The following is a 55784-nucleotide window of genomic DNA, read 5'->3' as shown; positions in this document are numbered from 1 at the left end:
GCCATCGGATCGGCGCACCTGCTGATGCTCTCCGGAGTCGGCCCCGAGGGGCACCTGCGCCGCACCGGCATCGACGTCGTGGTGGACCTCCCGGGCGTCGGGGAGAACCTGCACGACCACCCGATCGCCAACCTCATCTACCGGGCGGCCCGTCCGGTCCCGGAGGGCGCCAACAACCACGGCGAGGCGTACGGCCTGGTGCGCAGCGGGCCCGGCCTCGACGGCCCGGACCTCCAGGTGCTCTTCGTCGACGCGGCGGGCCACATACCCGTCCCCGACGCGCCCGCGGCGGGGCAGGGTTACACCATCTCCGTCTCCTCGATTCGGCCCCGCAGCCGCGGGAACGTCCGCCTCGCGAGCGCCGACCCGGACGTCCTGCCGCTCGTGGACCCCGACTACTACGGCGACGAGCGGGACCTGGCCGCCGTGGTCCGGGGGCTTCGCCTGGCGCGGGAGATCGGTCAGGCGGACGCGCTCGCGGAGTGGCGCGGGCACGAAGTCCGGCCGGGACCCCAGGTCACGGACGACGCCGGCCTGCGGGACTACGCGCTCAGGACCCTGTGTTCGTACATGCACCCCGTCGGCACCTGCCGGATGGGCGACGACGACGGCTCCGTCGTCGACCCCGCCCTGCGCGTGCACGGTGTCGACGGCCTGCGGGTCGCCGACGCCTCCGTCATCCCCTCGATCCCCTCCGCGAACACCAACGCCACCGTCTACGCCATCGCGGAACGCGCCGCCGAGTTGCTGCGGTCCTGAACGGTGGTCCGGAAAGGTCCTGACGGCGCCGCAGGCGGATGTGCCATGGCGGCACCGAACTCGGCCCCCACCGCGGCGCGGTGGGGGCCGGACCGCCGCTCAGGCGGAGTAGAGGCTCTCGATGTTGTCGTGGAGCTGGTTGGCCAGCGGCGGAGCGGTGTAGGTGTCGGTCATGACCTCGATGTAGCAGCCGGTGCCGGCCTTCGCCGCCGCGGCCATGGCCTGGTCGAGCTCGGCGAGGGTCGAGACGCGGGCGGTGAACCAGTCCTCGCAGCCCAGGGCCTTCGGCAGTTCGGAGTAGCGCCAGTTGGCGAGGTCGTTGTAGGCGATGTCCGGGTGCTTGCACAGCAGACGCTCGATCAGGTAGCCGTGGTTGTTCAGCACGAACACCACCGGGCGCAGCCCGTACCGCCCGAACTGGCTGATCTCCTGCGCCGTGAGCTGGTGCGAGCCCTCGCCGGTGATGAGGACGACGCGCCGGTCGTCCTGGGCGGCGACGGCCGCGCCGACGGCGGCGGGGGTGGCCCAGCCGATCGAGCCCCACAGGGTCTGGTTGTGGAAGGTGGCACCGCTGGGCAGCTGGGCGAACGCCAGGCCCATCGAGACCGTTCCGGTCTCGGCGACCAGGATGTCGTCCGGCTTGAGGAAGTTCTCCCAGCGGGGGTAGAGGTTCTCGGCGGTGATGGAGTCGCCGCCGCCGCCTCCTGCCGGGGCCATGCGGGTCACCCGGGCCTCGATGTGCGGCCACTGCTTGCGGGGCAGCTTCTCGGTGAGCGCGACGAGCAGGTCCCTCATCTCCACGCTCTGGTAGGTCATGCCGTCGACGCTCACGTGGTGGTGGCGGATGTCGATCGTGCGACCGGGGTCGAGGTTGGCGGTGAACGCGCCGCTGTTGAAGTCGTGCATCAGCGCACCGACCAGGACGACGACGTCGCTGCCCTCGACGAAGCGGCGGACGCCCTCGTTCATGAGCTTGCCGTCGTACATGCCGCAGTAGCCGGGCTGTTCCTCGTTGAGGACGCCCTTGTCGGCCATCATCGTGGCGAAGGGCATCCCGGTGGCGTCCAGGAACCGCTGCAGTTCCGGTCCGAGGCCGGAACGGGCGGCGAGCACCCCGGGCAGGGCACAGGCGCTCCCGGCCCGGCCGAGCATGTCGGCGACGGCCCGCACGGCGGCGTCCAGCTGCGCGGGGTCGCTGGCCGGTGCGGGGATCGGCTGGGCCGATCCGACCACGGGCATCTCCGCGAGGTCGGCGGGGAACGCCATGTAGACCGGGCGGCGGTGGTAGGCCGCCGCCGCGATGAGGCGCTCGGTCTCGGACGCGACGTTCTGCGGCGTCATGATCGCGCTCGCGCACACCACGGCATCGGACATCTTCAGGAAGAGGTCGAACTCACCGTTGCCCAAGGTGTGGTGGACGACCGAGTGGTGCGCCTGCACGGGCATCTTGGGCATGCCGACCAGGTGGAACACCGGCAGGTGGTCGGTGTACGCACCGGCGATGGCGTTGATCGCGCTGAGTTCGCCGACCCCGTAGGTGGTGCTCACCGCGCCCACACCGTGCACGCGGGCATAGCCGTCGGCGCTGTAGCCCGCGTTGAGCTCGTTGCAGCTGCCGATCCACTGGATGTCCGGGTGCTGGGAGATGGCGTCGTTGACGGGGAAGGCGTAGTCGCCCGGGACGCCGAAGACATGACGCACGCCGATGTCCCGCAGCCGGTTCAGGACATGCTGGATGACGGTGGTGGACATGGGGAGGTTCCTTTCCTGGTGACGGCACCACCGCCCCAGGGCGCCGGTCTCCGGTGGAGTCGGTGCCGGCCTCGCCGGGCGGCGCGGAGTGCGGCGGGCACCACGGGGAATGGCCACCGCCGGTGCCACAGGTGAAGCAAGCCGGGCTTTTCGCCCCCGCAACATGCTGTCCGCATCCCCCACAGCCCGCAACCGGAGCCATCCGGCCCACGAGCTGCGCGAACGCAGCGCAGGGGCCCGGCCGAACACGCGGTCCGACCTGCGGATCGGCCGATACCCTCGACCCCGTGGCCGGATGGGGACCGGCCCACCTCCTCGGAGGCTCCGAGGGCCTGATCGACTCCGCCACGACGGTGGGCACGCTGATGCCGGTCGTGGCGACCGTGGAGAAGACCCGCCAGCGGCGGCAACACCGCCGGACGAGGTAGCGCCCCACCCCTGCCCCGTGCAGCGCGCAGCCGCCCGAACCCGACGCCGCTCGAGGAGCCGCCGTGCACGAGTTCGCAGCAGTTCTCGCGGGTGCGCCCATGTCACCCCGCGGCGAGTCCGTCATCATGCTGCTCATGGGCCTGGGTATGACCGTGTTCGGCCTGCTCGGAATCAGGCACACCCGCTTCTGGGTGGCGTACGACGAGCAAGCACAGCAGGACGCCCATGACGCCTACGGATGGGTGCCCGCACCGACCTCGGCCACACGCAAGGCCTCGCGCATCAAGACGAAGATCGTCGGCTCGGTCTTCGCGATCGCCGGCCCGACACTCGCGATCACCGGGACCCTTCGCCTCGTCGAGCAGTAGGCGGATCCGGATCCGGCTCCGCCGGACGCACGCGCCGACCGTATGATCCGCGCATGATCGACCAGACGGCCTTCAGGAGATGGGGCAGGGCAATCGACTGGGCGGGACTGATCCCGTCAGGGCTCCTGCTCTTCACCGGCGTACGGGATTACCGCGACGGCGGGTCCATCGGATGGCCCGTCGCCGGGGCGTTGCTGGTCCTGGCGAGCTGCTGGACGGTCTACCGCGGGATGTCCCGCCGACGCGGCGAGGCCGGCAGGCCGACGCCCTGATCGGCGGTCGCGGGTTCCCGCCGGGTGCCGATCAAGTCGAGGAGGACCGTCGCGCCGTGGTCGGGGCTCCCCTCCTCGGCGAGGAGGCGACCAGACGGTGGCCGGGGGCGCCGTCCGGTTGCATCGGCTGGCAGCCGAGGGTGAGGTCACCGGCCTCGACGCCATCCCGGCCCTGTCGGCGCCCGCCACTGACCGGACCGCTCCGGCACCGGCCGACCCGGGGGCACCTGCTTGCTTCGGCAAGTAGCCCCCGTATACTTGTGCCGACAAGCAATTCCGGGTCCAGGGCAGCACGCCGGACCGGGGAGGCGCACCGCGACGACGGTCCGCCCACCGCGGCCACGCACGTGGCACAAGCACACAGGTGATCTCGATACCCATGCGCATCCTCATGTTCCACACCCCCCTGACCGGCCACTTCCTGCCCCTGTTGCCGCTCGCCCGGGCGTTGCGCACGCAGGGGCACACCGTTGCCTTCGTCTCCGCCGCCGCCATGGCGGGCCCGGTCGGGGCGCAGGGTTTTGAGCTGATGCCCGCCGGTCCGACCGTCGACGTGGCGATCGCCGAAGTGTCCCGCCGCAGCGGCGTCGACCTGGCGTCGAATCCTTCGCCGGCGCTGGTCGCCGAGTTCTTCGCCGGGGCACGCGTCGACCTCTCCGTGGACGAGGCCCTCGCGGGGGCGCGCACGTGGGAGCCGGACCTGGTCGTGTCGGAGCACTGCGACTTCGTGGGGCCGCTGGTCGCCGCCGTGCTCAAGGTGCCGTCCGCGGTGATGGGCATAGACCCGGCGCTGGAGCCCGAGGTTCTGGACGCCCTGGCCGCGACGGCGCGGTCCCGTTACCTCGACCGCGGTCTGCAGGCGCCGGCCCACGCGCCGTCCGGCCGCTGGCTGCTGGACCTCTGCCCGCCCGGCCTGCAGCGCGGCGGCGCGCTGCCGCCCCTCGAACGGGTGGCGCTGCGGCCGGAGCCCCACCAGGGCCCCGAGGGCACGCCGCGCGCGGCCAGGGTCCCCGGTACCGGCAGGCCCCGGGTGCTCGTCAGTCTCAGCACCGTCTCCGGCAGGGCCTCCTCGCTCGGTCCGCTGCTCCGGTCGCTGAGCGCCCTGGACGTCGACCTGGTCGCCACGACGGGAGGCGCCCCGGTCGACGACCTCGGGCTGGAGCCTGGCAGGGTCGAGCTGGTGTCCTTCGTGCCGGCCGCGGAGTTGCTGGACGGCGTGTCGGTCGTCGTGCACCACGGCGGTTCCGGCAACACGTTCGGGGCGGCGGCGCGCGGGATCCCGGCCGTCGTCGTCCCGGGTGCGGCGGGCCAGCAGCGTCAGGCGTTCCGGCTGCAGGCCGCGGGAGCGGGCGTGGCCATGCCGATCGGCGAGCAGGGGCCCGAAGCGGTCACCGCCGCGGTCAGCCGTGTGCTCGCCGAGCCCGCGTTCACCGCGGGGGCGGAGCGCCTGCGGGACGAGATCGCCGCGATGCCCTCGGCCTCGGAGGTCGCCGAGCGCCTCGCCGCCGCCGCGGTGGCATGAGGCGTAGCGCGTGAGGGCCCGTCGGCCGGCTGACGGGCCCTCACACCGTCCGGACCCGCCGCCACCGCGCGACCGTCCCCGGTCACTTGCGGAACAGCAGCACGATCACGCCGAGCACGACGCCGAGGACCACCGCGGAGACGCCGTGGCCCACCCGGTGCGCGCGCACGCCCGGAAGGTGACGGTCGAGCGCGAAGCGGCCGGGCCCGACGACGGCCAGCGTGGTGGCCAGCGCGGCGATGAGCAGCTCGTACTCCACCCCCGTCGGGGCGAAGAACCCGCCGCCCCACTTCACGCCGACGGCGTTGACCATGACACCCACCACCGCCGCCCCGGCGAGCGGGGTCAGCAGCCCGAGGGCGAGGCCCACGCCCCCGAGCACCTCGCTGAGCCCCGCCAGCACGGCCATCGCCTTCCCCGCCGGATAGCCGCCGGAGGTGAAGACGCGTCCTGCGCCGTCGAGACCCACCCCGGAGAACCAGCCGAACAGCTTCTGGGCTCCGTGGCTCGCCATCGTCAGCCCGAGCACCAGCCGCAGGAGCAGCAGCCCGGCGTCATGGACGTACCGCGGGACGCCGAACTCGGCGGTGGCGTGGGAGCCGGAGCGGGACAGTGTGCTGAGGGGGGAAGCGGACATGTCTGAGGCCCTTCGTGGGGATGCCGTGTGCGGCCTGCGAGCCGGACGTCGCGACGGGCGGCCCACCGCACGGCCGATCACGGCAGCAGCGTGACGCCCTGCGGTGCCGTCCGGGGCGCGGCACGCCGGACGTTAGGTCCATGGGGGTCGCATGCCGTGCCACCGATGGCCCCACCCCGCCCCTCCCCTGGCAGGATCTCCGGGTGACCTCCTTGTTCCTGATGGTCGGCCTGCCCGGGGCCGGGAAGACCACCGTGGCCCGGCGGCTCGCCGAGGAGCACGGCGCGCTGCGCCTGACGCCGGACGAGTGGATGATCCCGCTGTTCGGCGATTCCGAGGCGGACGGGAAGCGCGACGTGCTGGAAGGGCTGCTGCGGCTCGCGCTGGAGGCGCTGGCGGTCGGGACCGATGTGGTCCTGGACTTCGGGTGCTGGTCGCGTGACGAGAGGTCGGCGATCCGCCGCCTGGCGGAAGCCGCGGGCGGGTCCTGCCGCCTGGTGTACGTACCGGTGGACCACGAGACCCAACGGGCCCGCGTCGCCCGGCGCCAGGCCACGACACCCGGAACGGACCTTCCCGATGAGCGAGGCGGACCTCCTGCGTTGGCGGGCGCTGTTCGAGGAGCCCGACGCCGCCGAACTCGCAGGCGAGGACGTGGGCGACCCTCCCGCCGGGTGGCCGGGATGGCGCGAGTAGGCCGCCGGCCGGTGGCCCTCGTTCGGGTGACGGTCGTCGCGGGGGCCTCGCGGGCTCAGGCCCGGGGGCGGGACGCCTCCGACACGTCCGGAGCCACGCCGTCGAGGAAGGGCCGACTCGACAGGGGGGACGGGCGGCCGCCGTCAGGTCAGGGCGGGCATGAAGCCGCCGCGCGCCACGCCGGCGGACAGCAGCACCGGCCAGTCCAGCGCGTCCGGCAGCTGATCCACCGACAGGACGACTGCCCCACCGGCCTGTTCGACGTCCAGGCACCAGTCGGCCATCCCGCTCGACGCCGCATCACCGTCAGCCCCGCCCAACACCGGCGCGGCCAGGGCGGGTACGACGCATCCGTGGTCGCCGGGCCCGTCCACGACGCACAGGGTGAGCCGGGGGACGACGCTCCAGCCCTCGCACAGGGGCACCGCCCCGTCGGGCACGACCAGGGGCGGCAGAGCGTCGTGGACGGGTGCGTCGGCCAGCAGGAGCACAGGCGTGGCACCGCGGACGAAGAGCGTCTTCTCGGGATCCATCAGCACGCGACCACTCTCGCAGCCCGTCCGCCCGGGCTGCGGGCGGGGGCCGGCACATCGCCGGCGGGCGCCCTCACGAGCTCATGAAATCTTTGACTACGCAAGGATTTGCTGCATAGACTCCACCCTGACTTCGGCAACGCTAGTCAGGCATTGCCGTTGCGCACCGTACGCAAGAGGAGTTGACGTTGGCTTTCCCGTTCGACCCGGAACTGACCCAGAGGATGTCCCGGCTCGCCCAGGCGGAGGGACACGCGGAAGTCGCGCGGATGCGGGCGGAAGCGGCCCTGATGGAAGCCGATCCCTACACCCCGCCGGTCCCGGTCGACTTCCGCGAGGTCAACCTTCCGGGTCCGCAGGGCGCCCCGGACGTCCGGGTGCACGTCCACAGGCCCGCGGGCCGTGAAGGGAGGCTGCCCGGCCTGCTGTACGTGCACGGCGGCGGCTTCGTGATCGGCCTCGTGGACTTCTTCCACAACGAGACCACCCGCATCGCCGCCGAGGTGGGCGCGGTGGTGGTGTCGGTGGACTACCGCCTCGCACCGGAACACCCCTACCCGGCCGCCCTGGAGGACTGTTACGCAGCCCTGCGCTGGCTGGCCGGGCACGCCGACGAACTGGGGGTCGACCCCGACCGCATCGGGGTCGCCGGTGAGAGCGCCGGCGGGAACCTCGCGGCCGCGGTCGCCCTGTACGCACGCGACCACGGCGGCCCCGCCCTGAGCATGCAGTACCTCGGCGCCCCCATCCTGGACGACCGCCTCGCCACCGCCTCCATGCAGGCCTTCACCGACACCCCCGGGTTCAACCGCCGCAACGCCCAACGGAGCTGGGACCACTACCTCGGCGGCAAGGGGCTGCGCGGCGGCGACGGCGTCAGCCCGTACGCCGCCCCGGCCAGGGCGGAGGACCTGGCCGGACTGCCGCCCACGTACATCGCGGCCACCGAGTTCGACCCGCTGCGCGACGAGGACCTGGCCTACGCGCAGCGGCTGATCATCGCGGGCGTCCCCACCGAGATGCACCACTTCCCGGGCGCCTTCCACGGCGCGGCCCAACTGGCCCCGCAGACCGAGGTGAGCCGCCGCATGATCGCCGAGCAGCTCGACGCCCTCCGCCGCGGTCTGCGAACCGGCGAGGCCGACGGCACGACCTGACCACCTCCGGACCACCGCCATCCCACCACCGGACCACCGCCGGCCCCCTGCTCCAGCCGGGTGACACCCGGCGCATGGCGATGTCCGCGGTGGGCGAGCCGGGTGACATGGGGCGCGGGGCGGACGGGCGGACGGTTAGCCTGAGCTGGCCGGAAGCCCGGTCGACCTCGGGAGCAGCACGTGGCAAGGCTGGGAGCGCGGAGCTGGGCGGGAACGGAGAGCCGCCTGCTGCCGGCCGTCCTGCTGCTCGTCGCCGTGGTGATCGACCTCGCCACTCCACGCACCGTCAGCGCCGCGGCCCTCTACGCGGCCGCGGTCCTGGTGGCGGCCGCTCTGCTGTCGCTGCGCGGGACGGTTCTCATCGGATTGACCGCCCTCGTCCTCGACGCGGCCATGTTCTGGGTCTTCGGCTACCGCCGGAGTGCGATCGCGTTCAGCGAGCTGTTCATGGTCGCGACGGTGGCCGGGATCGCCGTCCTCCTGAACCGGCTCCTGTACCACCGCGCTGAGCAGCTCCAGTCCGTACGCGACATCGCCGCCGCCGTCCAGCGCGCCGTCCTGCCGAGACCACCGGAGCGGATCGGCCCGCTGCGCTTCGCCGCCCGCTACGAGGCCGCCCAGACGGACGCGCAGATCGGCGGGGACCTCTACGCCGTGGTCGACACCCCCTTCGGCGTCCGCTGCGTCATCGGCGACGTACGCGGCAAGGGAATGGAAGCGGTCAGGGCGGTCGCCGTCGGCATCGGGACCTTCCGCGAGGCGGCCCTGCAGGAGCCCAGCCTGACCGCCCTCGTGCAACGGCTCGAGCGGGCCGTCACTCTCGAGTCCCGGCAGTCGGGGACCCTGACCGAGCTCGAGGGGTTCATCACCGGCGTGCTGGCGGAGTTCCCCCGGCGCGGGAACGAGGTCCGGCTGGTCAACCGCGGCCACCCGGCGCCACTGCTCTTCCTGGGCAACACCGTGCGGTACGTCGAGCCCACCCGGCCGGGCCTGCCCCTGGGCCTCGCCTCCCTCGACGACGGCCCCTTCGCCGTCGACAGCGTCGACACGGTGACGTTCCCCGAAGGGGCCAGTCTGCTGCTCTACACCGACGGGCTCACCGAAGCCCGCGACGCGTCGGGCACCTTCTACGACCCCGTCGCCCGATGCCCGGGCCGCCGCCACTCCGACCCCGACGCCCTCGTGGACGCCCTGCTCGCCGACCACCACCGCCACACCGGCGGCCGCAGGACCGACGACACGGCGCTGCTGGCCATCACACACGCCCCGGCGGACGGGCCTTCCACGGCCGACCGGATCCAGGGCGGCCGAGCCGCCCGCAACACCGGCACACCCACGACATGAACCGACACGGGACGCGGACGGCAGTCCCGGAACCCGGGCTTGATAGGCAAGCATCCACTTGCCTATCGTTGCGGTCATGGAAGAGGATGTCTTCAAGGCGCTGGCCGATCCCACCCGCCGACGCATCCTTGACGAGCTGGTGGAACGGGGCGGCCAGACCCTGTTCGAGATCTGCGGGCGGCTGGCGATGAAGCACGGCCTGGGGCTGTCCCGCCAGGCGGTCAGCCAGCACCTGGCCGTGCTCGAATCGGCGGGCCTGGTGCTCACGCGGCGCCAGGGCCGTTACAAATACCACGACCTGAACACCGAACCCCTGGAGCACATCGTGACCCGGTGGCTCAGGCCCGACGCATCGGAGAGCACCCCATGAGGATCCACCTGTCCAGCGTCTTCGTCGACGACCAGGAGAAGGCCCTGCGCTTCTACACCGACGTGCTGGGCTTCGTGAAGAAGCACGACGTCCCGATCGGTACGGACCGGTGGCTGACCGTGGTCTCGCCGGAGGACCCCGACGGGACGCAACTGCTGCTCGAGCCCTCCGGCCATCCCGCGGTGAAGCCGTACAAGACGGCGCTGGCCGAGGACGGCATCCCGGCGACCTCCTTCGCCGTGGACGACGTGCACGCGGAGTTCACCAGGCTGCACGGGCTCGGGGTGCACTTCACGCAGGAACCGGTGCAGATGGGCCCCGTCACGACCGCCGTCCTGGACGACACCTGCGGCAACCTGATCCAGATCGTGCACAGCGCGGACGCCGGCAGCTGAGGCGCGAGCTCAGGCGGGGGCAGTGGCCACGCCCCGCGCGTCCTTGACTTCGAGAGCACTCCAATTCGTAGCGTTCCGGACATGAGCACTACGGCACAGCACAAGATCGGTTCCGGTTTCGGCGCGCGGAGCACCGCCGAGGACGTCCTCGGCGGCATCGACCTCACCGGAAAGCTCGCGATCGTCACCGGCGGCTACTCGGGCCTCGGCCTGGAGACGACGCGGGCGCTGACCAAGGCGGGCGCCCACGTCGTCGTCCCCGCCCGCCGTCCCGCCTCCGCGCAGGAGGCGCTGACCGGCGTCGAACGCGTCGAGGTGGACCAGCTCGACCTGGGAGACCTCGGCAGCGTCCGGGCCTTCGCCGAGCGGTTCCTCGCCTCCGGCCGCACGGTCGACATCGTCATCGACAACGCCGGGATCATGGCGTGCCCGGAGACCAGGGTGGGACCGGGCTGGGAGGCACAGTTCGCCACGAACCACCTCGGGCACTTCGCCCTCGTCAACCGCCTGTGGCCGGCGATCGAGCCGGGCGGCGCCCGCGTCGTCTCGGTCTCCTCCCGCGGCCACCACCTGTCCGGCATCCGCTGGGACGACGTCCAGTGGCAGCGGGGCTACGACAAGTGGCTGGCCTACGGCCAGGCCAAGACCGCGAACGTCCTGTTCGCCGTCCACCTCGACATGCTCGGCCGTGACGCAGGCGTACGGGCCTTCTCCCTCCACCCCGGCAGCATCCTCACGCCGCTGCAACGGCACCTGCCCAAGGAGGAGATGATCGAGCGCGGCTGGATCGACGAGCACGGCAACCTGGCGGCTCCCGACAGCTTCAAGACCCCGCAGCAAGGCGCGGCCACCCAGGTGTGGGCCGCGACCTCACCACAACTGGACGGTCTGGGCGGCGTCTACCTGGAGGACTGCGACATCGCCGAACCCTCCGGCGACGATTCGGCCGGGGTCAAGGACTGGGCGGTCGACCCGGAGCAGGCGGCCCGCCTGTGGGCCCTGTCGGCGGATCTGACGGGCGTGAACGCCTTCGCCGCCTAGGATCCGGCTGATCCGGAAGCCCAAGGACCGGCCGGGCGGCGAACGGCAGCGGTGGACCTTCGATCCCTTCGTGGTCGCGGGTCCACCACGCTTCGGAACGACCGCCGCCGAGGCGCCCGCGGACCAGACGGAGGCAGTCCGGTCGATCATGCGAAAGACTCCGGCATCTGGCCCGACGTGACAAGTCCCAGCGCCTCACGCGCCCTGATCGCCTGGTCATGGCCCGGCCGGCGCAGGGCAGCCTCACAGCGGCCGTAGTACGTTTCCACGTCCTGCGCGCCGCCGGCCTTCGCACAGTGCGGGCGGGCCGCGTCGATCCCCCTCTGGAGGGCCGCGACGTGGCGCTCCGCGCCGGCGGGCCATCCATGGCCGCGCAGGATACGTGCCTGCGCGTCAAGGGCGACCGTGACGCTCTGCGCCCACTCCTCCGATGCGCCGCGTCCTGTACGACCGCGGCCGGACGTGCCAGCATGACCCGGTCGATCGGGAACCACACACGGGGGTTGATGTGTTCCATCGCGTTCGGCGGCGTGCGCTGCTGGGCTGCGTCGCGTCCGTCCTCATGCTCAGCGGCTGCACGGAGGGCTCCGGAGTTCCCCGACAGCAGGAGGTCACGCCGGCTACGGCCTCCCCTTCCGCCGCCGCCTACTGGGACGATCCGGCGGAGCAACTGGCGGACGCCGAGCTGTGGGTGTCGACGGGGCGGCACAGCGGTGGACTGGAGTTGGCGCTGCCGGCGAAGCCCGAGGGCGGGACGGTCTACGTGGCCACGGAGTGCCAGGGCACGGGCACGCTCACGGTCGACGCCGGCCGCTACGGCACGTCCACGGAGCACTGTTCGGACCGGCCGGACGGCAGCCTCAACGGTGCCGCGATGCTCTCCTCCGAGGCCGCGTCCCGCCTCAAGGTGACCGCGGGGCCCGGGGTCACCTGGGCGGTCGCGGTCGGCTGGGACGAGCGCGCTCAGGGGCCGTCGGAGTAGCGGCGCCGCCGTCGACGGCCCGCAAGGTGCTGCCCCTCAGCAGCGCTGTTCGATTCATCTTCGAGTCGCTTTCCGGGCCGGCGTCCGGGGCGGTGAGGGAAGCCGTCCTCACCGCCCGGCCGTACGCACCGCGCGAGCCTCCTGCGCGGTGCGTACGCAGGACCCCGCCGCAGTTGCACTGCCCGGCGGGGCCCATGATGTGCGTCGGCGGTGAAGATGACGCCGGTGCTTACCAGCCACTGAAGCCGACCTCAAGTGCGGGACCAGGATGACGCGGCGTCACAAGGGAGCGCGGTCAGCCTCCTTGGCCCTCCCGCCGGCAGTCGTGCTCCGCCGCCAGCCGTCAGCGTGCGCTCGTGGTGTCGATGTCGACGATGTGGTTGTACCGCTCCATCAGCACGAAGAGCTTGGTCTTCTGCGCCGTCTCCCCGCTGCCGAAGGTCAGGGTGACGATGACCTCATGGCCGTTTCCCACGGTGCCGTTGTCGGTCACCCTCCACCGCGCCGGGACGTTTTGGGCGTGCAGGACACCGTCCGCCCCGTTCTTCTCCTCCCAGGCCGCCAGCCGCAGGGCGAAGTCGGGCGTCAGGTAGTGCTTGCGGAGGGCCGTGGCCAGCGTGCCGTCCGGGTCCGTGTAGTCGCCCTTCGCGTCGATGTACGCGCCGTAGAAGTCGGCGACCCGGGTCACCGCTTGACCGGGCGTGCCGCTGACCGACTGCGGTGCGGCGGTGATCGCCTTCGCGGGGGCATGGACGGACGCCTGTGCCGATTCGGACGGCGTGCCGCTGACGCCGTGCGGGGTCCCGGCGGAGGCCTGGATGGTGGCGCCGAGGCCGAGAGCAACGGCGAGGACGCCGGCGGTGAGGGCGGTGCGAGCCCTGCTGTTCATGTCGGTTCTCCCTTTCGAGTGATCGAGTGGTCGGGCTGTGCTGTGGTCGTCGGTGCCGGCCGCGTACGGCCGGTTCCTGCCGCGATGGGGGCCGCGCGGGACCACGCTGATCTGGCGGGCGTTCGTGTCGAGGTCGGTGCCGAAGTCGCGGTACCGGCTGGCCGCGTGGCCGGGCAGCGTCCGCAGACAGGTGTCCCGGTCCGTCTCCTCCGGTACGCCGGCGGTGGCCTTGCCGCCCGTTCAGGACGAGGTGCGGTGCGGCGGCAGGTCGGCGGCTGCTGCCGCGAGGAAGCCTGGCGCCTTGGGAGCGGCCGTGGCAGGGCCGGCGAGCGTCACGGCCGGACCCGTGACGGCGACTGCGAGGAGCGGGCCTGCTCGGGTGTTCTTGGGCATGGGTGTCCCCCGTGGATGCGGTGAATGCGGTGAATGCATGAGTGCAGTGCATCGGTGTCGGACGTCGCCCGACACCGGCTGGCCGGTCCGGCCCCGGCCGGTGCGACACGAAGAGCATCGGCGGCCACCGGAGGCCTGCGCAACGACTGCCGCCCTATTGGCGACGGTGGAACCATCCCGGCCCGTCTGACGTGCAGGGATATGAGTGCCTGGGATGCAGGATCGGCGTCCGGACGACGGGAGAGCGGTGTCGATGCGCGACGATGTCGAGGAGTTCGCGGCGCTGGTGCGCCGGCTGAAGGACCGCACGAACCGGAGCTACGCCTCTCTGGCCCGCCGCCTCAACATGAACACCTCGACGTTGCACCGGTACTGCGCGGGCGAGGCGGTGCCGCAGGACTTCGCGCCCCTGGAGCGGCTCGCGGCCTTCTGCGGGGCGGGACCGCAGGAGCGGCTCGAGCTGCACCGTCTGTGGCTGTCGGCGACGGCGGCTCGGCAGGAGGTGCGTACGGCCGGTTCGGCGGAGGCGGCGGCGCCGGCACCGGAGCCGCCGCCGGACGGGGACGGGGTGCTGGTCGAGGAGAGCAGCTCCGCGGAGCAGCCCGGGGACGGCCCCGACCCGGACGAGCCCGCTCCCTCCCCCGCTCCCCGCCCCTGGTACCGCCGCCGACGGGTCCTGGCGTCCATCGCCGTCGCCTGCGCGCTGGTCGCCGCTTTGCGCAGCACGTCCGCCCTGTCGGGCGAGCGCTCCTCCGAGGCGGACGGCTCCCGCACCGCGGGCTCACGGACGACCGCCCCCGGCGCACCCCACCGTTCGGCGACGTCGGCCACCGCATCCCCCTCCCCTTCCCGGAGCTCCGCCCCGCCCGCCACCGGCAGCGGTCCCACCGCGGTCGCGAAGCAGACCACCGGCCTGCCCCTCGCGTGGAGCGCCGACTCCCTGGTCTGGGACAAGGGCTGCGGCCACGACTACGTCATCGCCAAGCCGCCCGCACAGGTACCTGCGCCGCCGGTGGAGCAGGATGCCCGGGCGTGGGCGGCGACGCAGGGCGCGGTGCACGGGCGGCAGACGAGGGTGCAGATCTCGGTGCAAGGGCGGTCGTCCACGGCCGTGGTCCTTGAGGCGCTCCACGTCCGTATCGTCAGCCGCGGCAGCCCGGCCGCCGGGAGTGCGTACGCCATGGGCCAGGGCTGCGGGAGCGACCTCACGCCCCGCCGCTTCACCGTGGACCTCGACGTCGGCCGCCCCATCACCCGCCCGAAGGACGGCGCCGACAGTGAACACGTCATCCCGGCCGCGCACTTCCCGTACCGCGTCTCCGCCGAGGACCCGGAGGTGCTGCTGGTCGACGCGACGACACGGACCCACGACGCCCGCTGGTACCTCGAACTCGACTGGTCCTCCCAGGGCCGCACCGGCACGATCCGCATCGACGACCACGGCCGCCCGTTCCGCACCACCGGCATCACGGCGATGCCGCACTACTGGTACGGCACGAACGACGCAGGACGGCGGGCCTGGGTCCCCTACGACGGCTAGCGCTGTGGCCGCATGGGTTCGCCGGGTCGTCAGCCGCAGTAGTCGCCGGACTTCGTATCCGGGCCGGTGCCGGCGGTCGCGGCGAGGCGGACGCCGAGGAGACGCCCGGCGGAGTTCACCGTCACCTCAAGCGACGTCACGGACCGCATGTGGTCGTCGCGGTAGGGGTACGTCACGGTCCACATCCCGCCCGCGCCGTCGTCGGCGCGGTCCACCGCGGGCCGCTTCGTGTCGGCCGTGGGGTAGTGCAGGGCCACGTACCGGTCCGCGGCCCGCTCGGCGCCCGCCGCGTCGTGCACGGACCACGAAGAGCCCGGGATGGGCTTCCCGACCGCCGCGGCCTCGGTCCGCGGGCCTGTCGACACGTCGACGCGGAACCGGTCCGGGTCGGGCCAGCTCATGAAGGCGACCCCGCTCGGTTCCAGCTCCGCCCACACCTCCTCGTTCACGCCGTCGATCCCGCACGGCGTGTTGTCCTGGACCCGGACGATCCTGACGTCGTCGCCCAACGCCTTGCGCACCGCCTGCCCGATCACCGCCTGCTGTTCCGCGGACGCCTGCCTGCTCGGCTCGGCGTGGTCGACGACCCGCACGTCGACCACGGTCGACAACACGAGGGCCACGGCCAGGAATCCCGCACCGGTCGCGGCCTGGAGCCAGCGGTGGCGCGCGGGCCAGGGCGACAGCCCCGAACCGGCAAGGCGCAGCGACAGGACCCCGATAGCAGCGCCCACGACGGCGCCCACCACGTTGGTGGTGAAGTCACTGGTGTCGCAGTAGCGGCCGATGACGGGAAGGCAGGCCTGGACGGTCTCGATCCCGCACGCCAGGAGGACGGACAGCAGAACAGGGGGCACCGGACGCCGGGCCGCCCGCACACCGAAGAAGCCGATCGGCACGAACAGGGCGACGTTCATCCACCCCTGGGTCGTCCCGAACGACTCCCACACGTCCTTGCTCACCGTGCATTTCACCGCGCCTGTACCGACGGGTCTGAGCCAAAGCGTCAGGAACAAGGCGGCCGCCGTCGTGGCCGCCCACGCCCCGTAGGTCCAGGGCCGGTCGGAACGGCCACGCAGGGCGACCGCGACGACCCCCAGCACGGCCGCGGAGACGAGGGTGACGAGGAGGAGGTACAACATGTGCCCTCCGAAGACGAGAGCGAACAATGCCGTGCCTTTCGAGCGCGAGGAGATCAGCCGACGGCACGCGAATCGCGGCGCGTCGGCGATCACCATGGCGCCCGCACGTCATGGGCCCTGGTTCAACTCATGACCAAGCTGTAACAGCGCCACGTCGACGCCAGTCCCTGAAGAGCGGGTCTTCGCCCCTGGGTGCGCAATCTTTCCCGGACCGACCTCGGCGATTTGCCGCCGCATTCCGCACCGACGCACCACGCATGGAAACCTGCGGTCGTGAACGACGACGAACCCCCGGTCGAGACGCTGGACGACGACATGCGCCCCTGCGTCTTCTGCGGGCACCCGGTTCCCGAGGAATCGCTCGACGAGTACGACTGCCCCGTGTGCGGCGACCCGGAAGGGCGCGACGTACTGCTGTGAGGTCCCGGCAAGAAGGACGCGCCGGCGCGGGGCCGAGTGGGCTGAGCAATCACGACCGCACGCCACGAGGGCGTGAAATGAGGATGCGGCAGAGTGAGTCAGCCGACTACAACGACGACATGACCGTCTTCCTCTGTTCCAAGTGCGGTGCCGCCATCACGCCGGACCTGGTCCGGTTGTCGGCGGTCCCCGTGCCGACCGAGGACGAGCACGACCGGGACAAGGAAACCCGGCGGGCGCCATCGACGCTGCCGCGCGGCGGCTACGCGATCGATCCCGAGCCGTGGGGACCTCCGTATGTCCTGCAGGACGACCAGGAGAACCCCCGGCGGGCACAGGCCCGCGGACTCGTGATCGGTACCGCGGAAGGGTTCGTCGTCTCGGCAGGCTGCCGGGACACGGTCGTGGTGAACCCGGAGGATGCCCGGGGGCTTCAGCCGCTGCCTGGCGGGAGGAACAGCAGCGACTGCTGCGGCCCGGCGGGGAACCAGGGCCTGAACCGGGCCTGCCCCTGCGGTGCTCCGGTCGCGACGCTCGCGGCGGACTGCTCCGGCCCGTTCGAACTTCACCTCGATCCCGTCCGGGCCTACGCGTACTCCCCGGGAACGTGAGGCGATGATGGTCGGCATGGCACCGGAGTCGAAGCCCGCGCCGCCCCCCGCGTCGACGCACCAGACCGCGCTGACCGATGGCGTGGCCTCGGTCTTCACATGGGACGAGAACGCGCGCATCGAGGTGCGCGACCTCGGACGCGAGATCGTCATCGAGGCGAACGCCGACGGGCTCAGAACCCTCGCACGCCATTTGCTCACGCTCGCCGACAACGGCACCCCTGACAGTGCGCACCTGCACCTTGAGGCCGGGGTGGGGCTGGTGGAGGGATCCGTGGGTCTGGTCCTGGAGCGATGCGACGACGAGTAACGTCCGTGCGGGCTGATCCAAGGCGCTCGTTGTCACATGCCGGAAACATACGCCGCGACGATCCGCCAGTAGGGTCCCGGCATGCTCCTTTTCCATTTCACGCGGCCGGGGCTGTGGCCGCTGATTTTGGCGGACGCGGAGATCAGGGCGACCTGGCCGGAGGAGCTGGACGGCGTACCGGAACTGGCGCGGACCGTGCACCTGACCGCCGATCCGAGTCCGGGGTCGCTGCCGGGGGCCTTCCGGGACCGCACCGTGCGGTTCACGGTGGAGGTTCCCGCGCCGGAGGCGCAGCGGTGGCATGCCTGGGCGGGTACGAGGCTGCCCGCGGGGTCCGCGGAGGCGCTCGCGGCGTCCCGGTTCGACGGGCGTCCGGACGAGTGGTTCGTGCTGGAGCGGGCCATCCCGTCGGCGGAGTGGGTGTCGGTGATCGACCTCGGTGTGATGACCCCGCTCTGGCCGCGTTTGTAGGCCGTCCGTAGGCCGTCACCACGTCGTGGGGCCGGCGCCGCGCCACTCGACGAGGTCGCTGTCGTACAGGTCGCCCAGGCGCATGCGGAGCCCCGCGCGGCGGGCCAGCGCGAGGACGTCCCGGGGTCCGTAGGCGAGGCCGAGGATCCTGCCGTCGCACCGCACGCGGCGGCCGCCGGTGCCCGAGGGCGGGTACACGATCACTCGGCATCGCACCGGCTCAGCGTGGCCCCGCAGGGGCGGGAACGCATCCTGGCGGAATGTCCGGGCGGAGTACCCGGGCGAGCGCCGCGGCCCCCCAGGGCTTACGAATGGAGGGACATCAAAGCGCCGGAGAGAGTGGCTGGGCATGCGCGTTGTCGTGGACCTCACCCGTTGCCAAGGCTATGCGCAGTGCGTGTTCCTTGCGCCGGACGTGTTCGAACTGCACGGCGAGGAGGCGCTGCTGTACGACCCGGCGGTTCCGGGCGACCAGTACGAACGCGTGCGCCAGGCCGCCGCGGCGTGCCCGGTGCAGGCGATCCTGGTGGGCGAGGGGGTGAACGCCGGTGTCCGCTGACCTCCTGGAGGGCCGGATCGTCATCGTCGGAGCGTCGCTGGCGGGCCTGCGGGCCGCGGAGACGCTGCGCGAGAAGGGCTTCACCGGTTCGCTGACCGTCGTCGGGGACGAGCCCCACCCGCCGTACGACCGGCCGCCGCTGTCCAAGGGGGTGCTGCTCGGCAAGGTGTCGGCGGACGCCACCGGGCTGCCCATGCGCCGCGATCCTGACGCGGAGTGGCGGCTGGGGGTGCCCGCCACCGGGCTGGATCCGGTGGAGAAGCGGGTCCTGCTGGGCGACGGCTCGTCGCTGCCGTTCGACCGGCTGCTGATCACGACCGGGACGCGGGCGCGGCCCTGGCCCGTCCCGGAGGAGGCCGCCCTCGACGGGGTGTTCACGCTGCGCACCAGCGACGACGCCGCGCGGCTGGCCGAGCGCCTGGCCGCCGGGCCGCGCCGGGTGCTGGTGATCGGCGCGGGCTTCACCGGTTCGGAGATCGCGTCGGTCTGCCGCGAGCGCGGTCTGGAGGTCACGGTCACCGAACGCGGTCCGGCGCCCCTGGTGGGGGCGCTCGGCGGGACCTTGTCGAAGCTCGCGGCCGCCATGCAGCGGGCCCACGGTGTGGACCTGCGCTGCGGCGTGACCGTCACCTCGCTGCGCGGCAACGGCAGGTTCACCGGCGCGGACCTGTCGGACGGCACCCGTGTCGACGCGGACGTGTGCGTCGTCGCGATGGGCGCGGTCCGCAACGTCGAGTGGCTGGCGGAGTCCGGGCTGGCCGCGGACCCGCGCGGGATCGCCTGCGACGCCGGGTGCCGGGCGTTCACCATGTACGGGATCGTCACGGACGACGTCTTCGTGGCCGGTGACGTCTCGCGCTTCCCGCACCCGCTGTACGAGTACCAGCTGCTCTCCCTCGAGCACTGGCGCAACGCGGTGGACCAGGCCGAGGTGGCCGCGCACAACATGGTCAGTCCGGGTCCGCTGCGGCGTCCGCACCTGGCGGTCCCGACGTTCTGGTCGAGCCAGTTCGGCTACAACATCAAGTCGGTGGGCGTCCCCACCTTCTCCGACCAGGTGGTCGTCGCGCAGGGCTCGTTGGAGGAGCGCCGCCTGGTCATGGCGTACGGCTACCGCGGCCGGTTGACCGCCGCGGTCACGGTCAACATGGCCAAGTCGCTGGAGTACTACGAGCGCCTCATCGAGACGGCCGCCCCGTTCCCGCCCCCGCTGGGCGCGTCGGACCGCCGTATGGCGGCCGAGGTCGTCCTCCCCTCCGATGTGCCGGACCCGAGCCGGCTCTCGCACGGTCCCACGGTCGCGCTCACCGGGTACCTGCCGGACCGGCGGCTGGTCCTGGCGAGGCCCGCCGGGTGACCCACCCCCGCCCATCCACGAGGAGCCACCACGCATGACCGCCGAGACCCTGCTGGAACGGATCACCGATTACGCCAGCCGCCCCGACCCGTACCCGCTGTACGCGGAGCTCCGCGAGGCCGGGCCCGTGGTGCGGCAGACGGACGGCAGCTACCTGGTCGGCACGTACCACGAGATCGTCGGCCTGCTCCACGACCCGAGGCTCAGCGCGGACCCCCGCAACCGCACCACACCGGCTCCGCCGTCCTCGGAGGAGACGCAGCACCTGCCGTTCCTGCGGCTGGACGACCCCGAGCACCACCGGTTGCGCACGCTGGCCATGCGGCCGTTCGGCCCGCCCCACAACCCCGGCCGGGTCGACGCGATGCGCGGGGAGATCATCCGGATCACCGGGGAACTGGTCGAGGCGCTCCGGGGCCGCGACCACGTCGACATCGTCGACGACCTCGCCTACCCCCTGCCGGTCACGGTCATCTGCCGGATCCTCGGTGTGCCGCGCGAGGACGAGCCGCGGTTCCGGGAGTGGACCGACCTGCTCGTCGCCTCCGCGGACATCAGCCCCGGCGAGGACACCGCCGCGCGGGCCGAGGCGGGCCGCAAGGGCCGGATGGAGATGGGCGCGTACCTGCTCGGCCTCGCGGAGCAGCGCCGCGGCCGGCCCACCGGCGACCTGCTCTCGGACTTCGTCAACGAACCGGATCCGGAGCTGCGGCTCACCGACGAGGAGCTGGCGATGACCGCGATCCTGCTCCTCATCGCGGGGCACGAGACGACGGTCAACCTGATCACCAACGGTGTGCTCACGCTGCTGCGCCACCCCGACCAGCTGGAGCGGCTGCGCCGGGAGCCGGAACTGCTGCCGGAGACGGTGGAGGAACTGCTGCGGTACGAGCCGCCGGTGCACCTGCGCGAGCGCATCCCCCTCGCCGACGTGGACATCGCGGGCACCGTCGTGCCGAAGGGGACGTCCGTGATCCTCGCGCTCGCCTCGGGCAGCCGTGACCCCCTGCGGTTCCAGGACCCCGAACGGTTCGACCCCGCCCGCAAGGACAACGAGCACTTCGGCTTCGGCAGCGGCGTCCACCTCTGCTTCGGCGCACCGCTCGCGCGCATCGAGGCCCAGGCGGCGCTCGGCGCGCTGCTGCCCGGTCTGGGTACGGCGACCCTGCTGCAGGACCCGCCTCCCTACCGGCGCAACGCCATGCTGCGCGGCCCCCGTCACCTCACCGTCAGGTTCTGATGCCCCTCGCCCGCCTCAGGCTTCGCTGGTGCGGTGGCGGGCCCGGAAGGCGGCTGCCTTGACGCGGTTCCCGCAGGTCCTCATCGCGCACCACTCACGCCGGCGGCCCCGGGAGCGGTCGAGGTAGACCTGGGTGCACTCCGGGCGGGCGCACTCGCGCAGCAGCGCCCCGTCCTCGCCGCCGATGATCTCGACGGCCTCGCGGGCGACGGCGGCGAGGCCTTGTGCCGCCGAACCGGAGCGGCTCGTGCCGTCGGGGCCGAGCTGCGTCACCACGGGTGCCCGGGCCGCGTGCCGGTTCACCGCGGCGACCGCTCCGACGGGCAGCCGTTCGCCGTCGAGCCGCGCCACGACCAGGGCGTAGATCGACTCCCGCAGGTCCACGGCCGCCGCGAGGTCCGACGCGTCGGAGCCGGGCTCGCGGTCGAGCATGCGGGACTCGACGAACCAGGAGTCGAGGAGCTCGGGCGACGCGAGCTTCTCCGTGGGCATCGCATTGCGTCGTGCGCGCAGCGTGCCCAGGAAGTCGAGGGCGAGCGTCCCACAAGGGAAGGCATGGTTCACATCACCATTCTAACCGGTGATCCACGATTCGTCACTGGCTTGACAGGTGACCTCGCCCCGTGACACGGTCGTCACCGTTCAGAACGGTTACTCATGATGTGGGGGACGCCGCAATGGCTGTCGTACGTTTCCACCTGCTCTCCTCGCTCAGCCCGTCCGAGGCGCTGGCGGTGCTCACCGACTTCGGTCCCGCGCGGGCCCGGAACTGGCCCACCATCGACGCCGAGCACCTCACGGTGCACGCGATCGGCGACACCTGGGCCGAGGTGACCGAGGGCACCGCGTCCGCCTGGGAGCGGGCGCGCTACGACTGGGACGCCGGGACGGGGAGGGTCGCCATCGTCACGCACGACTCGAAGGTGTTCGGCCCCGGCGGCGGCTGGATCTTCCAGCTGACCCCCGAGGGGGACGGCACGAGGATCGACGTCGAGCTCACCCGCACCCCCGGCACGCTCAAGGGCAAGGTGCTCGCCACGCTGCTCCCCGTCGCCGCCGCGTCCCTGCGCAAGTCCTACCGGGAGCCCTTCAAGGCGGTGTGATCACGCCGGCTCCGGCCCGGCGGCGGCTCCGGTCCGGACCGGCCCCATTGCGGGCGGTTGGCCCGATTCCACCCCTCGAACTCACTGTCGAGATCCGGCTACCGTCCGTACACTGACAAGTTGCAGGCATGCGGGCAGTGTTGACCAGGGGGAGCCGCCATGTCCGAGCAACCGCACGGCGCCGCGTACGGATACGGATTCGTCATCCCGCCCATGCCCTCCACCCCGCCGCCCGCGCCGCCGGACGGGCTGCGCGCGGCGGCGGTGGGGCTGCTCAACCTCAGTGGCCTCGGCCTCGGTTACGCGCTGACCCGCCGCTGGGTGCTCATGGTCGTGTGCTGGTTCGCGACCGGCCTCCTGCTGCTGGTGGCACTGCCCGCGGACCCCGACGGCGTGCCCATGGGTCTGGTGGTCGTCTACCTCGTCCTCCTCCTGGCAGCGGCCGTCCACGGCGCCGTGGTCGGCCTGCGCACCCGGCTGGTGTGGCCCGCGGCCGCTCCCCTGGCGATCGCCCTCGGACTGGTGCTGCTGGCCGTACCGGTCAGCGGCGTCGTGCTGTACGACATGGCCCGCGACGAGGCCAACGAGCAGGCGCTCCTCGACCGGCTCGACCAGGCCGACCGGCTCGTGCGGGCCGGCGGGAGCAGACCCTTCGACACGGCCCAGTCCGACTACCGCAAGGCCCTGCGCGAGTACCGGGACATCAGATCCGGCCACCCCGGCTCCCGGGCCGCAGGTCGGGTACCCCACCGCCTGAAGACCTACTACACGACCGTCGGCGCCGCCTACGAGCAGCAGGACTACTGCGCGGCGATACCGGCACTGACGTACCTGCGCACGGTCCCGGACACCGTGGACAAGCAGACGCTCGGCGCGCTCGCCCAGTGGCCCGACGACCGCCTGGCCGCCTCCCTCTACGAGTGCGGGGCGCAGCGACTGGGCGAAGAGGACGCCGGCTGGACGGAGAACTTCGGCGACCTCCTGGGCACCTTCCCCGATTCCGAGCAGGCCGCGAAGGTCGCACCCGCCGTCGACTCGGCCGTGGACAAGGCCGCGAAGGACGTGAGCGGCTCCGACCCCTGCCCCGCCGTCGACCGGCTGCGCACCCTCGGCACCCAGGCCGGAGGCCTGAACGCGGGCGCCGGGGACGTCGGCGACGCCGTCGCCGCCTCCGCCGCCCGGGCCGGGAGGAGTGCCCACTCGGGGGTGTACGCCTGCGGGGTCGACCAGTACAGGGACGGCGACTTCGGCGAGGCGCGGGAGACGATGAACACGTTCGTCGCCGACAACAAGAGCGCGAAGAACCGGGCGCTGGCCAAGAAGTTCGCCATCGCGGCGGAGGTCGCGGACGAGATCCCCGCGGCGGGCAAGCGCCTGCCCACACTGGCCTCCGGCGGCAGCATCTCGGTCACGATCAAGAACGACAGCCCCAACCCGATCACGGTGCTCTACACCGGGCCGGTGACCGGCAGCCTCACGCTCAAGGCCTGCCGCAGCTGCACCTCGTACTCCCTCCTGACGCCCACCCTGTCGGGGTTCAAGCCCTGCCAGGACAGCGGCACGAACTACCCCCAGCGCACCATCCGGCTGCCCGTCGGCACCACGTACTTCCTGCACAAGTCGACGTCGTCCGACGGATCGAGCCCGGCGTCCGACAAGGCCACCCTCAAGCCCGGCTACATCTACACCGAGTGTGCCTACACGACGAAGTCCTTCGGCTTCTGACCGGCCACCGCCCGCCCTCGTCCACCCTCGTCCGCGTCGTCAGTCCGAACCGCCGCCTCCGCCGCCGCAACCGAAGCCGCCGGAGTGGTCGGTGTGGCCTGAGTGGCCGTGGCCGGCACCGCCGTCGGCGCCGTGGCCCGCGTCGCCGTCGGGGTAGTCGGCGCGCCAGCGCAGGAACTCGTGCCTGCCGAACGGGAACAGGCCCTCGTCCGCGACCGATCCCCGGCCGATCAGTCCCGCCTCAGCGGTGAAGGCCGGGACGAGCGCGGTCAGCGCCGGGTCGCCGTAGAGGGCGACCGCGAGCAGGATGTCCTCCTCCGCGAGCCCCGCGGGACCCTGCGGCATCGGCGTACCGCGCCGCAGCTCCGCCAGATACCGGCGGGCGGCCCGGGTCGGACTGACCCGCACCAGGCGCAGCAGCCCCGCCCCGGTCAGTTCGGCCCGCATCCGCGACAGCGCCTTGCGCACGACCGCGCGCCCGAGCAGTTCCCTGATCCCGGCCGGCCGGTACAGCCCGACGCGTATCGCCTTCTCCAGCGGGTGGCGGTGCGGCGGCGGGTCCGCCTGCTCCGGGGAGACCTCCCGGCGCAGGGTGCCCGGCCGCCCGGACTCCACGGCGCCGCGCAGGTGCAGCGCCACCACGGCGACCGTCACGGCGGCTCGCGGGCCCCCGCGCATCAGCGCGATCTCGTGCGGTTCCAGCCGGACCGCCGTTCCCTCGTCCATGGCACCACCCCCGTGTGTGTGCCGGGTACGTGCCCATCGGCGGGGGTGGTCGAAGCCTGCCGGGGCGGGGTTCAGAGGGCGATTTGAGGGTGCCGTAGCGGACGTACGGCCGGTGGTGTAGGCGCGGCCGGCGGCCCTCCACCGGTACGGGGCGGGACGGACGGGGCTGATGATGCGTGTGTAAGGAAATGTGCCGGGGGAATTGCCTTGGGGCGCTCCCCTACGGCAGGCTGTCGCTCCAGTCAGGCCCTGTCATCCGCACACCCGTACGTACACGCGTACGGGGCACCGGAGTTGGCCGGTGGTCGCCGTGGGCGGTCCGAGCCGGTGGGGAGGGGCACGATCGCGTCCGGGAGATCACCGAACGGGCCGCGCTGGAAGGAAACCGTGTGAGCCGGATCTCGGTCCGGGGGATCGCGGTGGCTTCGGCCACGGCGGTCACCTCCGTGGGCGCCGTCGTCGGTGTCGCCTCGAGCAGCCAGGCGAGTGAGCAGCCCTTCGCCGCCTCCGAAGTCGACACCGTCCTGTCGGACATACCCGCCGGCCAGCGGGTCCAGCAGGCGTCCCTGACGCAGCAGGTGCAGGCGCAGTCCGACGCCGCCGACGTCGGCACCAGGAAGTCCGCGGAGCAGGCCGCCCGCAAGCAGGCCGCCAAGGACGCCACCGCCCGCAAGGCGGCGGAGGAGAAGGCGGAGGCCGACCGCAAGGCCAAGGCCGCCGCCCGCGCGGCGCTGGTCGTGAACGCCTCGTACACCGTCGCCGAGGTCCAGGCCATGGCCCAGGCGATCATCGGCGACGCCTCGCAGTACCAGTGCTTCTCCAACATCGTCACCCACGAGAGCGGCTGGAACTACACCGCGACCAACTCCTCCTCCGGCGCCTACGGCCTCGTCCAGGCCCTGCCCGGCTCCAAGATGGCCTCCGCGGGCGCCGACTGGCGCACCAACCCCGGCACCCAGATCAGGTGGGGCCTCAAGTACATGGACAGCCGCTACGGCAGCCCCTGCGGCGCCTGGTCGTTCTGGCAGGCCAACAACTGGTACTAGGTTCCGCCGTGGCGACCACGGCTTGTTCTGCCAGGTCAGCGCACCGATGCTCCGGTCCGGTGGGCGCCGGCGCCCGCTGCGCGCCGGTCCTCACGGTGCGAGGACGCCGAGGCGGTCGGCCGCCTCGATCACCTCACCGAGCAGCCCGAGCCATTGGTCCACGTCGGCGGCCCGCAGGCCCACGTCGAGCCCGAGGCCCTGCCCGCCGGCGAGGTACACCTGGGTCACACCGCTCTCGCGGGCGGCCGCGAGGTCTTCGGCGATCTGCCGGGGTGATCCGCCGAGGAAGGGCCGGCCCTCCCCGATCGGCTCACGGGTGACCGGGGTCGGCCAGGGCACCTGGTTGACCACCATGAGGTCCCCGGGGTCGCGGCCCGCCTCCCGGGCGGCGTCATGGAGCGTGGACACGATGCCGCGCAGTTCCTCCGCCGAGGAGCCGATCGGGATCACGCCGTCCGCGATCCGTCCGGCGCGCTTCACGGCGGCCGGCGCGTTCGCGGCCAGCAGCACCGGGATGCGGGCCTGGACCGGCTTGGGGTTCACCTGAGACGGCGCGATCCGGTAGAACTCGCCCTCGTGCCGGACCGGGTCCGGGCCCCACGCGGACCGCATCGCCGTGATGAATTCCTCCGTGCGCGCGCCCTTGCGGCGGATCGGCACGTTCGCCGTCTCGAACTCGTTGTGCTGCCAGCCCTGCCCCAGGCCGGCGATGACCCGTCCGCCGCTGAACCGGTCCAGGGTCGCGAGCCGGCGGGCGAGCATCACGGGCACGTGCAGCGGCGCCACCAGGATCGCGGTGCCCAGCTTGATCCGCTCGGTCACCGAGGCGATGTAGCTCAGCGTCTCCAGCGGCTCGTACGTCGAGCCGTAGAACTCGGGCAACATCTGGGGTTCGCCCCCCGTCCACAGCACGACCTTCTCCATCGGGCGGAGCAGGCGTTCGAACGTCCACAAGGCGGAGTAACCGAGCCGTTCGGCCTCCTTGGCGACCTTGACGATCGTCTCCGGCGAGGTCTGCGGCCCGGCGGTGGGCAGTGCGAGACCGAGTTCCATGGGTCCTCCAACAGGGGGAATGCGTCAACGGGTTGTCAGGGACCGGCAGTCCCGGCGAGTCAGCGATGCCAGGACACGGCCGGGGATCCGCCCGGGCCCCTGGCAGCGGAGCTGCATGAGGAGTCGCCGAACCGTCGTGTCGCGCCGCGCTGGCCGGGCGGGTCCCCTTTCTTATATACTAGATGACGTGTCCAATATAGTAGATCCCCTGGTCGTGCAGATCGCAGCCCGCATCCGCAGCGAACGGGAACAGCGCCGATGGACGCTGGTGCAGCTCGCGGACGCTTCCGGCGTGTCCCGCGCGATGATCAACCGGATCGAGCGCGCCGAGAGCAGCCCCACCGCTGTCGTCCTCGGCAAACTGGCCGCCGCGTTCCAGGTCTCCGTCTCCGCCCTGCTCACCCCGGCCGAGGCCACCGGGGTGCACCGGGTGGCCGACGCCACGGAATGGCGCGATCCCGTCACCGGATACCGCAGGCGCCAGATCACCGGGCCGAGCTTCCCCGCCGACATCGCAGAGGTCCACCTGCCGCCCGGGGCCCGCGTGCCGTATCCGGCAGCGTCCCTGGCCTTCCAACGGGAGGCCGTCTGGGTGCTCGACGGCAGGCTGACCTTCCACGAAGGCGATGTGGTGCACGAACTCAACCCGGGCGACTCGATCGAAGTCGACGAACCCGTCCCGTGCGTGTTCGCCAACACCAGCGATGCCGAGTGCCGCTACGCGATCATCCTCACCCGGGTCGAAAGGCCGTGAGCCTTTCCCCGCGGCCGGACGGTCAGGTCGCGGGCGGGATGCGGGCCGTCGTCCTCGCCCTGCCGGTCATCGCCGTCGCCACGCGGGCCTCCCGGGCCGGCAGGCTGGGGCCGGCGGTCACCGCGCCACCGACGACCGGCCCGTTGTCGTCGTACGGGTTGTCGCCGGTCGCGGGGAACTGACAGCCCACAGGCCACAGTTCGACGCTGACGGCGTGGTCGCTCGACAGCACCGCCGCACGATGTCACAGCGCAGCCGCGTTACCGCCGCATGCGTGCCGCGAGCTCCGTGACCGCCAGGAGCCGGTCCTCGGTGAGGCGACGCACGTCCCAGATGAGCTCGGCCACGCCGGCGGTGCTCGACGTCGCGGCCGGGGACACGTCGGGCAGTGCGACGCCGGTCAACGCCGCCAGGTCGTCGGAGGGCACGTCGAGGACGGCGCAGAAGTCGGCGAGGAGACCGGCGGTCAGCGGGACGGTGCCGCGGCCCACCCCGCCGTAGGTGGCCGCGGACCAGCAGCGGCCCGTGACCAGGAAGAACGTCTTGGCCGTGGCCAGCCACCCGAGGTTGCGGTTGCGTGCCAGGCCCATGAGGACGGCACCGGGGCCGTCCGGGTACCGCTCGTGCGGCGGCGGCGCGGGGAAGGGCGCCGCGCGCTCCTGCGGCGGCAGTGACGCCACGTACCGGCGCAGGACGGTTCGCTGCCGGAACGGGAGGGCGACGGCGTGCCGGACGAGATCCGGAACGTGACGTCCGGCCTTCGGGTCGACGGGAGCGAGGTCGCCGGGTACCTCGACGCCTGCGATGACGAAGAGGTCCGGCGTGTGCAGCCCGAGCGTGGGCGCGAGCCGCCGGAGCGTGGACGGGGTGGGCGGTCCGGACTCGCCGGCGGCGCCCGCCGGCCGCCGGTGCGCCGTCAGCCGTTCCAGCAGCACCGCGAAGGGCTCACCTGCCACCGCGCTCCCCGCCTGCTCGGGGGCCGCGGGCGGGCCGCCCGCGGCGGCAAGGTCGGGATGGAGGTCGGGGTCCACGCGCCCAGTGTGGCGTCACCGCGCCGCGCGGGGAACACCGGGACGGCCCGCACGACCCCGGACGACGACCCCGGCCGGTGAGGGCCGGGCCGGGGTCGTGAGGTGGGGGTGGGGGTGGCGGTCAGCGCAGCGACGCGGGCAGGTCCTCGCGGTGGACGATGCCCATGCGCTGGGTGGCGCGGGTCAGGGCCACGTACAGGTCGCTGGTGCCGAACCGTGCCGGTTCCACGACCAGGACGTGGTCGAACTCGAGCCCCTTGGCCTCGCGGGGGCCGAGCAGCACCACGGGCAGGGTGAGGTCGGGCTCGGCACCGGCCGTGACCCCGTCGAGCGGGGCGGCGATCTCCTCGTGCAGCGCGTGCGGCGCGATCACCGCGAGGCGCCCCTCGTCGGGGGTCAGTTCCGCGACGGCCCGCGCCACCGCGCCCGCCAGGTCCGCGCCGGCGTGCCGCGTCCACGGCTTCTCGCCGGTGGAACGGACCGACCGGGGCGGCTCGAAGGCGGGGTCCTCGCTGCGTACGACCTGCGCGGCCAGGTCCATGATCTCCGCGGGCGTACGGTAGTTGACGCCCAGCCGCACGTGCTCGAAGCGGTCGCCGACGTACGGCTCGAGGATCTTCTCCCAGGAGCCGACGCCCGCCTCCTCCGAGGTCTGCGCCGGATCGCCGACCAGGGTCAGCGAGCGGGTCGGGGACCGTCGCATCAGCAGGCGCCACGCCATCGGCGACAGCTCCTGCGCCTCGTCGACGATGATGTGCCCGAACGCCCACGTACGGTCGGCGGCGGCCCGCTCGGCGGCGCTGCGGTGGTCGGCCTCCTCCTGCCGGTCGGCCATCCGCTCGGCGTCGATGATGTCGTGGGCGGCCAGGACCTCGGACTCCGCGTCCTCGAACTCGTACGACTCCGAACCGCGCGACACCTCCAGGACGCCCTGCGCGTAGGCGATCTGCTCCTGGCGTTCGGCCTCGGCCGCGGCCCGCGCGGCGCTGTCGTCGACGCCGAGCAGTTCGGCCGCCTCGTCCAGGAGCGGCACGTCGGCCGGGGTCCACTCGCCGTCGTCCGGGGCGCGGCGGATCGCCCGGGCGTCCTCGTCCGGCAGGTACGCCGGCTCGGCGAGGTAGCCGGTGAGGAACTCCTGCGGGGTGAGCATCGGCCACAGCTCGGCCACGGCGGCCCGCACCCCCGCGCTGGCGGCGACGCCCTTGCCGAGCTGAGCGAGGTCGTCCGGGCCGAGGAAGTTGGGGCCGCCGTACGGGTCCGCGCCGATGCGGTCGGCGAGCTGCGCGGTGAGGGCGTCGATGACGTGGAACGCGAAGTACGGCCGGGCGAGGTTGTGCGGCAGGCGCGTCTCGCGGGCGGCGTCCCGGGCCTGGTAGGCGATCTCCCAGTCCAGGACGAGTTCGCCGTCGTCGTGCGGGATGACGATCGGCGCACCGGGCTCGGGCAGTACCTGGCGGTCGCGCAGGGCGAGGGCGAGCGCCTCGGCCATGTCCGCGGCGCCCTTGACGGCCGCCGCGCGCGGGGTGTCGGTGCCGCGGGCGTGGACGCCGGGGAAGAGTTCGGCCTGCGTGGCGAGCATGACGCCGGTCTCGCCGAGGGCGGGCAGCACCTCGCCGATGTAGCGGAGGAAGGCCGGGTTGGGACCCACGATCAGGACCGCGCGCTTGGCCAGCAGCTCACGGTGCTCGTACAGCAGGAAGGCCGCCCGGTGCAGCGCGACCGCGGTCTTGCCGGTGCCGGGGCCGCCCTCGACGACGAGGACGCCGCGGTGCGGGGCGCGGATGAGGCGGTCCTGGTCGGCCTGGATGGTCCGCACGATGTCGGCCATGCGGCCGGTGCGGGCCGAGTTGAGGGCGGCGAGCAGCACGGCGTCGCCGGTGCGGTCCTCGAAGCCGCTGCGGTCGTCGTCCTCGAGGTCGAGGATCTCGTCGTGCAGCTCGGTGACCCGGCGGCCCTCGGTGGTGATGTGCCTGCGCCGGCGCAGACCCATGGGCGTGTGCCCGGTGGCGACGTAGAACGGCCGGGCGACCGGTGCGCGCCAGTCGATCAGGAGCGGGGTGTGGTCGGTGTCGTCCTCACGGATCCCGATGCGGCCGATGTGGTGCGCGGCACCGTCCTGGAGGTCGATCCGGCCGAAGCACAGCGAGCCGTCGACCGCGTTGAGGGCCGCCAGCAGACCGGAACGCTCGGCGACGAGGACGTCGCGTTCGAGACGGGCCTGCATGCCGTTGCCCACCGGGGTCAGCGCGTCCTCGACGCGCCGGGTGGCGACCCCGCGCAGCGTGTCGACCCGCTCGTAGAGCCGGTCGATGAATTCCTGCTCCTTCTGCAGTTCGACTCTTTCGCGAGTTGACACATTCGCTCCCTGTCGGATATGGTGATTCCAGTGGCCCCCAGTGAGGGGCCGTTTCTGTGCACGCACAGAAACACTCAATATACGTGAGGAAATCCCCGTACCGCAATTGCGTACGGGGATTTCCTACGTTCGGGGCGGGGCCTGGGCCTCGGCGCTGCGGCGGTGCCGGAGCGATACCGGGACGATGCCGGGACGCCCCTCCGGCAGGCTCCGGCGCGGGCGGAAAAAGAAAAGGAAAGGAGCTCGTCCACTCCAATCCGTTCCCAACGTATAGCGCACAGGGAGGCTTGCGGCAAGCCCCTGGGGGTGCCGCAGAATCGCCCGCCGTAACCGGAATTCGGGGCGTGGGGAGGCATGAAGTGCGTGCGCTGTTGTCGACGTACGGGCCACGGGGGGACGTCGAACCGCTGGTGGCGACCGGGACGCCGCCGGCCGGGGCCGGCGCGGTGACCGGCACCCGGGAGCGGTGGGATCCGGACGGGCGGGCTCACCCCGCCCCGGGACCGGGGCGGGGTGCCCCTATGATCAACGCCCGCTGGACGAACGAGCGAAGCGGGGGACGGACGATGACCTACCGGCGTGCGGCGATACCGGTCCTGACCGGGGGATTGCTGCTCACGGCGCTGTTGTGGTGGGCGGGGTCGAGCGCGCACGCGCTGAACCTGCCGGGCACCGTCGACGTGATCGGCGGCCGGGCGGCCGCGGAACTGGGCACGTGGCTGACCCCCTGGTCGTACGACCCGCCGGGCTGGGGACAGCCCTTCGGCGCGCCGACGGGCGGCACCGACTACCTCACGCTGTACAGGACCGGGCTGCAGATCCGGTTCGCCGCGGTCTTCACGTTCTTCGTGCCCGGGGCGCTGCTCCTACTGCGCAGACTGCCCCCGGTGCACGGCCGGTGGCCCGCCACGCTGCTCGCGGTGTGGGCGTGGGGCCTGGTGGCCGGAACGCTGGCGGTCACCGTCTCCGCGCCGTGGCTGATCGCCTCGCACGGGCACGGCAGCTACCGCTTCCTGCCCCAGCTGGCCTCGGTGATCACCACCGGGCGGGAGGCCGTCGCGGTGGCCGCGCTGCTCGCGGCGGTGGTGACGGTGCTCACGGCGCGCATCACGGCCAAGGGCGCGGACCCGCTCCCCCGGGCGGCCGTCCCGGCGCGTGCGGGCCGGCTGGCCGCGACCGTCGGGACGGCGGTGGTCGCGGTGTCCCTGGTGGTGCTCTCGTACCAGTCGGTCGCCGCCGCCCTCCAGACCTACTCCCCCGGCATCGGCCTGCTCTCCGAGCCGGGCGACCTGCTGCGCCAGTGGCTGCTCCTGGGCGCCTGGACGACCCCGTCCGGCGGCGCGCTGACCGACTGGCTCCTGGCCCGCGCCGCCGACGTGCTGCTGCTCGCCGTGGTGTGGTGGATGCTGCGGCGGCTGCCCGTGCTGCTGACACGGGCCACGTTCCCCGCCATGGCGGTCGGCGCGGTCTGCGCGACCGTCCTCGGGCTGATCGCCTCGCAGTTGCTGCGGGTCGCCGTGGACGGGGCGGGTCTGCACGGGGGGCTGCTGTACCTCTCCGCCAGTCTGGGCATCGGGGTCCCGGCCGCGCTGACCTTCGGCCTGGCGGCGGGTGTGGCGGCCGCCACCACCCTCCGGGTCGCCGAGCGCCGCGCGGCGGGGGGTGCCTGACACCATGGCCGACCACCACGTCGCCGCCCTGGCGTATCTGTCCTGGAATCCCTCCGCGCCCTCGGACGTCCTGCTGCGGCTGCTCACACACGACGACCAGGCGATCAGGCGGAACGTCGCCCAACGCCGAGGTCTTCCGCCGGAGGTGGTCGACGCGATCGTGACCGACCCCGACCCGGAACTGCGGATCGAATTCGCCACGAGCGCGAACGCGGACCCCGCCCAGCGGGCCCGCCTAATCGACGATCCGGCGCGCAGGGTCGTCATCGCCCTGGCGATCGGCCCGACGCCGTACAGGAAACCCGTGGAGCCCCTGCCCGACCGGGCGTACGAACGACTCCTCGCCCACCCGGACGGGCGGATCCGCTGCGAGACCGTCACCTCGCACGCCGTGCCCGGCCACCTCCTGGCGGGACTGGCGGACCATCCGGACGGCCCCCTGCGCCAGGCGGCCTGCCGCGCTTGGGACTCCCTCAGCGACGACACCAAGGAAGCGCTGCTCCACGACGACGACCTCGATGTGCGACGCACCGCCGCAATGCGCGTCTGCCATCAGGACGCAGAACGCACGGCCTGGCTCGTGGAGAGCCTCGCGGACTCCTGGCTCCAGAAGACGGTGCTCCGCCACGGGAAGCTGAGCCGCGAACTCGCCGAACGCCTGGTCACCGACGACCACCCGGGGTCCGTCGCCGCCAACCCCTCCCTCCCCCCGGACCTCGTCGCGCGGTTGGCCACCCACCGGGATCCACGCGTACGGCTGGTCGTCTCCGCCAGGCCGGAACTTACGGAGCGCGAACGCGCGGCCGTCGACTACACCGTGGGCCCCGAGGACCGCCTGGACGTGCTGGACTGGGTGTGGGAGGCCCGGGACGACCCGGAGGTCCTGCGGCGATGTGCGACCTCCGCGCACACGTGGCTGCGCCGCAGCGCCGCCGTGTGCCCTGGCCTGGAGCCCGAGTACGTCGAACTGCTCTCCCGGGACGAGGACTTCGCCGTGCGGCTCCTGCTGTGCGAGTTCCACCCGGAGCCGCCGCCGGAAACCCTGCTGGACCTCTACCTCAACGGCACCCACCGCGCGGTCATGATGTTCGCCTCCCACCCGCGGTTCCCCGCCGCGGGCCTCGCGGAGCGGTTCGCGGACTCGACGGACCCCGAGGAACGTCGTCTCGCCTTGACCGACCCGGACCTGCCCGTGGAGACCCTGGAGGAGTTCGCCCGCGACCCCGACCGGCGCTGGGCGGCGGGCCGTGACCCGCGGCTGCCCGTACCGCTGATCCGCGAACTGCTCGACGACCCCGACACGACCCATCTCGCCGCCGGCAACCCCGGTCTGCCCGCCGAGGACATGCACCGGCTCCTGGACGGCGCCGGGGTCCCCGACCAGCCGGACAACGCCCTTGGCGACCGGGCACTACGCCCGGTCGCCAAGGGGGACTTACTTCACTGCGGCCGCCTGGGAAGCGGAGCTAGAGCGCGCCGCGCTTCACCCGGCGGAGCAGGAGGAATCCCGCGATCGCCAGGACCGCTCCGAGGCCGGCCGGCCACAGGTTGGTCCCGGTGTCGGCCAGACCGCCGTTGATCGCCTGCTGGTTGGCCTGTCCCGCGGGGCTCGGCGCGAACCCGCCGGGGGCCGGGGACTGCCCGGGCGCCGTCGACTGCTGTCCGCCCTGCTCCTCGCCCTGCTGCCCGCCCTGCTGCTCTCCGTGGTGCTCGTGGCCGCCGGCGGGCGGGTTGGCGGTGTCGTCCTCGCCCGCCGTAGGCGTGGTGTCGGCCTTGGGCGTCACCGTGACGGGAGCGTCGGGGGTGTCGTCGCCTCCGTTCTGGTCGTCGTCCGGGGTGTCGGCCGGGGGCTCCTCGGCGCCGGGGTCGTCGTTCCCGCCGTCACCGGGTTCTTCGACGCCGGGGTTGTCGTTCCCGCCGTTGCCGGGCTCCTCCGTACCGGGGTTGTCGTTCCCGCCGTTGCCGGGCTCCTCCGTACCGGGGTTGTCGTTCCCGCCGTTACCGGGCTCCTCCGCACCGTCGCCGCCGGCGCCGCAGGTGCGGCCCTGGTTGATGCAGTCGGCCACCTCCTGCATCAGGCCCTCGTCGAAGATGTTGATGAAGTCGCCGTGGTCGGTGATCGGCTTGTGCAGGTTCTCGGGGAAGGAGTCCACCGCGAACAACGGCACCGTCTTGCCGCCGTCCTGCACGCTCGGCGCCTGGACGTCGTACACGATCCGCTGGACGAGCTGCGGGATGGCCTTGAAGCCCTGCGGGCAGTTGCCGCCCGCGTCGGCGAAGGCCACGTGGGTGCGGTGGTTGGCGCTGTCGACGTTCTGGCCGTCCCAGCAGCTCTGGAACCGGAAGGTGCGGACCACGTCGCTGCCGTCGGGGCAGAGCGGGTACTTGTCCTTCAGCTGCCGGTCCTCCAGACCCGTGCAGCTCCAGGAGGCGTTGGCGTTGGCCGGCCCGTTGACGAAGGCCTTGGCGTCGCCCGTGATGATGCGCAGCAGGCGCGGCATGGGCGTGACCTTGCTGACGGGGTTGCCGACGAACGTGAGCGTGACCTCCTTGGGGGTCACGATCTTCCCGGCGTTGCCCTCGGTGCCGCCGCCGGGCGCCCCGGCGTCCCGCTCCACGGTGCCGTCCTGCACGCGCAGCACGGGCCAGTAGTACGACGACTTGTCGCCCTGGTCCTTGCAGCTGGTCTCCGCCTTGGCGAGGTCGTCGATGGTGGCGAGTCCGTTGTTGGACTGGTTGCCGATGTAGTCGTGGAAGTGGTGGGCGCCGTTGGTCACTCCGGGGGCGACGATGATGTTGTCGGAGTTGAACAGGCCGCCTGCGTTGACACCGCATGCGGACGAGAACGTGCCGGAAGAGGCGTCCGACGGCTGCGGGCCGCGCGGCGCGTTCGGGTTCACGCCCATGATGTCGGCGAAGTCCGCCACGACGGGGCCGTTGCCGCCCTGTCCGCCGCCCTGCCCGGCCGGGGCGCCCTGGTCGCCCTGGCCGTTCTGGCCGCCGTCACCCGTGGACGGTTGCGGGCTGCCCTGCTGGCCCTCCTGGCCTTCCTGGCCCTGCTGGCCTTCCTGGGCATCGGTGGAGCGGACCGTGCACCCCGCGAGGCCCTCGACACCCTGCGGGGGGTCCCCCACGCGGTCGATGGCCTGCAGGATGCGCGCGATCGTCGCGGCACGCTTGTCCTTCAGCGGGCCCAGGACCGCGTTGTCCACGAAACCGGGGTCCTGCTGCTGGGCTGCCGACGTCTCCTTCAGCCTCTGGTAGGCCTCGGCTATCTGCTGGTCCAGCAGGGCGAGTTCCTTGTCCACCTCCTCCTTCGCCTGCTCGGGCACGGAGGTGAGCTCCGTGCCGACGTCCGGACAGTCGACCGTGATCGCCTGGCCCGCGGAGGTCGTCTGGGCCGTCTGACCCGACGAGTCCCCCTCGGTCGCCGAGGCGAACACGTTCGCCGTCACCAGGACACCGCCTCCCAGCATCAGGGCGACGGCTACAAAGGTGCCACTACGTGTGCCGGTAGCACGTCTGCGCGAATTGCGTACCAAGGAAACCCTCCTGCGCGCCTGATGATTGGCGGCCTGAACACGACAAGCCGTCCACACATACGGACACCACCCCCGGAGTGTTCAACCGCCCCGGGAATTCACAGGAGTTACTGGTCAAGGCTGCGGCCGACCGGGCCGAGCCCGGTGGCGCCACGCCACCGGGCCCGGCCGGCGGGAGCGCCTCACCAGGTGTGGGCCACGTCGATCACCAGGCGGTCGGAGAGCTGGAACACCCGGAACGGCAGCCGGGCCCGCACACCGAGGCCCACCTGCGTGTCGCCCTCGAAGCTCGACGCGAACCTCGCGTCACGGAAGGTGCGGTAGCCGGTCAGGTCGACGCCCGGCAGCGTCCGCCCCGCCCGGCCCGGGTACGTCGCGGCGCCGGTCTGCGGGTCGTACGAGGGGGCGGCCACCCGGATCTCGATGATCGCCCCGCCGGAGACCGGTATGACCCGCCCCGAGCCGTCCTGGTGGACGGCGTCGACGTACTGGACGGTGTAGCCGATCGCGTCGGTGCCGGCGGTGGGCACGTCGAACACCACACGGTCGTAGCACTCGTGGCTGCCGGTCCTGATGTCGGTCAGTGACCCGAGGTCGGCGTCGGTCCCGGACTTCGGGAGGCTGCCCCAGCCCGTCGGGCACGCCGCCGCGGGCGCCGCGGCCACCGCGGGCGCCGCCACGGCCACCCCCGCACCCGCCATCACCAGGGCGGCCAGCACCGCCCCGTATCGTTTCGCACGCATGGTTCCCCCTTGCATTGCGGCTCTTGCTTCCTTTCCATGTACGACATGCCGGGCAAGGGTTTGGTTGTGCCGCGACGCCCCGGAACGCACCGTCTGCCCGACGGTCCATGGGCCCGCCGACCCCCGTCAGCCGCCGGTGCTGGGGAACGCCGTCTCCAGGGCCTGCGTGACCGTGGTGAGGGTGGCGTCCGACGGTGCGCGCAGGCACACGTCGATGCGCACCTCGAAGGGCTTGCCGTACGCCGCCGAGCGGCCGTAACCCCAGGCGAGGATCTCCGTGTCGCCCCGCACTGTCTGGCAGCTCTTGCCGGCGGGTGCCGGCTCGCTCATCCGGAGGGGCTTCGCCAGGTCGGCCTTGCCCGTCGCGGCGGTCCGGAACGTCATCAGCACCCCGTCCTCACCGAGTTCCTCCAGCGGCTCGCAGGCGGGCAGCGCGTCCTCCGCCAGGTCGGGGCAGGAGGCGCGTGGCGGGAGGCTCAGGGACTGCGAGGAGACGAAGCCCGTCGCCGTTCCGCGGTCGTCGGCGGACAGGCCGTGCCAGGTCCGCGGTACCCGCAGCGTCAGTCCGGTGCCGCTCAGGAGGCGGACCGTCGTGCGGTCCCCCGTGGCTCCCGGTGACGGCGTCGCGGCGGGGAGGGCGTGCCGCTGACCCGGCGCGTCGGCCGGCGTCGGTGCCTCACCCGGTGGCCGCAGCCCCGGTACGAGGGTCACGCAGGCCACCACGGCGGCCACCGCCGTGGTCGCGCCGGCGGCTGCCGCGCGGCGCCGCCGGCGCCGCCGCACACGCCACCTGATCCGCGTCATGCGGTCGGCGGGGCCTGCGGTCTGCGGCAGCGCGTCGTGCAGGAGGCGGCGCAGCGCCTGTTCCGTCTCGTGCCACTGCTCGTCAGGCGCGGCGCGCATGGTCCTCACTCCCCTCCACGGGGCGGCCGCCCGGCCCCGGCTCCCGCACCGTGCAGGCCCCCTGCCATCGCGCTCCCGTCCCGGTTGAACTCCTCACTCCTGTTCCAACCGGGTGGGGCGCCGTTCGGTTGCCCGGCGAACACACGCCGCCGACCAGGCCTCCCGCCCCGAACCATGACGTGCGTCACATCACCGGAAACGGCTCAGCCCTGAGCGGCGGTCCACCGGGTTGAGGACGTCAACGGGGCGCATCGCCCCGCCGTGACACCTTTCGAACGAAGTGATGGAACGACATGGCTCCCACACCCACCACGCGTGCACTGCGGCCGGCGGCGGCCGCCGGTGTCCTCGCGCTCGCCCTCGCGCTCGCCGGATGCTCCCAGGGCGACGGCGGTGGCGCCGCATCCGCCGGCTCCTCCTCCGGCGGCCCCACGTCGCCCTCGCGGGCCGCCGCCAACGGTGAACTGGCCATTCCCGAGGGGGCCGGCGAGGGCACCAGACAGCAATACGTGTCGCAGAACACCATTGCCGCCTGCATGCGGAAGAAGGGCTTCACCTACACCCCGCACGTGTCGGGCGCCGACGCCGCCCCCATTCCGGTCGACGGTCAGGACTACGAACTGGCGAAGAAGTACCGCGACAAGTACGGCTTCGGCTTCTTCGCGGCCGCCGTCTACCCGGACGACCCCGACGTCCCCGGCAGCAAGGCCCACGAGGCCCAGGAGATGACCAACCCGGACGAGGCCTACCTCAACGCGCTGTCCCCTGCCCAGCGCAAGGCCTACGACAAGGCGATGGGCACCGCGAAGCAACTCGCCGGCGGCAAGAAGGTGATGCTTCCGGGGTGTGTGAAGGAGGGAATCGAGAAGGCCTACGGGCCGGAGAAGTCCCAGGCCCAACTCGACCGTGAGCGCGCGGCGAACGAGGAGCAGGACCGCGCCGCGAAGCAGGCGCTCAACGGGGATCCCCGGTTGATCTCCCTGGCGCAGCGGTTCGCGTCCTGTCTGCGTGAGGAGGGCATCGCGGTGACGACGACCCAGCCGACCGCCATCGGGGACATGGTGAAGTTCGCGACGGCCCTGCAGACCCCGCAGGACGGCGTCCAGAAGATGGACCAGGACACGGCGCGGGCCAAGCTCACCCAGGAGATCACCATCGCCCGCAAGGACCTGGAGTGCGGCAAGGAGTTCCGCGCCGCGTACTTCCCCAAGCTCGCCAAGCACCCCTTCTCCGGGATCACCGGATGAGCCGGCGTCCGCCGAGCGGCCCGAAGGGGCGCGGCAAGCAGGTCGGGATGATCGTGGGCGTCGTCGCGCTCGTCGGGGCGGGCGGCTGGTTCGCCGGTACGCAGATGCAGTCGCCGGCCGACGCCGCCGCCTCCCGCCGGCCGCCTGAGGCGGGTCCGGTCACCGTCGCCGTGGAACGCCGGAAGCTGACCGCGAACGTGATCGCGCAGGGCGGCGTGGAGTTCGGGGCACCGCACGGGGTGTCGCTGTCCGGGTCCGTCGGGTCCGCGGGCGGTGCCGGGGACGGTGAGGCGGCCCAGCGGGTCACCAGGCTTCCGCAGGCCGGTGCCACACTGCGCGAGGGCAGCGTCCTGATGCAGGTGAACGGCCGTCCGGTGTTCGTGCTGCGCGGCTCGGTCCCGATGTACCGGGCCCTGGGCCCGAGCAGTTCGGGCGACGACGTCAGGCAGTTGCAGAGCGCGCTGCGCAGGATCGGGCACGATCCGGGGGCCGTCAGCGGGGACTACCGGCAGGGCACCGCGTCGGCGGTGACCCGCTGGTACCAGGGCAAGGGGTTCACGCCGCAGCAGCCAGGCGTCGCCGACCAGCAGCAGCTGGGCGACCTGGAGGCCGCCGTCACCGACGCGCAGCTCGCGGTCCTCGCGGCGCAGGACGGCGGAGCCGACGGCGGGGGCGAGGGCGGCAAGGGCGGTTCCGGCACGGCGGGCCCGCCGGCCTCCGGCGAGGCGTCCGCCCTCGAACTGCGCTCCGCACGGCAGCGGCTGGACCGGGCCAACGCGGCGCTCAGCGCGTTCACCGCCACCTACGGCACCAAGGTCCCGGCGGGCGAGGTCGTCTTCCTGCCCGATCTGCCGGTGCGGGTCGACAAGGTCAAGGTGCGCCTCGGTGACACCCCGGACGGCGAGATCGCCACCGTGACGAGCTCCGACGTGGTGGTGCGGGCCGTCGTACCCGGAGCCGACGGCTCCGCGCTGCGCGAGGGCATGCCCGCGCGGATCGAGACGGCGGACGGCACCCGTGTACGCGGCGTCGTCGCGCAGGTGGGCGGCGCCGGGAACCAGGCGGACGCCGGAAAGGACGGCGACGGCACCAGCGCGGACGTGAAGGACGAGGGCGGGGCCGAACCCGACGCCGACGCCGGCGCGGAGCCGGGCGCCGACCCGTCCGCTCCGGTCCAGCTGGTGATCTCCGTACCCGAACCCGGCCCGTTGAAGGACCAGTCGGGCGGCACGGCCAAGGTGACCATCGAGGTGGGCGCCTCCAAGGGCGCCGTCCTTGTGGTGCCCGTGGCCGCGGTCCACACCAGCGCCGACGGCAGGGCCCGGGTACGGGTGGACCGCGACGGCGAGGTGGTGAACGTGCCCGTCACCGTGGGCCTCTCGGCCGCCGGGCAGGTCGAGGTGAGGGTGGACGGCGGCTCGCTGGACGAGGGCGACCAGGTGGTGGTCGGACGGTGAGGCGCAGACCCGTACCGCCCCGCCCGGCCCCCGAACAGGCGCCGGACCCGGACACCGTGATCCGGCTCACCGGCCTGGGCCGGGTGTTCGACACCGACCCACCGGTGCACGCCCTGCGCGACGTGCACCTGCAGGTCAGGAGGGGGGAGCATCTGTCGATCGTCGGCCCCTCCGGCTCGGGGAAGTCCACACTGCTCAACACCCTGGGACTGCTGGACCGGCCCACGTCGGGCGGCTACTGGCTCGACGGGGTCCTCACCAACACCCTGGGCGATCCCGAGCGGACCGCGCTGCGCGGCAGCCGCATCGGCTTCGTGTTCCAGTCCTTCCACCTGCTGCCGTACCGGACCGTGGACGAGAACGTCATGCTCGCCGAGACCTACCGGACCCCTCTCCCGGGCCGCGCGCGCCGCACCCGCGCCGAGCGCGCCCGGGCCGCCCTGACGCGCGTCGGACTCGGGCACCGCTTCGGCTTCCTGCCGGGCCGCCTGTCCGGCGGCGAACGGCAGCGGGTGGCCATCGCCCGGGCCCTGATGGGCGAGCCCGCCCTGCTGCTGTGCGACGAGCCGACGGGCAACCTCGACAGTGAGAACACCGAGTCGGTGCTCGCGCTCTTCGACGAACTGCAGGCCCAGGGCATGACGTTGCTGGTGATCACCCACGACGACGCCGTCAGCGCGCGGGCCGGCCGGCGGGTGCGGATCCGGGACGGCATGCTCCGGCAGGACAGCGCATGAGGCCCGGTATCCGTGGCGTGCGGCGCCGCGCCCGCGCCCGCGAACGCCCCTTCATGGACCCGCGGGACCTGTGGTCGGAGTCCCTGGCCGGGGTGCTCGCCCGCCCGGTCCGTTCCGCCCTGACGACCTTGGGTACGGTGCTGGGCATCGGCACGCTGGTCATCACGATCGGCGTGGCGTCGACGGCGGCGAACCAGATCGTCGGCCGGTTCGACGCCCTCACCGCCACCTCGGTGACGGTCGTGGTGCCGTCCCCGCCACCGGGATCCGCCGATCCGCCGCTGGTGGACTGGCCGGGTGTCGAGGCGGTGGAACGCCTCGCGGGTGTGGAGTCGGCCGCCGCCCTGTCCGATTCCGAGGGCAGCGCGAACGTCCAGGTCCGGGCCAACGACGTGGTCGCCCCCGGTGCGCTGACCGAGCAGACCCTGGCGGTCGTCGCCGCCACCCCGGCGCTGCCGGAGGCGGTCCGCGGCACGATGGCCACCGGCCGGTTCTTCGACACCGGTGACATCGCACGCCACGACCGCGTCGCCGTCCTCGGCGACCAGGCGGCCCGGCTGCTGGGCATCGACGACGTACGCGACGCCCCCGCGGTCTTCTTCAAGGGGCAGTCGTACACGGTGATCGGCGTCCTCGGCGGGTTCCGCCGTGAGCAGCGCCTGTCCGCCTCGGTGATCCTGCCCCCGACCACGGCGGCGGACCGGATGGGCATGGAAGACGTGACCCGGGTCCTGGTCAACACCTCCCTCGGCGCGGCCCGGCAGGTCGCCCGGCAGGCGCCGATCGCCCTGTCCCCCGGACACGAGGAGGCGCTCACCGTGACCGCCCCACCGGACCTGTCCAAGGCAAGGAAGGGCGTCCAGGGCGACGTCAACGGCCTGTTCCTGGTCCTCGGGCTGGTCTCGCTGGTCGTGGGCGCCATCGGCATCGCCAACGTCACCCTCGTCACCGTCATGGAACGCGTCGGCGAGATCGGGCTGCGCCGGGCGCTCGGCGCGTCCCGGCGCCAGGTGGCCGGGCAGTTCCTGGCGGAGTCCACCACCATCGGACTCCTCGGCGGCGTCGTGGGCGCGGCCCTCGGCGTGGTGGTCGTCGTCAGCGTGGCCGCCGTGAAGGACTGGACGCCCGTCCTCGACCTCCGCCTCGCCCTGGGCGCCCCGGTCGCCGGCGCCCTGGTCGGTCTCCTCGCCGGCCTCTACCCCGCCCTGCGCGCCGCCCGCATGGAACCCGTCGACGCCCTCCGCGCCCCGTCCTGACCCAGCGCCGCCGCGTAGCCCGGTCCCATGGTGCAGAGCGGGGCGGCGGACGTCGACGGCTACCTCTCCGAGGTCCCGGAGGTACGCAGGGAGGCGCTGGTCAGGCTGCGTGAGCTGTGCCGGGCCGAACTGACGGGGTTCGACGAGGTGATGGCGTACGGCATGCCCGTCTACGAGCGCGGGGGCACGGCCGAGATCGCCTTCGCCTGCCAGAAGCGGTACATCTCCTTCCACCTCATGCGCGGCGACGTCCGCGCGGCCTTCGAGGACCGCCTCGCCGGGCAGGACATGGGCAAGGGCTGCCTGCGGTTCCGCAAGCCCGAGCGCATGGACTTCGACCTCCTGCGCGACCTTCTGCGGGCGACCGCGGCCGAGCCCGGGGTGAGCGGGACCGGTGGGTGACGACGACCGCCGGTGGGCCCGGGGCCGGCACGGGCCGTTGCGCTCCGCTCCGCAACGGAGAACTCGGCGGCGCAGGCCGGGCGGGTGGTGCGGCCGAACACCCGAATGACGGCGCCGCCGCGGAGGGCTCGGCACGCGGGAGGGCCGTACCGCCCCGCCGTCCGGGGTGCCGGACGGCGGGGCGGTGCGGCGCGCTCGATCCCCGTTCATGCCCCGCTCATTCCTCCGTCGGTCCGAGGTCGGGGGTGTCCCGCAGGTCGACCGTCGCGCGGGCGGTGGCGTGCAGTTCGAGGACGACGAGTTCGTTCGTGCCGGGCCGAAGGACCGGGCCGGGGACGTAGAGGCGCCGCTGGGGGCCGCGGGACCAGTGGCGGCCCAGGGCGAAGCCGTTGATCCAGGCGTTGCCCTTGGTCCAGCCGGTGAGGTCCAGGTAGCTGTCGGCGGGCCGCTCCACCTCGAACACCCCGCGGTGGAACGCGGGCCCCACCGGCTGCGGGCCGCCGGTGGTGAAGGTCAGGCCCGACAGGTCGTCCAGGGGCAGGGGCCTGCTGCTCCAGCCGGTCAGTTCGCTGCCGTTGGCGGTGACCGCGCCGGTGAGGCCCTTGCGGTCGTGGATGCCCTCCCCGTAGTTGACGCGGCCCTGGTTCTCGACGAGGACGGTCAGGGTCGCTCCGCCGGCCGGCACGGTGATGGCCAGGGCGCCTTCGTGCGACTCGCGTTCGAGGACGCCGACGGCGGCGCCGTCGAGGAAGACCTGCGCCCGGTCCGCGATCGCGGCGAAGTGCAGCAGGGTGGGGCCCGGCTCGCGCAGGGCGGTCTCGTATAGGACAAAGCCGAAGTCCTGGCCCAGATCCTCCATGGTCAGCGGGCGCGGCCCGGTCACCGCCTCGCCGAGCCGGTCGGCGGAGCCGAGCAGCGGGGCGCTCGCGGGGAGCCGGACGCCGAGGAGGTTGAGCTTCTTGGACGGCTCGGGCAGGGGCTCGTCGGGGATGGTGGTGTGCCGGGCGAGGACGTCGCGGAAGGCGAGGTACTTGGGGGTGATGTCGCCGGCCTCGTCCAGGGGCGCGTCGTAGTCGTAGGAGGTGATGGTGGGGCGGTAGGTGTGCTTGTCGTTGGCGCCGTTGGTGAAGCCGAAGTTGGTGCCGCCGTGGAACATGTACAGGTTGACGCTCGCACCGGCCGACAGCATCTCGTCGAGGTCGGCGGCGGCCGACGCGGCGTCACGGACGACGTGCACACCGCCCCAGCGGTCGAACCAGCCGTTCCAGAACTCGGTGCACATCAGCGGCCCGTCGCCCTGGTGCTCGCGCAGCGCGGCCAGTCCCTGCGCCGGACGGCTGCCGAAGTTGACGGTGCCGAGGACGCCCGGGATGCTGCCGCGGGCGAGGTCGGAGGGCTGGTCACAGGTGAACAGCGGCACGTCCACACCGCCCTGGTGCAACTTGCCCTGAAGGTGCGTCAGGTAGGCGGGGTCCTCGCCATAGGCGCCGTACTCGTTCTCGACCTGCACCGCCAGGACGGGCCCCCCGTTGGTGGCGAGGTAGGGGACGACCATCGGCAGCAGGCGGTCCAGGTAGTCGTCCACGGCGGTCAGGTAGCGCGGGTCGGCGGTGCGCAGCCGGATGCCGGGCGTGGCCAGCAGCCAGGACGGCAGTCCGCCGCCCTCCCACTCGGCGCAGATGTACGGACCGGGGCGCAGCAGCACGTGCAGGCCCTCGTCCTGGGCGAGTTCCAGGAAGGCCGGCAGGTCCAGGCCGTCCTCGGTGCGGAAGGTGTGCGGCCGCGACTGGTGGAGGTTCCACGGCACGTAGGTGTCGATGGTGTTGAGTCCGAGCAGCCGTGCCTTGCGCAGCCGGTCACGCCACTGGCCGGGGTGGACGCGGAAGTAGTGCAGGCCACCGGAGATGATGCGGAACGGCTCGCCGCCGAGGCGGAATTCGTTCCCTTCGATCCGCAGTACGGGCATGGGCCGTGCTCCTCCAGTGGAGTCGAGTTCTGGTGCGTGTGATGCGTGCGGTGCGGTCACGGGGTGTTCGCCGGTGTCCGGCGGGGACGCCCCGTGACGGGATGTTTGCGTTGCCATCGCGACGGTGCGGTGACCGAAGGGGAAACCGGCGGGGGTGGGCTCAGCGGCCGCGCGGCGGCGGCGCGGTGCTGCTGCGCACGACCAGGCTGGTGGGCACCAGCGTGGGGCCCCGCTCCGCCTCGTCCTTGCGGATCTGCCGCAGCACCCCGTCGACGCAGCGCCGGCCGACCTCGGCGAAGTCCTGGTGGATCGTCGTCAGCGGCGGCATGTACGAGGCGGCCTCGGGGATGTCGTCGAAGCCCACCACGCTGACGTCCTCCGGCACCCGACGCCCCTGCTCGCGCAGCGCGCGCAACAGCCCGAGCGCCATCTGGTCGTTGGCGACGAACACCGCCGAACAGCCCGGGTCCTGCGCGATCCGCAGCCCGGCACGGTAACCCGACTCCGCGGACCAGTCCCCGCGCAGCAGCGGCGGCACCTCGCGCCCCGCCGACTCCAGGGCCGCCCGCCAGGCACCCACCCGGCGCTCCGCGGCGAACGACTCCTTCGGGCCGGCGATGTGCCACACCGTGCCGTGACCGAGACCCAGCAGGTGTTCCACGGCCGCCCCGGCGCCGCTGGCCTGGTCGGTGTCGACCACGCAGTACCGGTCCCCGGCGTCGGAGTCCACCACCACCACCGGCGCGGTCGGCGGCAGGGCCACCGTCATCGCGTCCAGCAGATGGACCTCCATGATCATCACGACCCCGTCCACCGCCAGCTCCCCGAGCCGGGTGAACGCGCCCTGGACCCCGTCCTGCGTGGGCACGGTGACGGGCAGCAGCGTCGTGGCGTAGCCCTCCCGGGCCGCGGACGAGGCCACGGCCTCCAGCGTGCGCATGTTGCCGGTGCTGGAGAGGTTGAACAAGATGACGCCGATGGTGCGGAACTCGCCCCGCTTGAGGGCCCGGGCCGCGCTGTTGGGCCGGTAGCCGAGCTCCTTCATCGCGGCCAGCACCTGCTGCCGGGTCTCCTCCAGCACCCCGGGGAACCCGTTGGAGACCCGGGAGACGGTCTGCGCCGAGACGCCCGCCAGCTTGGCCACGTCGGCCATCGACGCACCGCGCCGCCGCCGCTGCGCACCCGCCGCCGAGCTCTGTCCGGTCCCGTCCACGTGCGTCGTACACCTCATACGTTTCACTGCCGTTGGTGGTCAGAAGTCTAGGGGGGCCGAGCTGCGCGGACCGGCGGTCCGCAGGCCCCCCGGGCCGGCGCCGGCGCTCCCTCAAAGAGGGCCGCCGGGGCCGGCCGCGGATCGTGGGGGGCGTCAGCCGCCGACGCTGAAGCCCTGGTCCTTGCCGTACTTGACCGAGGCGTCCTGCCAGGTGCCCAGTGCGTCGGACAGCGGCGTGGAGGACACGTAGGCCTTGCCGACGGTGTCGTTGAAGATCGAGTTGGCGTACACCTGGTACGGCAGGTAAGACCAGCCCTTGACGACGTTCGCCGCCGACTCCGCGAAGATCTCGTTGGCCTTCTGGCCGCCGAAGTAGGGGAACGAAGTGTCCAGGAACGCCTGGGAGTTCAGGTCCGCCGTCGTGGCCGGGAAGGCACCGCCCTTGATGCGGGCCTGGACGCCGGCGTCCTTGTTCGCGTACTTGATGAAGGCGTAGGCCAGCGGCTTGTCCTTGGCCGCCTCCATCACCGCCAGCGAGCTGCCGCCGTTCTCCGCGCTGGCGCTCTGGCCCGCCTGCCACTGCGGCAGCGCCGCGGCACGCCAGTCACCGGACGCCGAGGGGACGCCGGAGACGAAGTTGGCGGGCATCCAGGCACCCGTGGACAGCGTGGCGATCGTGCCGTCGGCCAGGCCCTTGTACCACTGGTCGCTCCACGACGCGATCGGCGCGAGGAGCTTCTCGGAGATCAGCTTCTGCCAGACCTCGGTGAACTTCTTCGTGCCCGCGTCACCGAAGTCGACGTTCACCTTCGTGCCGTCCACCGTGTACGGGTGACCGCCGGCCTGCCAGATCAAGCTGGTGACGAAGCCGGCGTCACCGGTGTCGTTGGTGATGTACGCCTTCGGGTCCGCCTTGTGCAGCGCGCGGGCCGCGGTCAGGTACGCGTCCCAGGTCGTGGGCACCGCGATCTTGTACTTGTCGAGGACCTTCTTGTTGTAGAACATCGCCATCGGCCCGGAGTCCATGGGCAGCGCGTACACCCCGCCGCCCACGGCCACGGAGTTCCACGGGCCGGGCGAGTACGCCTTGGACAGGTCCTTGGCGCCGTACGGGCTGAGGTCGGTGACGGACTTGCCGAGCGCGAACTGGCTCAGTGCGTAGTACTCGATCTGCGCCACGTCCGGCGCCCCGGAACCGGCCTGCACCGCGTTCTGCAGCGCGGTGTACTGGTCGTTGCCCGTGCCCGCGTTGACCAGCTTCACCTTGACCTTGGGGTACTTGGCCTGGAAGTCGGTGACCACCTGCTTCAGCGTCGGCTCCCACGCCCACACCGTCAGGCTGCCGCCCTTGTCCAGCGCCGCCTCGACACTGCCCGCGTCCGCGGCCTTGGCACCCGAGCCGGAGTCGTCGGAGGAACCGCAGGCGGTCAGGGACAGCGCCGCCGCGCAGAGCACCGCGATCGCCTGCGCCGAACGGCGCAGTGGCTTGTTCGTCATCGCATCTCACTTCGTTGTGGTGATGGTCTGCGGCACCGCCCGTCGCCACGGCACGGGTGTGCCGGGCGCAGGACCGCAGGGGGAGGTGGGTAAGGCGCCGCCGCGGCGCCGGTGATCACTCCTTGACGCTGCCGGCGGCGAGCCCGGACTGCCAGAAGCGCTGCAGGAGGAGGAAGGCCGCGACCAGCGGCACGATGGTCAGCAGCGAGCCGGTGACCACCAGGTTGAACACCGGCTGCCCGCCCGCGGTGGCGGCTTGGGCGTTCCAGGCGTTGAGCCCCAGGGTGAGGGGGTACCAGTCCGGGTCCTTGATCATGATCAGTGGCAGGAAGTAGTTGTTCCACGTCGCGACCACGGTGAAGAGCAGCACGGTGACGATGCCGGGTCCCAGCAGCGGCAGGCTGATCCTGAAGAAGGTGCGGATCTCCCCCGAACCGTCGACCCGGGCGGCCTCCAGCAGCTCGTCGGGGATCGCCTCGGAGGCGAAGACCCACATCAGGTAGAGGCCGAACGGCGAGATGAGCGAGGGCACGATCACCGCCCACGGGGTGTTGGTCAGCCCCATCTTGCTGAACATCAGGAACGTGGGCACGGCCAGCGCGGCACCCGGCACGGCGACCGCGCCGATCACCACCGCGAAGACCGCGCGCTTGCCGGGGAAGTCGAACTTCGCCAGGCCGTAGCCGCCCAGGACGGCCAGGAACGTCGCGCCCCCGGCGCCGAGCGCCACGTACAGCAGGGTGTTGAGCAGCCACCGCACGAAGATGTGGTCGTCGTAGGTGAGGGTCTGCCGGATGTTGTCCCACAGGGCGAAGTCACCGCTGAACCACAGCCCGAAGGAGTCCAGCAGGCTCTTCTGGGTCTTGGTCGCGCTGATCAGCAGCCAGGCCAGCGGGACCAGGGTGTAGACCGCCACCAGCGCGGTCAGGACGGTGAGCAGGATGCTGCGCCGGGGCCGGTCGGAGGAGTGCCGCCGGCCCGCCGGGCGCTCGGACGGCGCGGCGCCGCTGCGCTCGCGCTGCGGGGCCGTAACGGCCGCCTGGGTGCTCGCCTGGGCCATCGTCAGGCCTCCTTGCGCATGCCGCGCAGCTGCACGACGTAGGCGATGATCATCGTGACGACCCCCATGACGATCGCGACGGTCGCCGCGTAGTTGTGCTGCTGCCCGGAGAAGGACAGCGAGTAGGTGTAGAGGTTCGGCGTGAAGTACGTCGTGATGGCGTTGGGCGCCAGCGGCTTGAGGATGCTCGGCTCGTTGAACAGCTGGAAGCTGCCGATGATCGAGAAGATCGTCGCGATGACCAGGGCCCCGCGGATCGCCGGGATCTTGATGGAGGTGACGATCCGCAGCTGGCTGGCGCCGTCGATCTCGGCCGCCTCGTACAGGGACCGCGGCACGACGTGCAGCGCCGAGTAGAAGATCAGCATGTTGTAGCCGACGAACTCCCAGGTCACGATGTTGCCGATGCTCGCCAGCACCAGGCCCGGCGACAGGGGGTTCGGCAGGGAGGCACCGAAGGTGTCGTTGATGTCGGCGACCAGGCCGAAGCGGTCCCCGTACATGAAGCCCCACATCAGCGTCGCCACGACCGCCGGCACCGCGTAGGGCAGGAAGATCGTGATCCGGAAGAACTTCCGGCCGTGCAGCCGCCCACTGTCCAGCGCGAGGGCGACCAGCAGCGCGATGCCCAGCATCACCGGCACCTGGACGACGAGGAACAGCGCGACGCGCCCGAGGCCGGACCAGAACTGGCCGTCCTGGAAGGCCTGGACGTAGTTGTCCAGGCCGACGAAGGAGGTCCCGCCGATGAGGCGGTCGCGGAACAGGCTCAGGTAGATCGAGTAGCCGATCGGCGCCAGGAAGACCAGCGCGAAGACGATCATGAACGGTGCCACGAAGCCCCATCCCAGCCAGCGCCGGCCCCGGCGTCCTCGGGGAGGAGCGGCCCGGCCGGTGCCCGGTGGCGGCGGTATGGCAGCCATGATCCCATCCTTCACATCGTCGTGCGGGGTCCCGCCACATCGGGCGGGTCCGGGATGGTTGCGCAAACATCAGCGACCGCGGTCGGCGCACGTTTACGCAAACATTTGATGGACGCGATGTTGGCACCGGCCATCAGGACACGTCAAGGGCCCTCACGCGGTTCCTCCCCGACACCGCCCCGCCAGGCCGTCCCCGCACGTCAACAGCCCTTTCACCGACCCCACTTGCCCACCGCCGGCCCGCACAGCGGACCGGCGGCACACACGCTCACTCCGTACGCAGCCCGTCCGCCCGCATCATCCGCCACAACGGCGGAAGGCTCAGCACCGTCACCACCAGGACCGCCACCGCACCGATCCCGGCATACGGCAGGAACACCCACCAGTCCCGCACCGGCTTCACCACGACACCCAGCATCACCCGCCCCAGGACCAGCCCTCCCACGATCGCCACGACCGTACCCGCCAGCACCGGCACCGCCGTCTGCCACAGCACCGACCACGCCAACGTCCTGCGCCGCGTACCGAAGGCCACCAGCACCGACAGCAGACGCCGGCGCTCCCTCAACTGCTCGATCTGCGCCACCAGCATCCCCGCCGCGATCAACACCACCGTCAAGGTCCCCCCGACCCGCAGACCCGTCTGCACACTCGAGTACTGCCGGTCACGCTGCACGTTCACCAGCCCGCCCACCCGCAGCATCGGATCCACCCGCGCCGCGGCATTGCGCAGGTACTCCGCCGCATCGGGAACCCGGCGGTCGATCGCGACGGACGCGAACGTCGACGCCTGCGGCAACCGGTGCCCCGCCAGCGCCCCCGGAGTGGCCAGAATGCCGTCATGGACCTCGCCCACCGGATCCCGGACCGCCACCACCGCCCGAGCCGTCACCGGCAACGTCCACAACTCGCCCTCCGAAACGCCCTCCGAAACGCCGTCGAGATCGATCCGCCCACCCGGCCGGGCAGCCTCATCGGTGAGGAGGTTCGCCTCCCGCGCCCGCCGCGACCCACCCGGCCGGTGAGCCACGAAGGCGTCACCCTCACGGCACGAGGACAACGAGGCCAGCGACCGCAACGTCGCACAACTGCCCACCGTCAACGTGGTCACGGACCCGGGCCCACCACCCGCATCCGGACGACTCACATACGCCTCGACCGTGGCGACCACCCGCCGCACGCCCTTGACCCGCCGGAACTCCGCGGCCATCCGCTCCGCCAGGACCGGATCGCCCACGCTCTCCGCAGCCGCGGCAACCCTGAAATCCGCACGGACGACATCGGCAGGGGCGGAAGACCCACCCCCCGCCTTCGGAGCGGACGGCGAGGCGAAGTCCTCCTGCATGCCGCCGAACACCATCTGCAGCGCGATCGCACCGGCCACCGCCACGGTGATGCCGCTCACCGCCCGCGACGCCGTCCCACTGCTCAACTGCAACCGGCGCACCGCGAGCTGCCACGCGACCGGCCCCCCGCGCAGCCGCCTCACCACGGCCTCCACCAGCCACGGCAGCAGCCCGGTCAACCCCACCAGGACCAGCACCGCACCCAGCGCGACCGGATACACACCACCCGACCCCAACTCCCCGTCCGCCGACCCCGTCACCGACAGCACACCGACACCGGCCACAGGACTCACCAGCCGCCACCACAACCGGCGCGGCCGCAACGCGGCATGCCGCACGACCCCCAACGGCTCGATCGCCACCGAACGCAGCGCCGACAGGGTGACCGCAACCGCCCCCACCAGGATCGCCCCCACGATCAGACCCGCCAGCAGCAGGTCAGGGGCGACATCGGCGGGAAAAGCACTCACGCCCCACAACCGCACCGACCCCGCCAGCCGGCGCGCCCCCAGGAACACCCCCGTACCCACCAGCAGACCCAGCACGGCGCCGAACAGCGCCTCACCCGCCGCGATCCGCCGGGTCATCCCGACATCCGCACCGACCAGCCGCAACGCGGCCAGCCTGCGGTCCCTGCGGTCCCCGCCGAACCGGACGGCCGTACCGATGAAGACGCCCACCGGCACCAGCAGGACGACACAGATCAAAGCGACCAGGACCACCAACTGCGGATCGAACCGCCCCGAGCCCGGGTCACGGCCGTACCCTGCGGACCTGATCGCACCCCCGCTCCTGGTGAGCGTGGCACTCCCCGCGTAGAAGCGCAGCTCCCCCGGTTCGAGCAGACCCCGGTCCGCAATGGTCCCGGTGATCCGGTAACCGAGCCGCTCCTTGAGCAGGGCCCCGGACGACGAGCCCAGCAGCTCGCGCAGAGCGGGCGAGACCGCCATCTCCCCCGGCCCGGGAATCCGCGCCACACCCGGCGGCGGCGGAGCACCGGGACCGTCCGGGCGCAGCAACTGCCCGCCGACGGCCTCGCCCCGGTACTCGGTGCTCGCGTCGTACCAGAGGAACGTCGCCTCCCCGCGCCGCACCGACACCTCGCTCTCGAAGTTCGGCGTCTCGCGCGCGTGCCCGCGCTCCGCGCGGGCGTCGAGGACGTTCGGCACCGCGGCGGCGAGGAACAGCAGAGCCACCCCGAGCCCGACGCCCACCGCGGTCAGCGCCGTGCGGATCCACCCCTCGCGGCCCCCGGAGCCCGCCAGCCGCACACCGAGCCACAGATCTCCCAGCGCCGAACGGAACCGCCCCGGCGCGGCCCCGGCACCGTCACGGGCACCGCCACGGTTCATGCGGGGCCCCCTGGGCACGGCATGCCGTCGAGCGTGACGGCTCGGCGGTTGCGGTACGCGGTCTGCGGCGGGGGCGGCGCGAGCGGGAGTCTGAGCGGGTCGAAGAACATGCAGTGAATATACACGCTGTCTATACACTCGATGTCTACTCACAAGGTGTCATTACAGTGTGCTCGCTGCTTCCCTTCGCCGTCTTCACCGGTACGGCATACCGCCTGGTCAGAGGCGTGCGTTGGGGTCCGCCGGCCGGTCCCGCGCACAGTGGCAGGAGTGTCGACACTGGTGGAGTCGAGGTGTGTCACCGGGCTCGCAGGTGTACCCCAGGCCGGACCCCGGGAGCCGTGGGGCCTGGGGACGAGGGATTCTCGACCCTCGCATTACTTACGCGGGACAGGCTCCCCGGCGACTCCGTTTCCCTTGCGGAAACCGGCAGGCGGCACGCCGTTCCCCCACGCCGCCGGCGTGACCGGGCCGAAGGCGCGCGGGCGCGGCTCAATGATGTGGACTGACCAAGATCTCCTGCCGTAATGTCCTCCTGCCCGCCGCTCGACGGGCACGTCTCCATGTTGTGTCCCTGGGGGGGATCCCATGTCGCTCAACCCTGTCGGGCCGCCGCCCGGCGCCCCGTACCCCGTACCCGCCGGGCCTCCGGCGACCACCGCCGTGCTCCGTTCGCCGCTGGGTCTGGCGACCGCGGTGACGGTGCTGCTGTCGCTGGTGATCGCGGTCGATGTGCTCGCCATCGCCGCGGAGGCCGCTCGCTACGCCCTCATGGGCACGGCGGTCGCCGACGAGCTCGCCACCGTCGACCCGTCCGCGCTGAACCGCTCGGACCTGTGGACGGGCAGCGCCGCCGTCCTGCAGCTCTTCGCCCTGGTGGCGACGGCCGTCGTCTTCATCGTCTGGTTCCACCGGGTCCGCTCCAACGGCGAGGTGTTCGCCCCCAACGGGTTCGAGAAGGGCCGCGGGTGGGCGATCGGCGGCTGGTTCATCCCCATCGGCAACCTCTGGATCCCCTCCAAGGTCGCCCGCGAGACCTGGGTCGCGAGCTCCCAGACGACGCAGGACGGCCGCCTGCGGCCCGCCGACTCGGGCCCGGTCTCCTACTGGTGGGCGGCGTGGATAGCCTCCTCCGTGCTGGGCCGGCTCTCGGGGGGCCTGTTCGACGAGAGCTCGGGGTACGCGGACGACCTCCGCGACGCCGCCGGCTTCGCCATCGCCGTGGACGGCGTGGACATCCTCGCCGCGGTCCTCGCCATCCTGTTCGTCCGCAAGCTGACGGCCATGCAGCACCGCAAGGCCACGGAAGGCCCGTTCGCCCTGTCCTGACCGTGGAACCGGTCATGCCCGCTGATGTCGGCGGCGGCACCTGCGCTTCCCGGTCGTGCACATCGACGATCTTGCGCGGCCGGGGAGCTCCAGCGGGCCCGCGACCTACCGGAGCCGTTCGTCACGACGGCGGCCGACCTCGCGCCCGGCCGAAAAGCGTCGGTCGGTTGCCGTCCCTCTCGGCGGCCGGAGGCCAGGGGTTCACGCCGGCACGCGGGGCACCTTGCCGGGCTGAGGTGTAGACCGGTGGTTGACCGGTGTCGGCCGGCTGCTGCTCCTGCTCGACATGGCGTTCCCCGGCCTGCCAGAGCAGCACGCCGTGCCGCCGTTCCCAGCGAACGGCCCGTTCTGCTCGCATCAGCGGCTCTATCGTGAAGCAGCAGGCGACGAGGGCGAATGCCGGCTCGAACAACGCGAGAGCCGTATGGACGACGCTGACGGCGGCGAACAGCGCACCGTAGCGTCTCCCGAGGCTTCGCCTGGCCCGGGCAAGCGCCGACGCGGAGAGCGCGGTGGCGGGATCCGCGATCGGTACGGCCGCCTCGAAGAGGGGGACGTCACCGAGCCTCTTGAGCCTCGACGTGGCAAGGAACCCCGTCAATACGTTGCACGCGAAGACCGCGGCGAACAACTCCCAGACGAACAGCCTCGAGCCGCCCTTCACCGCGACGACCACTCCGAGGGCGGTCAGCCCGCTGAACAACGGCACCCCGCAAAGAGCAATTGCTTGTGGGCAAATCTGATCACCGCCGTACTCCCCCGCCCTCATCGAGCCTGCGCAGCCGTCCACTGCGCCCAGGCTTGGTGCAGCCTCCCCGAGCCGTGAGCCGAACGGCGGCACCAGAACATGATGGATCGCCGGTACGGATCGCATCCAGCCCCCGGCACCACAGGGTGGGCGCAGTGCGACGAAACGCCTGCGCCCTCGTCGGGCGGGGGCGTCGGGCGCGTGCGGGTGGCGTGTCAGCGCGCGGTCAGCGCCGTGTCAGCGGAGGCGGGCAGTGTTCGGGCATGGACACCGTCACCGCGGACCGATCCGCCCCTCCCGCCGCCGCCCGTCGCCCCCGCACCGCGGACCCCGCGCCTTCCGCGCCGGCCGCGTTCGTGCGCTTCGCCGTGTGCGGCGGCGGTGTGGGGCTGGCTTCCTCCGCAGTGCTGATGGCGCTGTCGGGACCGGTGCCGTTCGCCCTGGCGAACGCGGTGGTGACCGTGGCCTCGACGGTGCTGGCCACCGAGTTGCACGCGCGCTTCACCTTCGGCGGGGGCCGCGCCGGGTGGCGGGCGCACCTGGAGTCGGCGCTGACGGTCGTGGTCTGCTACCTGTTCACCACGGCCGCGATGCTGCTCCTGCAGGCGGTGTGCACCGCCCCCGGCGTACTGCTGCGGCAGTCGGTCTACTTGGCGGCCTCCGCGCTGGCCGGGGTGGGCCGCTTCTTGCTGCTCCGCGCGGTGGTCTTCGCCGGACGGGGCGGCTCCGCCGCGTCGGTGCGGCGCAGCGAGGCGGCGTACATCTCGTCGGGGTCGAGCCGGCGCAGCTCCTCGGCGATGAGCTCGGCGGTCGACCGGACCTTCAGCGCGAGGTGCCGGCTGGGCTGCCCGGGGATGGTGAGGTTGGCCAGCGGGCCCTCGGGGCGGTCGATGTGGATGTCGCCGTCCGCGGTGCTCAGCCGGACCGCGCTGACGACCGGGCCGTCGGTGACGACGCGCTCGACCGGTACCCGCAGCCGGTTGCCGAGCCAGCGGGCGAGGAGTTCGGCGCTGGGGTTGTCGGCCTCGCTCTCGACGGCGGCCGAGACGACGGTGGCCCGCGCCTGGTCGAGCGCGGCGGCGAGCATGGACCGCCAGGGCGTGAGCCGGGTCCAGGCGAGGTCGGTGTCGCCGGGGGTGTAGCCGGCGGCACGGGTCTTCAGCTCCTCCAGCGGATGCTCGACGGCGTACGCGTCGGTGATCCGGCGCTGCGCCAGCGCGCCGAGGGGGTCGGCGGCGGGGTTGGCGGGTGCGTCGACCGGCCACCACACCACCACGGGGGCGTCGGGCAGCAGCAGCGGCAGGACCACGCTGTGGGCGTGGTCGGCGAGTTCGCCGTGGAGGCGGAGCAGGACGGTCTCGCCGGTGCCGGACTCGCCGCCGACGCGCACCTCGGCGTCGAGGCGGGCGC

Annotated in this window: 55 protein-coding genes and 1 pseudogene (1 of these 56 running past the window's edge); 32 read left to right on the top strand and 24 right to left on the bottom strand. The window is 72.5% G+C overall.

The annotated features are described in order from the left end of the window. Positions 1–759: the end of a GMC family oxidoreductase gene (locus ACFV3E_RS11685; protein WP_500534504.1), read on the top strand. 759 nt of this gene lie to the left of the window's left edge; 759 of the gene's 1518 nt are visible here — the last part of the coding sequence; the start codon falls outside the window, past its left edge; its stop codon occupies positions 757–759. Between the two features lie 99 nt (positions 760–858). Here the strand turns inward: ACFV3E_RS11685 and ACFV3E_RS11680 are convergent, their stop codons facing one another. Continuing rightward, entirely contained in the window at positions 859–2511 is a 1653-nt protein-coding gene (locus tag ACFV3E_RS11680) for an alpha-keto acid decarboxylase family protein (RefSeq protein ID WP_500534503.1), read from the bottom strand. A gap of 287 nt (positions 2512–2798) precedes the next feature. On the opposite strand from ACFV3E_RS11680, the gene ACFV3E_RS11675 reads away from it, so the two are divergent. The 4 genes from ACFV3E_RS11675 (at position 2799) to ACFV3E_RS11660 (ending at position 5102) form a co-directional block, all read left to right on the top strand. After that, positions 2799–2939: a hypothetical protein gene (locus ACFV3E_RS11675; protein ID WP_500534502.1), complete on the top strand. Its 141-nt coding sequence runs from the start codon at positions 2799–2801 to the stop codon at positions 2937–2939. 63 nt (positions 2940–3002) lie between these two features. Then, complete coding sequence (locus ACFV3E_RS11670) at positions 3003–3308, top strand: hypothetical protein (protein WP_500534501.1); 306 nt, start codon at positions 3003–3005, stop codon at positions 3306–3308. A 53-nt stretch (positions 3309–3361) separates the two neighbouring features. Continuing rightward, positions 3362–3580, top strand: coding sequence for a hypothetical protein (locus tag ACFV3E_RS11665; protein ID WP_500534500.1), 219 nt, complete (start codon positions 3362–3364; stop codon positions 3578–3580). A 364-nt stretch (positions 3581–3944) separates the two neighbouring features. Then, the gene (locus ACFV3E_RS11660) at positions 3945–5102 is read left to right on the top strand and encodes a glycosyltransferase (RefSeq protein ID WP_500534499.1); all 1158 of its coding nucleotides are present in this window, start codon (positions 3945–3947) and stop codon (positions 5100–5102) included. 82 nt (positions 5103–5184) lie between these two features. On the opposite strand, the gene ACFV3E_RS11655 is transcribed toward ACFV3E_RS11660, so the two are convergent. Continuing rightward, positions 5185–5739 carry a DoxX family protein gene (locus ACFV3E_RS11655; protein ID WP_500534498.1) on the bottom strand — a complete coding sequence of 185 codons (555 nt, stop codon included), beginning with the start codon at positions 5737–5739 and terminating at the stop codon, positions 5185–5187. Between the two features lie 203 nt (positions 5740–5942). Here ACFV3E_RS11655 and ACFV3E_RS11650 point away from each other — a divergent pair. After that, a pseudogene (locus ACFV3E_RS11650) lies at positions 5943–6435 on the top strand (P-loop nucleotide/nucleoside kinase family protein). Positions 6436–6578: 143 nt separating this feature from the next. Here ACFV3E_RS11650 and ACFV3E_RS11645 read toward each other — a convergent pair. After that, positions 6579–6968 (bottom strand): hypothetical protein, encoded by a 390-nt coding sequence (locus ACFV3E_RS11645; RefSeq protein ID WP_500534664.1) that lies wholly within the window; start codon positions 6966–6968, stop codon positions 6579–6581. 188 nt (positions 6969–7156) lie between these two features. On the opposite strand from ACFV3E_RS11645, the gene ACFV3E_RS11640 reads away from it, so the two are divergent. The 6 genes from ACFV3E_RS11640 to ACFV3E_RS11615 all read left to right on the top strand — a co-directional run bounded on the left by ACFV3E_RS11640 (position 7157) and on the right by ACFV3E_RS11615 (position 12257). Further along, the gene (locus ACFV3E_RS11640) at positions 7157–8125 is read left to right on the top strand and encodes an alpha/beta hydrolase (protein ID WP_500534497.1); all 969 of its coding nucleotides are present in this window, start codon (positions 7157–7159) and stop codon (positions 8123–8125) included. Between the two features lie 180 nt (positions 8126–8305). Further along, a complete protein-coding gene (locus ACFV3E_RS11635; RefSeq protein WP_500534496.1) occupies positions 8306–9469 on the top strand; it encodes a PP2C family protein-serine/threonine phosphatase in 1164 nt (387 codons plus the stop codon). Between the two features lie 76 nt (positions 9470–9545). Then, positions 9546–9839: an ArsR/SmtB family transcription factor gene (locus ACFV3E_RS11630; RefSeq protein ID WP_500534495.1), complete on the top strand. Its 294-nt coding sequence runs from the start codon at positions 9546–9548 to the stop codon at positions 9837–9839. Next, on the top strand, positions 9836–10234 hold the full coding sequence (locus tag ACFV3E_RS11625; RefSeq protein WP_500534494.1) for a VOC family protein: 399 nt from the start codon (positions 9836–9838) through the stop codon (positions 10232–10234). The genes ACFV3E_RS11630 and ACFV3E_RS11625 overlap by 4 nt, the downstream gene beginning before the upstream one ends. An 81-nt stretch (positions 10235–10315) precedes the next feature. After that, positions 10316–11275, top strand: a complete 960-nt coding sequence (locus ACFV3E_RS11620; RefSeq protein WP_500534493.1) for an SDR family NAD(P)-dependent oxidoreductase — start codon at positions 10316–10318, stop codon at positions 11273–11275. Between the two features lie 508 nt (positions 11276–11783). Next, positions 11784–12257 (top strand): hypothetical protein, encoded by a 474-nt coding sequence (locus ACFV3E_RS11615; RefSeq protein ID WP_500534492.1) that lies wholly within the window; start codon positions 11784–11786, stop codon positions 12255–12257. Positions 12258–12600: 343 nt separating this feature from the next. Here ACFV3E_RS11615 and ACFV3E_RS11610 read toward each other — a convergent pair whose 3' ends face one another. Both ACFV3E_RS11610 and ACFV3E_RS11605 read right to left on the bottom strand, forming a co-directional pair. Next, positions 12601–13146 carry a hypothetical protein gene (locus ACFV3E_RS11610; RefSeq protein ID WP_500534491.1) on the bottom strand — a complete coding sequence of 182 codons (546 nt, stop codon included), beginning with the start codon at positions 13144–13146 and terminating at the stop codon, positions 12601–12603. Between the two features lie 240 nt (positions 13147–13386). Beyond that, a complete protein-coding gene (locus ACFV3E_RS11605) occupies positions 13387–13539 on the bottom strand; it encodes a hypothetical protein (protein WP_500534490.1) in 153 nt (50 codons plus the stop codon). 253 nt (positions 13540–13792) lie between these two features. Between ACFV3E_RS11605 and ACFV3E_RS11600 the strand changes: the two genes are divergently transcribed. Continuing rightward, complete coding sequence (locus ACFV3E_RS11600) at positions 13793–15079, top strand: helix-turn-helix domain-containing protein (RefSeq protein ID WP_500534489.1); 1287 nt, start codon at positions 13793–13795, stop codon at positions 15077–15079. 29 nt (positions 15080–15108) lie between these two features. Here ACFV3E_RS11600 and ACFV3E_RS11595 read toward each other — a convergent pair whose 3' ends face one another. Continuing rightward, complete coding sequence (locus tag ACFV3E_RS11595; protein WP_500534488.1) at positions 15109–16221, bottom strand: VanZ family protein; 1113 nt, start codon at positions 16219–16221, stop codon at positions 15109–15111. A gap of 273 nt (positions 16222–16494) precedes the next feature. On the opposite strand from ACFV3E_RS11595, the gene ACFV3E_RS11590 reads away from it, so the two are divergent. From ACFV3E_RS11590 to ACFV3E_RS11575, 4 genes are all read left to right on the top strand, one after another. Next, the gene (locus ACFV3E_RS11590; protein WP_500371082.1) at positions 16495–16641 is read left to right on the top strand and encodes a hypothetical protein; all 147 of its coding nucleotides are present in this window, start codon (positions 16495–16497) and stop codon (positions 16639–16641) included. A gap of 119 nt (positions 16642–16760) precedes the next feature. Continuing rightward, on the top strand, positions 16761–17252 hold the full coding sequence (locus tag ACFV3E_RS11585) for a hypothetical protein (protein ID WP_500534487.1): 492 nt from the start codon (positions 16761–16763) through the stop codon (positions 17250–17252). 16 nt (positions 17253–17268) lie between these two features. Continuing rightward, complete coding sequence (locus tag ACFV3E_RS11580; protein WP_500534486.1) at positions 17269–17562, top strand: Imm32 family immunity protein; 294 nt, start codon at positions 17269–17271, stop codon at positions 17560–17562. Between the two features lie 81 nt (positions 17563–17643). Next, positions 17644–18033 (top strand): hypothetical protein, encoded by a 390-nt coding sequence (locus ACFV3E_RS11575; RefSeq protein WP_500534485.1) that lies wholly within the window; start codon positions 17644–17646, stop codon positions 18031–18033. A 15-nt stretch (positions 18034–18048) separates the two neighbouring features. Here the strand turns inward: ACFV3E_RS11575 and ACFV3E_RS11570 are convergent, their stop codons facing one another. Continuing rightward, complete coding sequence (locus ACFV3E_RS11570; RefSeq protein WP_499510265.1) at positions 18049–18249, bottom strand: hypothetical protein; 201 nt, start codon at positions 18247–18249, stop codon at positions 18049–18051. A 133-nt stretch (positions 18250–18382) separates the two neighbouring features. On the opposite strand from ACFV3E_RS11570, the gene ACFV3E_RS11565 reads away from it, so the two are divergent. From ACFV3E_RS11565 to ACFV3E_RS11555, 3 genes are read left to right on the top strand one after another with little or no spacing between them, the layout of a single operon-like run. Beyond that, positions 18383–18592, top strand: a complete 210-nt coding sequence (locus tag ACFV3E_RS11565) for a ferredoxin (protein ID WP_500534484.1) — start codon at positions 18383–18385, stop codon at positions 18590–18592. Further along, complete coding sequence (locus tag ACFV3E_RS11560) at positions 18582–19949, top strand: NAD(P)/FAD-dependent oxidoreductase (protein ID WP_500534483.1); 1368 nt, start codon at positions 18582–18584, stop codon at positions 19947–19949. The genes ACFV3E_RS11565 and ACFV3E_RS11560 overlap by 11 nt, the downstream gene beginning before the upstream one ends. Positions 19950–19983: 34 nt before the next feature. Continuing rightward, positions 19984–21189 (top strand): cytochrome P450, encoded by a 1206-nt coding sequence (locus ACFV3E_RS11555; protein WP_500534482.1) that lies wholly within the window; start codon positions 19984–19986, stop codon positions 21187–21189. Positions 21190–21204: 15 nt separating this feature from the next. Here ACFV3E_RS11555 and ACFV3E_RS11550 read toward each other — a convergent pair whose 3' ends face one another. Continuing rightward, positions 21205–21753 (bottom strand): CGNR zinc finger domain-containing protein, encoded by a 549-nt coding sequence (locus ACFV3E_RS11550; protein WP_500534481.1) that lies wholly within the window; start codon positions 21751–21753, stop codon positions 21205–21207. A gap of 113 nt (positions 21754–21866) precedes the next feature. Between ACFV3E_RS11550 and ACFV3E_RS11545 the strand changes: the two genes are divergently transcribed. Together ACFV3E_RS11545 and ACFV3E_RS11540 are read left to right on the top strand one after the other, a co-directional pair. After that, complete coding sequence (locus ACFV3E_RS11545; RefSeq protein WP_500371074.1) at positions 21867–22292, top strand: hypothetical protein; 426 nt, start codon at positions 21867–21869, stop codon at positions 22290–22292. 159 nt (positions 22293–22451) lie between these two features. Further along, entirely contained in the window at positions 22452–24017 is a 1566-nt protein-coding gene (locus ACFV3E_RS11540) for a hypothetical protein (protein ID WP_500534480.1), read from the top strand. A 39-nt stretch (positions 24018–24056) separates the two neighbouring features. On the opposite strand, the gene ACFV3E_RS11535 is transcribed toward ACFV3E_RS11540, so the two are convergent. After that, on the bottom strand, positions 24057–24818 hold the full coding sequence (locus ACFV3E_RS11535; RefSeq protein ID WP_500534663.1) for a TIGR04222 domain-containing membrane protein: 762 nt from the start codon (positions 24816–24818) through the stop codon (positions 24057–24059). Positions 24819–25132: 314 nt separating this feature from the next. On the opposite strand from ACFV3E_RS11535, the gene ACFV3E_RS11530 reads away from it, so the two are divergent. Then, entirely contained in the window at positions 25133–25789 is a 657-nt protein-coding gene (locus ACFV3E_RS11530; RefSeq protein ID WP_500534479.1) for an aggregation-promoting factor C-terminal-like domain-containing protein, read from the top strand. 90 nt (positions 25790–25879) lie between these two features. Here ACFV3E_RS11530 and ACFV3E_RS11525 read toward each other — a convergent pair whose 3' ends face one another. After that, positions 25880–26842, bottom strand: a complete 963-nt coding sequence (locus ACFV3E_RS11525) for a TIGR03619 family F420-dependent LLM class oxidoreductase (RefSeq protein ID WP_500534478.1) — start codon at positions 26840–26842, stop codon at positions 25880–25882. Between the two features lie 187 nt (positions 26843–27029). Here ACFV3E_RS11525 and ACFV3E_RS11520 point away from each other — a divergent pair, with 187 nt between their 5' ends. Further along, positions 27030–27596 (top strand): helix-turn-helix domain-containing protein, encoded by a 567-nt coding sequence (locus tag ACFV3E_RS11520; protein WP_500534477.1) that lies wholly within the window; start codon positions 27030–27032, stop codon positions 27594–27596. Between the two features lie 22 nt (positions 27597–27618). Here ACFV3E_RS11520 and ACFV3E_RS11515 read toward each other — a convergent pair whose 3' ends face one another. The 3 genes from ACFV3E_RS11515 to ACFV3E_RS11505 form a co-directional block, all read right to left on the bottom strand. Then, complete coding sequence (locus ACFV3E_RS11515; protein WP_500534476.1) at positions 27619–27828, bottom strand: hypothetical protein; 210 nt, start codon at positions 27826–27828, stop codon at positions 27619–27621. Positions 27829–27856: 28 nt separating this feature from the next. Next, positions 27857–28627: a hypothetical protein gene (locus ACFV3E_RS11510; RefSeq protein ID WP_500534475.1), complete on the bottom strand. Its 771-nt coding sequence runs from the start codon at positions 28625–28627 to the stop codon at positions 27857–27859. A 121-nt stretch (positions 28628–28748) separates the two neighbouring features. Further along, a complete protein-coding gene (locus tag ACFV3E_RS11505; RefSeq protein WP_500534662.1) occupies positions 28749–30959 on the bottom strand; it encodes a HelD family protein in 2211 nt (736 codons plus the stop codon). A gap of 590 nt (positions 30960–31549) precedes the next feature. Between ACFV3E_RS11505 and ACFV3E_RS11500 the strand changes: the two genes are divergently transcribed. Next, on the top strand, positions 31550–32653 hold the full coding sequence (locus ACFV3E_RS11500) for a hypothetical protein (protein WP_500534474.1): 1104 nt from the start codon (positions 31550–31552) through the stop codon (positions 32651–32653). A gap of 4 nt (positions 32654–32657) precedes the next feature. Further along, complete coding sequence (locus ACFV3E_RS11495) at positions 32658–34232, top strand: hypothetical protein (protein WP_500534473.1); 1575 nt, start codon at positions 32658–32660, stop codon at positions 34230–34232. Here the strand turns inward: ACFV3E_RS11495 and ACFV3E_RS11490 are convergent. From ACFV3E_RS11490 to ACFV3E_RS11480, 3 genes are all read right to left on the bottom strand, one after another. Further along, positions 34120–36129, bottom strand: a complete 2010-nt coding sequence (locus tag ACFV3E_RS11490; protein ID WP_500534472.1) for a DUF1996 domain-containing protein — start codon at positions 36127–36129, stop codon at positions 34120–34122. The genes ACFV3E_RS11495 and ACFV3E_RS11490 overlap by 113 nt on opposite strands. Before the next feature lie 248 nt (positions 36130–36377). After that, positions 36378–36938 (bottom strand): AMIN-like domain-containing (lipo)protein, encoded by a 561-nt coding sequence (locus ACFV3E_RS11485; RefSeq protein ID WP_500326985.1) that lies wholly within the window; start codon positions 36936–36938, stop codon positions 36378–36380. Between the two features lie 126 nt (positions 36939–37064). After that, a complete protein-coding gene (locus tag ACFV3E_RS11480) occupies positions 37065–37841 on the bottom strand; it encodes a hypothetical protein (RefSeq protein ID WP_500534471.1) in 777 nt (258 codons plus the stop codon). A gap of 293 nt (positions 37842–38134) precedes the next feature. Here ACFV3E_RS11480 and ACFV3E_RS11475 point away from each other — a divergent pair, with 293 nt between their 5' ends. From ACFV3E_RS11475 to ACFV3E_RS11455, 5 genes are read left to right on the top strand one after another with little or no spacing between them, the layout of a single operon-like run. Continuing rightward, the gene (locus ACFV3E_RS11475) at positions 38135–39088 is read left to right on the top strand and encodes a hypothetical protein (protein WP_500534470.1); all 954 of its coding nucleotides are present in this window, start codon (positions 38135–38137) and stop codon (positions 39086–39088) included. After that, complete coding sequence (locus ACFV3E_RS11470) at positions 39085–40545, top strand: peptidoglycan-binding protein (protein WP_500534469.1); 1461 nt, start codon at positions 39085–39087, stop codon at positions 40543–40545. The genes ACFV3E_RS11475 and ACFV3E_RS11470 overlap by 4 nt, the downstream gene beginning before the upstream one ends. Beyond that, complete coding sequence (locus tag ACFV3E_RS11465; protein ID WP_500534468.1) at positions 40542–41282, top strand: ABC transporter ATP-binding protein; 741 nt, start codon at positions 40542–40544, stop codon at positions 41280–41282. The genes ACFV3E_RS11470 and ACFV3E_RS11465 overlap by 4 nt, the downstream gene beginning before the upstream one ends. Beyond that, entirely contained in the window at positions 41279–42538 is a 1260-nt protein-coding gene (locus ACFV3E_RS11460; RefSeq protein WP_500534467.1) for an ABC transporter permease, read from the top strand. The genes ACFV3E_RS11465 and ACFV3E_RS11460 overlap by 4 nt, the downstream gene beginning before the upstream one ends. Before the next feature lie 27 nt (positions 42539–42565). Further along, on the top strand, positions 42566–42940 hold the full coding sequence (locus ACFV3E_RS11455) for an iron chaperone (protein ID WP_500534466.1): 375 nt from the start codon (positions 42566–42568) through the stop codon (positions 42938–42940). Between the two features lie 217 nt (positions 42941–43157). Here ACFV3E_RS11455 and ACFV3E_RS11450 read toward each other — a convergent pair whose 3' ends face one another. The 6 genes from ACFV3E_RS11450 to ACFV3E_RS11425 form a co-directional block, all read right to left on the bottom strand. Further along, positions 43158–44906, bottom strand: coding sequence for a glycoside hydrolase family 35 protein (locus tag ACFV3E_RS11450; protein WP_500534465.1), 1749 nt, complete (start codon positions 44904–44906; stop codon positions 43158–43160). A 160-nt stretch (positions 44907–45066) separates the two neighbouring features. After that, positions 45067–46119 carry a LacI family DNA-binding transcriptional regulator gene (locus ACFV3E_RS11445; protein WP_500534464.1) on the bottom strand — a complete coding sequence of 351 codons (1053 nt, stop codon included), beginning with the start codon at positions 46117–46119 and terminating at the stop codon, positions 45067–45069. Between the two features lie 153 nt (positions 46120–46272). Further along, a complete protein-coding gene (locus tag ACFV3E_RS11440; protein WP_500534463.1) occupies positions 46273–47616 on the bottom strand; it encodes an ABC transporter substrate-binding protein in 1344 nt (447 codons plus the stop codon). A gap of 115 nt (positions 47617–47731) precedes the next feature. Next, positions 47732–48676 carry a carbohydrate ABC transporter permease gene (locus ACFV3E_RS11435; protein ID WP_500534462.1) on the bottom strand — a complete coding sequence of 315 codons (945 nt, stop codon included), beginning with the start codon at positions 48674–48676 and terminating at the stop codon, positions 47732–47734. 2 nt (positions 48677–48678) lie between these two features. After that, positions 48679–49599 carry a carbohydrate ABC transporter permease gene (locus ACFV3E_RS11430; protein ID WP_500534461.1) on the bottom strand — a complete coding sequence of 307 codons (921 nt, stop codon included), beginning with the start codon at positions 49597–49599 and terminating at the stop codon, positions 48679–48681. A 268-nt stretch (positions 49600–49867) separates the two neighbouring features. Then, positions 49868–52297, bottom strand: coding sequence for an ABC transporter permease (locus ACFV3E_RS11425; protein ID WP_500534661.1), 2430 nt, complete (start codon positions 52295–52297; stop codon positions 49868–49870). Between the two features lie 588 nt (positions 52298–52885). Between ACFV3E_RS11425 and ACFV3E_RS11420 the strand changes: the two genes are divergently transcribed. After that, on the top strand, positions 52886–53626 hold the full coding sequence (locus ACFV3E_RS11420) for a DUF4328 domain-containing protein (protein WP_500534460.1): 741 nt from the start codon (positions 52886–52888) through the stop codon (positions 53624–53626). A gap of 121 nt (positions 53627–53747) precedes the next feature. Here the strand turns inward: ACFV3E_RS11420 and ACFV3E_RS11415 are convergent, their stop codons facing one another. Further along, positions 53748–54335 carry a hypothetical protein gene (locus tag ACFV3E_RS11415; protein ID WP_500534459.1) on the bottom strand — a complete coding sequence of 196 codons (588 nt, stop codon included), beginning with the start codon at positions 54333–54335 and terminating at the stop codon, positions 53748–53750. Between the two features lie 685 nt (positions 54336–55020). Next, the coding region (locus ACFV3E_RS11410; RefSeq protein ID WP_500534458.1) for a glucose-6-phosphate dehydrogenase assembly protein OpcA at positions 55021–55784 on the bottom strand (764 nt) is incomplete at its 5' end.

The organism is Streptomyces sp. NPDC059718 (assembly GCF_042733315.1).
Lineage (GTDB): Bacteria > Actinomycetota > Actinomycetes > Streptomycetales > Streptomycetaceae > Actinacidiphila.
Note: the sequence above shows the minus strand (reverse complement) of the source record. Positions and strands in the feature narration are given on the sequence as shown.

Coding starts and splice junctions, on each gene's coding strand:
- ACFV3E_RS11680 (WP_500534503.1), bottom strand. CDS start 2,511: ATGTCCACCACCGTCATCCAGCATGTCCTGAACCGGCTGCGGGACATC.
- ACFV3E_RS11665 (WP_500534500.1), top strand. CDS start 3,362: ATGATCGACCAGACGGCCTTCAGGAGATGGGGCAGGGCAATCGACTGG.
- ACFV3E_RS11655 (WP_500534498.1), bottom strand. CDS start 5,739: ATGTCCGCTTCCCCCCTCAGCACACTGTCCCGCTCCGGCTCCCACGCC.
- ACFV3E_RS11645 (WP_500534664.1), bottom strand. CDS start 6,968: ATGGATCCCGAGAAGACGCTCTTCGTCCGCGGTGCCACGCCTGTGCTC.
- ACFV3E_RS11630 (WP_500534495.1), top strand. CDS start 9,546: ATGGAAGAGGATGTCTTCAAGGCGCTGGCCGATCCCACCCGCCGACGC.
- ACFV3E_RS11625 (WP_500534494.1), top strand. CDS start 9,836: ATGAGGATCCACCTGTCCAGCGTCTTCGTCGACGACCAGGAGAAGGCC.
- ACFV3E_RS11620 (WP_500534493.1), top strand. CDS start 10,316: ATGAGCACTACGGCACAGCACAAGATCGGTTCCGGTTTCGGCGCGCGG.
- ACFV3E_RS11610 (WP_500534491.1), bottom strand. CDS start 13,146: ATGAACAGCAGGGCTCGCACCGCCCTCACCGCCGGCGTCCTCGCCGTT.
- ACFV3E_RS11605 (WP_500534490.1), bottom strand. CDS start 13,539: ATGCCCAAGAACACCCGAGCAGGCCCGCTCCTCGCAGTCGCCGTCACG.
- ACFV3E_RS11600 (WP_500534489.1), top strand. CDS start 13,793: ATGCGCGACGATGTCGAGGAGTTCGCGGCGCTGGTGCGCCGGCTGAAG.
- ACFV3E_RS11595 (WP_500534488.1), bottom strand. CDS start 16,221: ATGTTGTACCTCCTCCTCGTCACCCTCGTCTCCGCGGCCGTGCTGGGG.
- ACFV3E_RS11585 (WP_500534487.1), top strand. CDS start 16,761: ATGACCGTCTTCCTCTGTTCCAAGTGCGGTGCCGCCATCACGCCGGAC.
- ACFV3E_RS11580 (WP_500534486.1), top strand. CDS start 17,269: ATGGCACCGGAGTCGAAGCCCGCGCCGCCCCCCGCGTCGACGCACCAG.
- ACFV3E_RS11575 (WP_500534485.1), top strand. CDS start 17,644: ATGCTCCTTTTCCATTTCACGCGGCCGGGGCTGTGGCCGCTGATTTTG.
- ACFV3E_RS11565 (WP_500534484.1), top strand. CDS start 18,383: ATGCGCGTTGTCGTGGACCTCACCCGTTGCCAAGGCTATGCGCAGTGC.
- ACFV3E_RS11555 (WP_500534482.1), top strand. CDS start 19,984: ATGACCGCCGAGACCCTGCTGGAACGGATCACCGATTACGCCAGCCGC.
- ACFV3E_RS11545 (WP_500371074.1), top strand. CDS start 21,867: ATGGCTGTCGTACGTTTCCACCTGCTCTCCTCGCTCAGCCCGTCCGAG.
- ACFV3E_RS11540 (WP_500534480.1), top strand. CDS start 22,452: ATGTCCGAGCAACCGCACGGCGCCGCGTACGGATACGGATTCGTCATC.
- ACFV3E_RS11525 (WP_500534478.1), bottom strand. CDS start 26,842: ATGGAACTCGGTCTCGCACTGCCCACCGCCGGGCCGCAGACCTCGCCG.
- ACFV3E_RS11500 (WP_500534474.1), top strand. CDS start 31,550: ATGACCTACCGGCGTGCGGCGATACCGGTCCTGACCGGGGGATTGCTG.
- ACFV3E_RS11495 (WP_500534473.1), top strand. CDS start 32,658: ATGGCCGACCACCACGTCGCCGCCCTGGCGTATCTGTCCTGGAATCCC.
- ACFV3E_RS11490 (WP_500534472.1), bottom strand. CDS start 36,129: ATGCTGGGAGGCGGTGTCCTGGTGACGGCGAACGTGTTCGCCTCGGCG.
- ACFV3E_RS11485 (WP_500326985.1), bottom strand. CDS start 36,938: ATGCGTGCGAAACGATACGGGGCGGTGCTGGCCGCCCTGGTGATGGCG.
- ACFV3E_RS11480 (WP_500534471.1), bottom strand. CDS start 37,841: ATGCGCGCCGCGCCTGACGAGCAGTGGCACGAGACGGAACAGGCGCTG.
- ACFV3E_RS11475 (WP_500534470.1), top strand. CDS start 38,135: ATGGCTCCCACACCCACCACGCGTGCACTGCGGCCGGCGGCGGCCGCC.
- ACFV3E_RS11470 (WP_500534469.1), top strand. CDS start 39,085: ATGAGCCGGCGTCCGCCGAGCGGCCCGAAGGGGCGCGGCAAGCAGGTC.
- ACFV3E_RS11460 (WP_500534467.1), top strand. CDS start 41,279: ATGAGGCCCGGTATCCGTGGCGTGCGGCGCCGCGCCCGCGCCCGCGAA.
- ACFV3E_RS11455 (WP_500534466.1), top strand. CDS start 42,566: ATGGTGCAGAGCGGGGCGGCGGACGTCGACGGCTACCTCTCCGAGGTC.
- ACFV3E_RS11450 (WP_500534465.1), bottom strand. CDS start 44,906: ATGCCCGTACTGCGGATCGAAGGGAACGAATTCCGCCTCGGCGGCGAG.
- ACFV3E_RS11440 (WP_500534463.1), bottom strand. CDS start 47,616: ATGACGAACAAGCCACTGCGCCGTTCGGCGCAGGCGATCGCGGTGCTC.
- ACFV3E_RS11435 (WP_500534462.1), bottom strand. CDS start 48,676: ATGGCCCAGGCGAGCACCCAGGCGGCCGTTACGGCCCCGCAGCGCGAG.
- ACFV3E_RS11430 (WP_500534461.1), bottom strand. CDS start 49,599: ATGGCTGCCATACCGCCGCCACCGGGCACCGGCCGGGCCGCTCCTCCC.
- ACFV3E_RS11425 (WP_500534661.1), bottom strand. CDS start 52,297: ATGAACCGTGGCGGTGCCCGTGACGGTGCCGGGGCCGCGCCGGGGCGG.
- ACFV3E_RS11420 (WP_500534460.1), top strand. CDS start 52,886: ATGTCGCTCAACCCTGTCGGGCCGCCGCCCGGCGCCCCGTACCCCGTA.